This is a genomic window from Pantoea sp. GM_Pan_4, from assembly GCF_026541005.1.
GTDB lineage: Bacteria > Pseudomonadota > Gammaproteobacteria > Enterobacterales > Enterobacteriaceae > Pantoea > Pantoea dispersa.
This window is the reverse complement of record NZ_JALNUZ010000001.1, coordinates 737,195-791,999: the sequence shown is the minus strand read 5'-3', so window position 1 is coordinate 791,999 and position 54,805 is coordinate 737,195. Positions and strand designations below refer to the sequence as shown.

The following is a 54,805-nucleotide window of genomic DNA, read 5'->3' as shown; positions in this document are numbered from 1 at the left end:
ACTTGGTTGCCTTTGTTCGGCATACGGCCCAGCCAGTCGTAGCCCAGCTCGAAGCCCAGATATGGGTTAGCCTGGTAGCCCAGGAAAGCACCTGCGCCCAGCTGAGATTCGTGAGTTGGACCGTCGTTGTTTTCGTAACCGTTACCGTAGTAACCAGTATCGTGATACTGAGACCAGCCCAGTTTAGCACCGGTATACCAGGTGTCATCTTTAGGAGCGGCCTGCGCTACGGTAGCGAAGCCAGCCAGTGCCACTGCAATTGCGATAGCTGTCTTTTTCATTTTGCGCCTCGTTATCATCCAAATAGGCAATGAGCAAAAAGGTTGCTCTTGGTTGTAATCCTTCGCCGGGTCTAAACGCTCGCTTATGACTCTACCGAAAAAACGGAGGTTATTGAGCACCCTGGCGAGGTAAAGTCTACAACGAGATTGGAAACTTACAAGTATGATGTGACGTCAGCGGATAAAAAAACAGGGATTTATACACACATTTTAACAAATGACATGGCAAAATTTTCGCTACCAGAAAAGAAAAATGCGGCTAAGCCATTGTCATAGCTGGCGGGAAAAGAATCAGTGGCTTAGCCGCAACTTTGTGAAAAAATAGCGTGAGAAAAATCTTAGTTTTACTTAATGAAACAAATCAGAGGGAATTTTTGCGCTGTTTGGCTGTCTGGACAGAGCAAGATCCCGCCCCTGAGGACGCATAATCAATCCCAGCGCTTCGCCTTCGGCGGCTGCCTGCTCAAGTTCCAGGCGCTCTTCATTGCTCAATTCATAAGGAATCCAGGCGAGTACCACGCTGTAGTTGCCGGTGCGCAACGCTTTCACCATGCTCTCAACCGTGCTTAAACGCTCGGATTCCGTAATATGCATACTCTTTTCCAGCGGTAATCCTGACTGCTGCATCCAGCTGCGGTTCAGTTTGTGCGCTGGCGTCAGCCACAGCTGCCAGCGTGACTGGGTGCTCAACTGCTTGAGGACCGGCAGTAACAGCAGCGGCATGATGCCGGGCTGCTCGCTATAACGCAGTTCAGTAATACCACCCAGAGAAGGTTGCGTTAAGCCAGTCGCAGCGAAACGGTGAGCACGATCAGCAGGGCCAGAGTATTGAGTACGCATATTTTAATCACTCAGTAATGAACTGTATGAATATACAGCAATGAGTTCCTGGATAAAGATCAACCTCAATTTCTGAAAATGCCTCGCAAATTCCGCACAAGATCCGCGCGTTGCCGCTTTTATTCATTGAACAGCTAAATCGTTTTTTCTATCTTCTAACCAGATGAATCTCTGAGCTTTTTATAGGAAATTTCCCGCGCAAGGAATGAGGAAAAGGGGACGTTATGAAGAAAAATAATCCGGTGGTTGAGCAGTCCAAAGCCCAGTTAGCGGCATTGGGAAAAATTGAATCGCGCACCCAGTTTGGTGGTTACGCGCTGGCGGTCGAAAAGGTGGTGTTTGCTTACATCAATGAGGATGCGCTCTATCTGCGCGCCAGTGAGGCGCTACAGCACTATGCCGCACAGCGCCCGCTGGAACCGTTGATATATCGCAAGCGCGGCATGCCGGTGACGCTCAGCTACTACAAAGTGGATAATCAGCTCTGGCAGGACGCCGATCAGCTGCTGCGCTTATCGGCCAGTTCGCTGTCTGCGGCGCGCGCCGAGGCGGCGAACAGACTTGTCTTGCTCAGGCTGAAAGATCTGCCCAATCTCAGCCTGCGCATGGAGCTGATGCTGCACAAAGTCGGGATCAATTCTGTTCGCTTGCTGTATGAAATGGGCTCGCGTCAGAGCTGGCTGAAGTTGCGGGCGGTGAATAAAGATATCGGCCTGAAAACGCTGCTGGCACTGGAAGGCGCCATTTCCGGCCATCACCAGGCCGCTTTGCCGGCGGCGGTACGTGAAGAGTTGAGCGCCTGGTATCAGGAAACGCTCCGCCAGCACGCCGCGGCAGAGCGCCTGTTGCCTTAAGCGGCAGCGAGGGTGCGGCGCAGGCGGGCAATTTCCGGCAGCAGCGCAACCAGCAGCCCCAGCTGCTGCAACACCAGCGGTGCCTGCGCCTCCTCACTGGTTTTCAGCGCGCTCAGGCGCTGCATCAGTGCCTGCTGCATCGTTTCCGCCTGCGCTTCGCTGACGCGATCGATCTGCAGCACATCCTCGACGAAGCATACCGCGTCATCTAAAAGCGTCAGCAGTTCGCCATGCGTCAGCCGCTCCCGGTGCGCGCCCAGCGCCGAGATGTAGCTGAGAAACGAGTGGTTGAGGCACATCAGACGGAACGCATTCTCGCGCAGCGGCGGCTGTTGCTTCAGTTCGCCGCTGATATTGGACACCACGGACGCCAGTTCTGCATCGGCGTTGTGCGCGTCACGACGCGCCACGCGGTAGGCGAGACGGTTATCTTTACCCTGATGATACTGTTCCAGGATGGCATCAAGATAACGACAGTTGGCATTCAGCGTGCGATCGGCAACCGTCGTCAGCTGACGGAAACGCCAGTCAGGCCAGACAAACGCCACCGCCAGCCAGGCCAGGCCACAGCCGAGCAAGGTATCCACCACGCGCGGCAGGGCGACATCAAAGCCTTCACCCAGCAGATTGAAGCACAGCAGCACCAGCAGGGTGATGAACAGCGTCGCCTGCGCGTACTGAATCTGGCGGAAGGCAAAAAACAGCACGCCGCTCAGCACAATCAAAACCAACTGGCCCTCGATAGAGGGCACCAGCCACAGCACCGGCAGGCCAATCGCAATACCGGCCAGGGTTCCGCCAATACGCAGCGCCAGCCGCCGCCGTGTGGCGTTATAGTTGGGCTGGCAGACAAACAGGCTGGTCAGCAGGATCCAGTAGCCGCGATGCAGGCCGGTAAGCTGAATGAAGGCGTACCCCACGCACAGCACCAGCGACATGCGCACCGCGTGGCGGAACAACGCCGAGGTCGGACTCAGATGGCGACTGAGGCGCAGCCGGATATCCGCCCAGCCACTCAAGCCTTCACGCGACAGATGGTGATCGCTCTGCGTCAGCGGTTCTGCCAGCCGCTGCTCTGATTCGATCGACGCCAGCTGCGCGTCAATGGCGCGTAAGTTGCGCAGCAACCAGAACAGCGGACGAATGTGCGTCGCCTGCGGATCGTTATGTTGCAGGCGCTGCAGGGCGGTCTCCAGCCGTTCAAAGCTGCGCGCAAAATGGCTATCGTGGTGCCACGGCTGGCGCAGCACGATATTCTCTGCCAGCTGGCGACAGGCCTGCGCCTGCATGTTCAGCAGTCGCTGAAAGCGAAACAGCACCTCGTTGTAGCGCCAGTCATCGCGCAGCAGGTGATATTGCAGATGCGACGAGCTGGCGCGCTCGTGAATATCCTGCGCCACAAAATAGTAATGCAGGCTGCGCCGCGTGCTGCGCGAGCCGCGGTCGCCGCGTAAACGGCTCTGAATGGTGGTTTTCGTCAGGTTGAGCTGCGCCACCAGTTGACTATTGACCATTGCGGTGGCGATCAGCGCCGCGTCATCCTGCTCACCGCCGTCGGGATCAAACAGATTGGCCTTGGCTTCCAGATAGCGCGCCAGCTGGGAAAAGCTGGCGGCCAGCTGCTCCTGCACCGGGCGCACCGGAAACATCAGGTGGCCGATAAAGGTCAGCAGGTTGTACCACAGCGCGCCAATCAGCAGCAGCGCCGGCTGCATCCACCACTGCGGAAACAGGCCAATGCCCAGCATGGTGTACACCGCGATCAGCAGGGCACCAAACGCAATGGTGGCGTAGCGCTGCCCCAGCGCGCCCAGCAGAATAAATCCCCAACTGGAGAGCGCAAGACCGATAGCAAATAGCCACGGGTGCGGAAACAGCAGCTCGACCGAGACCGAGGCAATGCAGAAGCACACCAGCGTGATGAGCAGGTTGCGCACGCGGCCGGTCCAGCGATCGTCAAGATCGGCCAGCGCCGCCGCCACGACGCCGAGCGTCAGCGGGATGGTCCACTCAATCTGCTGCAGCCACCAGGGAACGGCGGCACAGCCGGCCAGCGCGAAGAAGATGCGCAGCAGGTAGCGCAGGCTGCTGTTGAACAGATAACGGCGCCAGCCGGGCATAGCGTCAGGCATCATCTTCAGCCTCAGTAGCGGCGCCGCGCGTTGGCTTCACGCGCCGCCTGCGCTTCTTCCACTGACACCACGCGGCGACCTACCGGCCACAGCGCGATAGCGGCGATTTTGAAGTGGGCAATGCCGGTCGGAATACCGATGATGCTCAGACACTGCAGGATGCCGGTTGAGATGTGCATCAGGCACAGCCACCAGCCAAAGAAAATCAGCCAGAACAGGTTGAGGAAGGTACCACCGGCGTTCAGCACGTGGCTTTTGCTCTCCGGGCGCAGCACGTCAACGTGAACCGCTTCGTTGCCAAACGGCAGCAGGGACAGTTTGGTGATCTCCCAGCAGGAGCGGGTCAGCGGCAGGGTAAAGATCAGCACGATGCTGATCAGCGTGGCCAGCAGCCAGCCGAGGGTGGTGATAAAGCCGCCAAGAACAAAATTCAGAATATTAAGCACGGTGCGCATAACGCGATTTTCCTTTTGCAATCCGCAATATGTGTCGCCCAGTTTAGCGTGTTTTAAGGCTGGAGCGCTAAGGGTCTGACAGGTAAACTGCGCGATAATTGAATTCCACATGACGGTGCGGAGATGGAACTAAAAGCAACATCCATGGGCAAACGGCTGGCACAGCATCCCTATAACCGGGTGCGACTGCTGGCTGCCGGTGTGGAAGTCAGCGGTGATCGCCACGAGTACCTGATCCCGTTTAATCAGCTAATTGGTATCACCTGTAAACGCGGCCTGGTGTGGGGCGAGCTGGAGTTCTTGTTACCGGAAGAGAAAGTGGTGCGGTTGCACGGCACCGAGTGGCAGGAAACCCAGCGTTTTTATCATTACCTGCAGCAGGCGTGGCAGCAGTGGAGCCTCGAGATGAGCGAAATCAGCGCGCAGGTGCTGAGCGCGCTGCAGCAGGAGATCGTCGCGTTTACCGGCCAGGATCGCTGGCTGAAGCGCAGCGAGCTGGCTGCGGTAAAAGAGACCATCACGCGCCAGTTTTCCGCCTTACCGCTGCCGCTGGCACGGCTTGAGGAGTTTGATAACTGCCGTACGCTGTGGCGCTTTTGCCAGCAGTGGCTTGAGCAGGGCGAGAGCGCGATCCGGCAGCGCAACCGCGAGTGGAGCGCGCGGGTGATCAGCGATAATCACGCCTTCTTCTCCACCGTTGAAACCACGCCGCTCAATCCATCGCAGTGTGAGGCGGTGGTCAACGGTGAAGACGCGCTGCTGGTGCTGGCTGGCGCGGGCAGCGGTAAAACCTCGGTGCTGGTGGCGCGCGCCGGCTGGCTGTTACAGCGCAAACTGGCGCAGCCGGAGCAAATTCTGCTGCTGGCTTTTGGTCGCCAGGCGGCGGAAGAGATGAACGATCGGATCCAGACGCGGCTGGGTGAGAGCGCGATTCAGGCGCGTACGTTCCACGCGCTGGCGCTGCACATCATTCGTGAAGGCAGCAATAAGCAGCCGGTCATCAGCCGGCTGGAAAGTGACAGCAGCGCGCGACGTCAGTTGCTGATCGAAAACTGGCGCGAGCAGTGCAACAGCAAAAAGGCGCAGGCCAGCGGCTGGCGACAGTGGTTGCAGGAAGAGCTGGCGTGGGACGTGCCGGAAGGTCCGTTCTGGCAGGATGACAAACTGGCGCAGCGTCTTGCCGTGCGGCTGGAGCGCTGGCTCGGCCTGATGCGCATGCACGGCGGCGCGCAGGCGGCGATGATTGCCGATGTGCCGGAACCGCTGCGCGACAATTTCACGAAGCGCGTCAGGTTGATGGCACCGCTGCTGAAAGCATGGAAAAGCGCACTGAAAGCCGAGGGCGCGGTGGATTTCTCCGGGCTGATCCATCAGGCGATCGCTGTGCTGGAGAAGGGGCGCTTTATCAGCCCGTGGAAGCACATTCTGGTGGATGAATTCCAGGATATTTCCCCGCAGCGGGCGGCGCTGCTCAGCGCGCTGCGGCAGCAAAATAAGCGCACCAGTTTGTTTGCGGTCGGTGATGACTGGCAGGCGATCTATCGCTTTAGCGGCGCGGAGATGAGCCTGACCACCGCGTTTCATCACTATTTTGGCGAAGGCGACCGCTGCGTGCTGGATACCACCTACCGCTTCAACGATCGCATCGGTGACATTGCCAACCGCTTTGTGCAGCAGAATCCGCATCAGCTGCGCAAGCCGCTCAACAGCCTGAGCAAAGGGAACAAGAAATCCATTACGCTGCTGCCGCAGAATCAACTGGAAGCGCTGCTCGACAAGCTGAGCGGTTACGCGAAGCCGGACGAGCGCGTGCTGCTGCTGGCGCGTTACCATCATCTGCGTCCGGCCATGCTGGATAAAGCCAAAACCCGCTGGCCGAAACTGCGTATCGACTTCATGACCATCCACGCCAGTAAAGGTCAGCAGGCGGATTTTGTCATCGTGCTGGGGCTGCACGAAGGGCGTGACGGTTTCCCGGCGCAGGCGCGCGAGTCGATCATGGAAGAGGGACTGCTACCGCAGCCGGAGGATTTTCCGCATGCCGAAGAGCGGCGCCTGGCCTACGTGGCCATCACGCGCGCACGTCAGCAGGTGTGGCTGATGTTTGATAAAGAGCGGCCTTCCGTGTTTGTTGAACACCTGCGTGAACTGGGCGTTGCGCAGAGCCGGAAGGCCTGAGATATCAGGCTTTCAGGCGTTCCGTCAGGTAGCGCTGATAATCGGGGATCTGGATGGTCACTTCGCTGGCAAACATCGGCGAATGGATAATGAAATCAGCGGTGGCGCGGTTGGTTGCTACCGGGATATTCCATACGGTAGCCAGGCGCAGCAGCGCTTTGACGTCCGGATCGTGCGGTACTGCATTGAGCGGATCCCAGAAGAAGAACAGCACATCAATTTTACCTTCAGCAATCAGCGCGCCGACCTGCTGATCGCCGCCCATCGGCCCGCTGAGCATGGCATTCACATCCAGTCCGGTGTGACGATTGATCAGGTTGCCGGTGGTGCCGGTGGCGTATAGCACGTGAGGTTGCAGCGCATTTTGATTGATTTTCACCCAGTCCAGCAGCGAGGCTTTGCAGTGGTCGTGGGCAACGAGGGCGATGTGTTTCTGAACTTTCAGGGTACGAACGGTCTGCTCCATGGGGCTTCCTGTTTCGGCGCGTGCAAACGTAGTGAAGGCACGAGTTTACCCCTGGCGTTCAGCTGCTATCAACTTGCGCGTAGGGTTTTCACCCAACTGATAAAACGCTGCCGCGTGGCGGCATCAACACGTTGCAGCCAGCGTTGCAGCGCGGGCAAATTACTGGCGTCCTGCCATACCATATCCAGACTGAGACTGGCGTCCGGTACGCTGGCCGCCTGCAGCGCAAAGCGCGGCACGCTGGCCGCCTGCGCCGTACGGTTGTAATTGATCATCGCCTGTTCAACATTGCCGCTGCTCTCACCCGGCAACCGATCGCGAATGCTGGCTATTTCATTACCACGCTCATCAATCAGCTGAAAATTTAACGATTTATCAAACAGGCTGCGTTCGCGGCGGTTATTCAGCGCCGGCAGGCGAATCGCTACGGAATGGGCGTCGGCGGTGAAGGTGACGATCATCAGTTCTGAGCGGAAGTGAGTGGCATCGGCGCAGGGTTTATCCACGCGAAACAGAAACTGATGCTGACCGCGCTCCAGCTCAAGGCTGTCCGCGCCTTTCAGCAGCGAACCTGAGATTTTGCGCCCATCCAGCACCAGCAGGTCGATCTGCGGATCGAGCTTCAGGGTGATGGCATGGCAGGTTGCCGATACGAGCAGCAACAGCAAACCCGTAACAGCCAGAGACAGCTTCATTTCAACTCCCGGAACAGGGGAAAAAGGGCGATGTGTAGCAAATTATTACATTATGGCAGTTAATTTACATTTTAACATATTTATTCGTGTCGCCGCGCAAACTTTTCGTGCGCTGCGCTTGCACTTTAGCGCGCAATGGCATCTACACTCAGGCGAGTGAACAAGGAGAAAAACATGAACGATCAAACGATTCGCGATGTCCTGACGCAAACCCAACGCATCGCGCTGGTCGGTGCCAGCGATCGCACTGAGCGTGCCAGCTATGGCGTAATGAAATACCTGCTCGATCAGGGTTATGACGTGGTGCCGGTGAGCCCGAAGCTGGCGGGACAGCAGCTGCTGGGCCAGACCGTGTATGGCACGCTGGCGGAGATCCCGGGCAAGATCGACATGGTGGATGTGTTCCGCAATTCCGAAGCGGCATGGGGCGTGGCGCAGGAAGCGATTGCTATCGGCGCCAAAACTCTGTGGCTGCAGCTGGGCGTGATTAATGAGCAGGCGGCGGTGCTGGCGCGTGATGCCGGGCTGACGGTGATTATGGATCGCTGCCCGAAGATAGAAATTCCGCGGCTGGGCGTAACGCGGTAAAGACAAACGGCGACGCGGCGTCGCCGTACCCTTAATGCCGCAGGCTGGGTGCCTGCAGCTGCTGGCGGATCGAGGCGGCCAGCTCATCCATGGATGGCTGTTCCGGATGTTCGAACGAGGTTTCGCCGGCCAGCTGAATCTCAGCGATATAGGTATGCACCTGTTCGCCTTCCTCATCTTCCATCACTACGTGATACCAGGGGGCCGCACGCAGCGATTCCGTCGCGCCAACCTCATCCAGCTGCGGATCGTCCAGCGAATACTCCGGGTCGACATCCACAATCACGCCGAGCACCCCGGAGAGACGGTGCCGGACCTGCTGTCCAATTCCAAATTTACTGGCAATCATTGTGACCTCCCAAAACTTTGCCCTGCCACCGATATGGGGGCAGGGACAGCGTTTTCAAGTCACAGCACGCGACAGGCAAAGCCTTTCAGATAAAGCCCTTCAGGATAGCTGGCGATCACCGGATGGTCGGCTGCCTGACGGAACTGCTCTATAAATTGTACATCACGACCGGCATCAACAGCGGCATCGGCGATAATTTTCTGGAACAGCTCGGTGGCCATCAGCCCGGAACAGGAGAAAGTCAGCAGAATGCCGCCCGGATTCAGCAGCTGCATTGCCAGCATGTTGATGTCTTTATAGCCGCGGCAGGCGCCCATCAGCTGGTTTTTATTCTCAACGAATTTCGGCGGATCCATGACGATCATGTCGAACTTCTCGCCGCTGTCGCGGTAGCGACGCAGCAGTTTGAACACATCGTCACGCAGGAACTGCGCGCGTGAGACATCCAGCCCGTTAAGCGCCACGTTCTGTTTTGCTACGTCAAGGGCGTCCTGCGAGGTATCCACGCTGATCACTTCCCGGCAGCCGCCGAGCAGAGCAGAGACCGCAAAACCGCCGGTGTAGGAGAAGCAGTTAAGCACCCGGGCATTTTCTGCGTAACGACGGGTGGCAAAACGGCTGTCGCGCTGATCGAGGTAATAACCGGTCTTGTGACCGCCCTGAATATCCACCAGCAGCTGCATGCCATGCTCGGTTATCGGCAGCAGCGCAGGCGGCAGTTCACCGCTTACCGGACCCTGCGCCAGCTCCAGTCCCTCTTTCTTGCGCACTGCCACGTCAGAGCGGTCGTAGATGGCACAGTCGGGATAGCACTGCTGCAGCGCCGAGACGAGAGCCGGGCGCTGATACTCCGCCCCGGCCGACAGCAGTTGCAGCACGAGGAAGTTACCGAAGCGATCAATTGTGACGCCCGGCAGTCCATCGGACTCGCCGGCAATCAGGCGATAGCTGTCCAGCCCGTCGCGCTGCGCCAGCCAGTCGCGCCACTGCTGGGCTTTTTGCAGCGTGCGCACAAAGAAGGCGATGTCGATTGACTCATCCTGTTGCCAGCTCCAGACGCGCGCGCGAATTTGTGACTGAGGAGAGTAGGCGGCGCGGGCCAGCCATTTGCCGTTGCTGTCACAGATATCAATGGTTTCACCCGACTGGGCTTTACCTTCCATACGGGCAACGGCGCCGGAGAACACCCACGGATGGCGGCGGAGCAGGGATTTTTCACGTCCCTTAGCGAGAATCAATCGAACGGTCATGTTTGCTATGCTTACCTGAAAAAATGAGGCGCCATTTTCCGGTGGATGGCGGCAAAATGCAACGCACAAAGGGGAGATCGCCATGGCGACGACAGGTTATAAAATCTGGGTTCACGGCAGGGTGCAGGGCGTGGGCTTTCGTTATTACACCCAGGCGCAGGCGAACACGCTGGGCGTCACCGGCTATGCGCATAATCTGGCCGATGGCAGCGTGGAGGTACTGGCGGCGGGAGAAGCGCAGCAGGTGGAGTCTCTGATTGCGTGGCTGAAGGCGGGCGGACCGCCCAGAGCCCGGGTCGATAAGGTGCTGGTGGAGCCGCATCAGCTGGCGGAGCGGCCGACGCGGTTTACTACCGGATGATCACAGACACTTCGCTGGTTTTGGCAGGCCAGCGATTTTAGTGGCCTGTTTGGCCGGACCTTCCGGGAACAGGCGAAACAGATAGCGGCTGTTGCCTTTCTCTTCGCCATATTTTTGCGCCATGGCTTTGACCAGCATGCGCACCGCCGGCGAGGTATTAAACTGCTGATAAAAATCACGTACAAAGTGCACCACTTCCCAGTGCGCTTCACTCATCTCAATCGCTTCCTGCTGGGCGATGGCCTGCGCCAGCGCTTCACTCCAGTCAGCGCTATTTTTCAGATAGCCTTCTGCGTCAGTGGCAATCTCTTTACCGGCAAAAATCACATTATTTCCTCATATCGTCAGCGCGCCCATTGTAAAGGCGGCGGCGGATAAAAAGCAAAAACCCCGCCGGAGCGGGGTTTAACGGTGCGTGCTTTACGTCTTAGTCGCGGTTGGCGAAGCCCAGCAGGCTCAGCAGGCTGACAAAGATGTTGTACAGCGAGACATACAGGCTGACGGTGGCGCGAATGTAGTTGGTTTCACCGCCCTGAATGATGTTGCTGGTTTCCCACAAAATGGCACCGGCAGAGAACAGAATAAACAGTGCGCTGATCGCCAGGTGCAGCGCAGGCAGCTGCAGGAAGATATTGGCAACCACGGCCACCAGCAGCACTACAAAGCCGGCCATCATCATGCCGCCAAGGAAAGACATGTCACGACGCGTGGTCAGGACATAGGCGGAACAGCAGAAGAACACCAGCGCGGTGCCGCCCAGCGCCATGGCAATAACATCACCCATACCGGCGGTGAGGAACGAGCTGAGAATCGGGCCGAGGCAGTAACCAAGGAAGCCGGTGAAGGCAAACGCGGCCAGAATACCCGCCGGGCTGTTCGCCAGGCGATAGGTCAGGAACATCAATCCGTAAAAGCCCACCAGCATCAGAATCAGTCCCGGCGAGGGCAGGGCGTAAACGGTGCTGAGCGTGGCGGTGACGGCGGAAAACGCCAGCGTCAGGCCAAGTAAGAAATAAGTATTGCGCAGCACTTTATGGGTGCTGAGTAGCGACTGCTGCTGTGACGAGCTAATTATTCTGTCCATCATGCGCTCCTGTTAGAGAGAGAACACCAAATATGGCCTGAGAATACGCAACGGTCAGAGGACAGAAAAGGCGTTTTACCCATCTTTACGCGATAAATTGCTGTTTCACTGAGCAGAATGACGATTAAGACGGCAAAAAAATCATTTTTGACTGTTTTTCAGGCGAACGAATCACTGGATGCTTTACATCGTTCGGGGGGATGTTTATAGTGCGCCTCATTGCGGAGGGGTGGCCGAGCGGCTTAAGGCAGCGGTCTTGAAAACCGCCGATGGGAAACCATCCGAGAGTTCGAATCTCTCCTCCTCCGCCACTTCACACTCTCGCAGTGTGAGGTGACAAAAAGATTTCAGGAGGGATGGCCGAGTGGCTTAAGGCAGCGGTCTTGAAAACCGCCGATGGGAAACCATCCCAGAGTTCGAATCTCTGTTCCTCCGCCATATAAGAGAAGCCCGCAGCGATGCGGGCTTTTCGCTTTTCTGCTTTCCATCCTTCTGAAAAACATCCTGAAGCTTTTCAATCTGCTGCCGTAACCCGACGGCCAGCGCGTTTACTGCTATAGTCGATGCACGGTTTTTGCAAACATCTGGCGATTTTCTCAGGCAAGCTGGGTTACACTGTGCGGTAATTCGCTCTTTGGCGAGCTAATCGCTTGAATGCCAGAGTGTTTCCCTGATGAATTATGGAATAGGCACAATGATCAAGAAACTGAGTCTTTGCGCGCTGTCAGTGATCGCGGCGCTGCCGATGGGTATGAGCGCTTACGCCGCGGATGGCGACATGCAACTGCAGCAGGTCCTGATGCTGAGTCGTCACAACCTGCGTGCCCCGCTGGCCAACAACGGCAGCGTGCTGGAGCAGGCGACGAAAAAAAGCTGGCCGCAGTGGGATGTGCCCGGCGGTGAACTGACCACCAAAGGCGGCGTGCTGGAAGTCTACATGGGTAACTACACCCGTCAGTGGCTGGCCCAGCAGGGGCTGGTACAGAACGGCACCTGTCCGGACAGCAGCAACATCTTTGTCTATGCCAACAGCCTGCAGCGCACCGTCGCAACGGCGCAGTATTTCGTCACCGGGGCTTTCCCGGGCTGCGATATCGCTGTCACCCATCAGGATGCGATGGGCACTATGGACCCAATCTTTAATCCGGTAATCACCGATGGCAGCGAAGCGTTTAACAAGAAAGCGCTGGCGGCGATGACCGCAGCCAATGAGAAGCTGGCGCTGAAGCCGGCCTTCCAGCGGCTGGAAAAAATCGTCGATTACAAATCAGCTCCGGCCTGTAACGGCAAGAAACAGTGCGACCTAAGCAGCGGCGACAACACCTTTAGCGCGGAAAACGGCAAAGAGCCCGGCGTCAATGGCCCGCTGAAAGTGGGTAACTCGCTGGTCGACGCCTTTACGCTGCAATATTACGAAGGTTTCCCGGCGGATCAGGTTGCCTGGGGACAAATCAAAACGCCTGAACAGTGGAAAGAGCTGGCGGCGATCAAGAATGGCTATCAGGATGCGCTGTTTACCGCGCCTGAAGTGGCGCGTGACGTTGCCGCCCCGCTGGTGGATTACATCCGCAGTCAGCTGGTCGATCAGGACAAAGCCACCGCGCCAAAAGTCACGCTGATGGTCGGACACGATTCGAATATCGCGTCATTGCTCAGCGCGCTGCAGGTTAAGCCATACGAGCTGCCGGGTAACGACGAGAAAACCCCGATTGGCGGCCAGGTGGTGTTTGAACGCTGGCACGATGCGAAGAACAATAAAGATCTGCTGAAAGTGGAGTATGTCTATCAGACGGCGGATCAGCTGCGTAATGCCGATGTGCTGAGCCTGAAGAACCCACCGAAGCGCGTTACGCTGCAGCTGGCGGGGTGTGACACTGACGCCAACGGCTACTGCAGCTGGGATCAGTTCACCAGCGCGCTGAACAACGCGCTGCAGGGTACACCGCTGCAGCCAGCCGCACCGGCACCGGCCGCACAGCCTGCTGCCGCGCCGGCAGCCAGCGATGACGCACAGGCCAAAGCGGATCAGGCCAGCGCAGATAAAGCGGCGGCTGACAAAGCCGCGGCTGATAAAGCTGCAGCGCAGAAAGCCGCTGACGCCAAAGCCGCTGAGGAAAAAGTGAAGGCGGACAAGGCCGCGGCGCAAAAAGCGGCGGACGACAAAGCCAAAGCTGAGAAGGCCAGCGCTCAGAAGGCCGCAGAGGAGAAGGCGAAAGCCGATGCCGCAGCGGCGCAGAAAGCGCAGGCTGAGGCAGCGCCGGCGAAGCCGGAGGCGGACGCTAAACCCGCGCAACAGCCGGCAGCGGCCAGCAACTAAAACGCCAGCAGGGTCGCCATGCACGGCGACCCTGCTGTGTGTTACCGGCTGCGCATTGACGCGCACACCGCAGTCAATCGAAAAAACCACCGTTCAGTTCAACGGTGGTTTCATGCCGCTTAACCGGCTACCACGACCAGTTTCTGGTTAGCAAACTCCTTCAGTCCGAGATCGGACAGTTCACGGCCATAGCCGGAACGCTTCACGCCGCCGAACGGCAGCTCAGCCGCGGTATCGCTCTGCGAATTAATAAACACCATGCCGGTCTCAATCTGCGAAGCCATGTTGCGTCCGCGCGCAATATCCCGCGTCCACACGGAACCGCCTAAACCGTAGTGCGAATCGTTAGCCAGCGCCACGGCAGCACGATCGTCCGCCACCACATACACCTGCGCCACCGGGCCGAAAAACTCCTGATAATAAGCCGGGTTATCCGGCGTCAGGCCGGTCAGGATTGTTGGCTGGTAGTAGCAGCCGACGCCGTCGATTACGCGTCCGCCGCACTCCACGCGGGCGCCATGCGCCACCGCCTCGTCCACCTGTTTCACCAGCCGGTCACGTGCATCCTGTGATGACAGCGGCCCCAGCGTGGTTTTTTCATCTAACGGATCGCCGGGCGTAGCGGATTGCAGCGCCGCGCTAAACTTAGCCATAAAGCGATCGGCAATCTTTTCATGCAGAATAAAGCGCTTGGCCGCGGTACATACCTGACCGCAGTTGCTGAGCCGCGCCTGCGCCCCCTGGCGCACCGCTTCATCAATGTCGGCATCGTCCAGCACCACAAACACATCGTTACCACCCAGCTCGAGCGTGGATTTTTTCAGGTGCTTACCGGCCTGCTCGGCCACCGCGCTGCCAGCGCGCTCTGAACCGGTGAGCGCCACACCCTGCACGCGCGGATCGGCAATCAGATCGGCCACCTGCTGGTTAGAGATAAACAGATTGGTCCACGCGCCCTGCGGCGCACCGGCTTCCAGCACCAGCTTTTCAAACACGTCGGCGCAGTGCGGCACAATATTGGCATGTTTCGCCAGCACCGGATTGCCCAGTGCCAGGTTCGGTGCCAGCACGCGCATCAGCTGATAATAGGGAAAATTCCACGGCTCGACGGCCACCACCACGCCAATCGGATGGTATTCGAGCCAGGCATCACCGACATCGCTGGGATAGGGCTGGGCCTGTAACAGCCTTGCCGCGTGTTCGGCATAATAGCGCGCGATGCTGGCGCAGATTTTCACTTCGCCGCGGCTCTGGCCAATCAGCTTACCCATCTCTTTGCTGGCAATGGTGGCCAGCTCTTCGCTGCGCTGATCGATCAACTCTGCCAGACGCTGCAGCACCTGCAGGCGCGGCTGAATATCGCCTTTGCTCCACGGCGAATGGTAGAGCGCATCGGCGGTATGCAGCGCCTGCTGCGCGTAGCTGTCATCGTGTGATGGCCAGGTTTTCAGCAGCTGATTATTGGCCGGATTAATGCTTTGATAGGCTGACATAAAGGCTCCCTGACGGCTAAAAAATGAGAAGGCGGGACATGCCCGCCTGTGCTTCAGATGTTTTTACGTTCGACCGGCTTATCGTCCCACGTCAGGACGTCCTGGTCGGTTTTCTCAAACGCGCGGAACAACACCTCATCGCTGCCTTGCTGGCGCCAGATCTCTTCGGCAAGCCGTTCGTCATAATTCGCCACTTCGAAAATTGCTTCAGCGATTTCCGGTGAAGTGTGACGTAAGGTCGCCCATTCGCCCACGTGGTGAGCTTTAAACTGTTCTGTTGCCATAACTCTCTCCTGTTGGGAATTTATCCTTTCAGTTTTACCGCCAGACCGGCGACGTATTGGCCCTGATAACGGGCAATTTCCAGTTCTTCCGCCGAGGGCTGGCGCGATCCGTCACCGCCCGCCAGCGTGGTTGCGCCATACGGCGTACCGCCACGCACCTGCGAAATATCAAACAGCTCTTTGGTGCCGTAGCCGATGGGCACAATCACCATGCCGTGATGTGCCAGGGTGGTCCACACCGAGGTGATAGTCTGCTCCTGACCGCCGCCAGTGCCGGTAGACGCAAACACGCTGGCAATCTTGCCGTACAGCGCGCCAGAGGCCCACAGGCCGCCGGTGCGGTCCCAGAAATTACGCATCTGACCGGACATGTTGCCGAAGCGCGTCGGGGTGCCAACGATGATGGCATCGTACTGCGGCAGATCGTCCGGTTTGGCTTCCGCCGCCGGCTGATTAACCTTCCCGCCGACCTGAGCAAACCGTTCGGCATCCATACTTTCCGGCACGCGCAGAATGGTGACTTCGGCACCGCTCACGCTCTTCGCACCGTCCGCCACCGCGTTAGCCATGGTTTCGATATGTCCATACATGGAGTAATAAAGCACCAGAATTTTTGCCATCGTGTTTTCATCCTGTGGTGTAAGGAACAGAAAGAAGTATAGAAGAGGCTGCGCGCTATGCTGGTCAGCCATTGAACAGTCACGGAGATCGCGCTGCGACTTCTGCCGATAACCGCTTGTTTTTCAGCTGAATATCTCGACATAAAAACGATACTAAGCGGTTTATCTGTTGCAAAGTATGAATATGTGCCTGATTGTGCGCATCCATTGGCTATGCTTTAAGCGGGTGTGGCGAGATAGTGCGCACCTGACCTGACACTGTTAGCGCAGTGAAATGTCTTCACCACCTATGCTCAATACCTGGAGGAAATGATGGCTCAACATCGTGGAGGATCAGGCAACTTCGCGGAAGATCGCGAAAGGGCCGCGGAAGCGGGTCGAAAAGGCGGTAAAAACAGCGGCGGGAATTTCAGAAATGATCCGCAGCGTGCTGCCGAAGCAGGTGAAAAGGGGGGACGCAGCCGCGCGAAAAAATAGTGCGTCTGTGACGGTATCCCCGGCCGCCGGGTACGCCCGGCGGTTACAATGATTGCAATTTGCCCGGCTAATCAGCAAAAATGTGCGCCAGTCCTCTATTCTGGTGCGTTATGTCTGCTTCCACTTCCCGCCTCAGCCTGCGTATTACGCGTCAGGAGCTGGTACTTATTTTTATCACGATGGTCTGGGGTGGCACCTTTCTGGTGGTGCATCGCGCCATGGCGCACTCGGGGCCATTCTTTTTTGTCGGGCTGCGTTTTGCTACCGCCTCGCTGCTGCTGGCCTTTTTCTTTCGTCGCTATTTGCGTCACATTACCTGGCTGGAAATCAAAGCGGGTGCGCTGATTGGCGTGGCGATTGCCGGCGGTTACGGATTGCAAACCTGGGGTATGCAAACCATTTCCAGCAGCCAGTCGGCGTTTCTGACGGCACTTTACGTGCCGGTGGTGCCGCTGTTGCAATGGCTGTTTCTGCGCCGGCCGCCGGGCCTGATGGCGTGGCTGGGCATTTTGCTGGCGTTCACTGGTCTGGTGCTGGTGGCGGGTCCGCAGGATGGCAGCCTGACGCTGAATGCCGGTGAGATCGCCACGCTGCTCAGCACCCTCGCCATTGCCGCCGAGATCATTCTTATCAGCCGCTACGCCGGGCAGGTCGATGTGCGCCGCGTAACGCTGGTACAGCTGCTGGTGGCCTCGGCCTGCGCCTTCGTGCTGATGCTGCCCAACGGCGAATCTTTACCCACGCTATCGGCGCCGCTGCTGTTCAGCGCGCTGGGCCTAGGCGCGGCCAGCGCGCTGATTCAGGTCACCATGAACTGGGCGCAGCGCAGCGTCTCGCCGACGCGCGCCACGGTGATTTATGCCGGCGAGCCGGTGTGGGCCGGTGTGGTCGGACGCATTGCCGGCGAACGGTTACCGGCCGCGGCGCTGCTGGGCGGCGCACTGATTGTCTGCGGGGTGATTGTCAGTGAACTGCGCCTGCGGCGCAAAAAAGCGGTGCCGGAGCAGGCACCGCAGAAGCCTTAAGGCTGCGGGCGCGCCGCCGGCTGGGTCAGCGCGGCACCGCGTCGCTGCAGAATTGCGTTGAGGATGATGGCGCCGAAGGTGGCCGTGCCGATGCCGCCGAGGGTAAAGCTGCCAATCTTCAGCGCAAAATCCCCGGCACCGAGCACCAGCGTGGTGGCCACCATAATCAGATTGCTGTTCTGGCTAAAATCGACATGGTTTTGCACCCAGATACGTGCGCCGGCCACAGCGATTAAGCCAAACACAACAATTGAAGCGCCGCCAATTACCGGGCCGGGAATGGTGTGGATGAGCGCGCCGAACTTAGGCGAAAAGCCCAGCACCAGCGCAATCAGCGCCGCGGCGACAAACGCCAGCGTGGAGTAGACTTTGGTCACCGCCATCACGCCAATGTTTTCGGCATAGGTGGTGACGCCGCTGCCGCCGATGGAGCCGGACAGCATGGTTGCCAGGCCGTCGCCGACGAACGCGCGTCCCATCCACGGATCGAGATTGCGCCCGGTCATGCCCGCCACCGCTTTAATATGGCCGAGGTTCTCCGCCACCAGAATAATCGCCACCGGTGCGATCATCACGATTGCCTGCATATCAAATACCGGCGCGGTGGTGTGCGGCAGACCAAACCATGCGGCGCTGGCCACGCGGCTGAAATCTACCGGCTTGCCGAAGCCCATCACATTGGTCAGCAGGGCGTACAGCGCCCAGGCGACAATCAGTCCGACCAGAATCAGCAGCCGCTGCACCATGCCGCGGGTAAATACCGCCACCAGCCCGATGCACAGCACCGTCATCACCGCCATCCAGCTATCAAACATCGAGGCGGAGACGCTGTGCACCGCAATCGGTGCCAGGTTAAGGCCGATGGCCATCACTACCGCACCGGTTACCACCGGTGGCATCAGCCGTTCAATCCAGCCGGTACCGACTTTCATCACCACCAGGCCAATCAGCGTGTAGAGCGCGCCGCAGGCAATAACGCCGCCCAGCGCCAGCGCCAGGTTGGGATTGAGCCCCTGACCGTTGAAGCCGGTAATGGCGATCACCACGCCGACAAACGCGGCGCTCGATCCGAGATAACTCGGCACGCGACCACCGGTAATGACAAAGAACAGCAGGGTGCCGATACCGGAAACCAGAATCGCCAGGTTGGGATCCAGCCCCATCAGCAGCGGCATCAGCACCGTTGCGCCAAACATTGCTACCGCATGCTGCAGGCCCAGCACGAACGTCTGCCCAAGCGGCAGAGTTTCGTCGGGGGCAATCAGCCCGTTATCGCTCATGGCTGACTTTTTCTGCCAGCGGGGGAACCAGGAACTCGCCATCGTCTTCTCCAGGGTAGTGGTCGAACCGGGCCGCACGGTGCGGCGTTAGCGGGCGTCCTGCCGTGAAAGGGCATGGTAGCGACGGTCAAACCACATCAGACCGGGCTGGGCATCATGGCGCTCCAGCGCCATCACGTTGCAAAACAGAATGTCGTGTGTCGCCACGCTGACGACCTGCGTGATTGTGCAGTCGAACGCCATCAGCGCCCCCTGCAGCAGCGGTGCGCCGCTGCGCTGCGTGTGCCAGCGGGCGGCGGCGAAACGTTCGGTCATCGGGGTTTTGCCGCCAAACAGCGTCGACAATGACTCCTGCCCGGCGGCCAGCGTGTTCACGCACAGCACGCCATTATCGCGGAAGAGGGGCCACACCGACGCGTTGCGATTGAGGCAAACCAGCAGCGTCGGCGGCGTATCACTGACGCTGCACACCGCGGTGGCGGTAAAACCGGCGCGTCCGGCGGGACCGTCGGTGGTGATGATATTGACCGCCGCGCCCAGGCCAGACATGGCATCGCGGAAAGCCTGCTGGCTCACCTCAGACAACAGAGGCAGTTCATGTACGCTCATCATCGGCTCCGTGATTAGCTGGCGCGGCGAGCCGGCGTGGCGGTGTCCGCCAGCCAGCGCAGCAGCAGCGCATTAAAGTTGTCGGCATCGGTCACGCTCATGGCATGGCCGCCCCACGGCATCTCAATCAGGCTGCCGTTGGGCAGCGCCTGCGCCAGCTGCGGCGAGCAGCTCCACGGCACCAGCAGGTCATCCTGACTGCATATCGCCAGCACCGGCTGGGTGATTCGCGAGGCGTGCGGACGGAAATCGGCCGATTTCAGCGCGTGCAGACGCCGTAGCAGGTTCTCCATGCCCTGGAAATGCGCCACGTGATGCACATCCTCCGCGCTGATGCGTGACTGATGGCGTGCCAGCCATTCGGCCGGGTAAAGAAACAGCGGCTGCGCGCGCACAAACGCTTCCACACCAACGTTGAGCAGCAGATCCTGACGCACCTGGAAGCAGCGTTCGGTGTGGGCATCCAGCGCCAGCCAGCCGTTGATCACCACTACGCGTCCGACGCGCTGCGGATAATCAAGCGCCAGCTGCAGGCCAATCAGCCCGCCAAGCGCATGGCCCACGATGTCATACTGTTCGATGCCGTGCTCCGCCAGCGCGTCGGCCAGTTCCGCTGCCATCATCGCCATGCTGTAACCTTCCGGCAGCGTATCGGGGCTGCGACCGGTGCCGCGCTGATCGTAGGTCACCACGCGATAGTGCGGCGTCAGTGCCGCCAGCTGCGGTTGCCAGAAAGCGGCCACGCCGCCCAGCCCGGACGACAGTACCAGCGTCGGCGCGTCGGGCGCGCTTAATCCCTGAATGTCCAGATGCATTACGCCTCCTGCCGGCCAATGTGTGCCACGCTGGCGATTTCAATCAGCGCATCGGGTTTCACCAGACCGCACTGAATACAGAAGCGCGCCGGTTTGTCGCCGGGGAAATAGTCGGCATATACCTGGTTTACCGCCGCGTAGTTGCTCCAGTCGGTGATGAAAATCGAGTTGAAAGTGACGTCCTGCAGGCTGCCACCGGCGGTCTCGATCACTTTTTTGATGGTTTCCAGCACGTGGCGGGTTTGCGCCGCCGCATCCCCGACGTGCACCACGTTGTTGTCGGCATCGAACGGCAGCGTACCGGAAACGTACACCACGCCATCGGCTAAGGTGCCGGGTACAAACGGAGCGATCGGCGTCGTGGTGCCGGGAGGAATAATCACTGTTTTAGGCATGACTCAGAGTCCTTATTATTAAGCGTGCAGGTGAAACGGCGGTTATGACTTCAGCGCCTCGCAGAAGGTGTCGGTATCGCTGACCCAGCCAAAAAAGGTTTCAATGTTGAACAGCGCCGCCTGCTGAGCAAACGACGGTCCGGCCTGATGGGTGGCATCGGCCAGCACCACGCCGAAATACTCGAGGAAAAAGCCGTCGCGCAGCGTCGATTCCACGCAGACGTTGGTGGCAATGCCGGTAAACACCAGATGACGAATACCGCGGCTGCGCAGCATGCTGTCGAGCGGCGTGTTGAAAAAGCCGCTGTAGCGCGGTTTGGGCAGCACAATATCGCCGGCTTGTGGCACCAGTTCATCCACCAGCGCATAATCCCAGCCGCCTTTTGCCAGCAGCGTGCCTTGCAGCTCCGGCCGCTGACGCATGGTTTTCAGCGCGTTGGATTTATGGAAATTAGGCGAACCGGCGTCACCGGCTTCGACATACTGATTATCCCAGCCGTTCTGGAACCAGATGATCTGCATTCCCGCCGCGCGGGCGGCGGTGACCGCCTGATGAATCCGGGCGATAACCGGCTGCGTGGCGGAGACATCAAACCCGGCCAGATCGAGATAGCCGCCCTTGCTGGCGTAGGCGTTCTGCATATCCACCACAATCAGCGCGCTTTGCGCCGGTGGCAGGGCGATGGCTTCCGGGCGCGCCGGCAGAATGACAGCAGGCTGGCTGGTGCTGTGGGCACAAACGACGGTGTTCATTATGCAACCTCCTTGTGGGCGTCAATCAGCGCGCGGCGGCACGCCATCAGCGGCTGGATACGTTCACCAAAATCTTCAATGCCCTGCAGGAAATCATCAAAGGTCAGCAGCACGCCTTCGGTGCCTTCCACCAGCGCCACTTCATCCAGCATGCGTGCCACGCTGGCATAAGAACCGACCAGCGTGCCCATATTGATGTTGACGGCAGAGGTCGGATCGGCCATCTGGCGCACATTGGTGTCGCTGCCGGATTTGGTGTCCTGCTGGCTCTGCGTGGTGAGCCAGGCGAGGGCTTCCTCGTCAGCACCGGCTTTGTAGTGTTCCCATTTGGCGCGCGCGGCTTCGTCGCTTTCGGCGGCGATAATCATAAACAGCACGTAGGAACCGACGTCGCGCCCGGTTTTGTCCGCGGCATGTTTCATGCGTGCGGCAGTGGGTGCAAAGGCGGTCGGGGTATTGACGCCCTTGCCGAAGCAGAAGTTGTAATCAGCGTATTGCGCCGAAAAGGCCATGCCGGCATCACTTTGACCGGCGCAAATCACCTTCATCGGCTTCTGCGGCTGCGGACTGACGCGACAGTCGTTCATGGTGAAGAACTCACCTTTGAAGTCGCTCTGGCCAGTGCCCCACAGGTCGCGCAGCACCGTGACGTACTCCGTCAGGTAGTTGTAGCGGCTGGCAAAATATTCATCGCCCGGCCACAGCCCCATCTGCTCATACTCCGGCTTCTGCCAGCCGGTCACCAGATTGACGCCGAAGCGGCCGCCCGAGATGGAGTCGATGGTGGCGGCCATGCGCGCCACGATGGCGGGCGGCAGCGTCAGGGTGGCGGCGGTGGCGTAGATTTCAATGCGTGAGGTCACCGCGGCCAGCCCGGCCATCAGGGTGAAGGACTCCAGGTTGTGGTCCCAGAATTCGGTTTTGCCGCCGAAGCCGCGCAGCTTAATCATCGACAGGGCAAAGTCGAAGTGATAGTGCTCAGCCTTGAGCACAATCGCTTTGTTGAGCTCAAAGGTCGGCTTGTATTGCGGGGCATGCGTGGAGATCAGCCAGCCATTGTTGCCAATCGGAACGAAAACGCCAATTTTCATGTGAAACCTCTCTGCATTGAACATGGATTGCTTCACGCGCTGCGTTGCTTCCTGCACGCATCCTGCGGGCGGCGCTCGATCACAAAATTGCAAAGCCTGTGCCACAATTTTAAAAGTGATACATAACAATCAGTTAAAATTGGCGACGTAATGAATCCTGAGTGACTGGTCCAAAACAGACCATCTGGTCAAAACAAATTGCACGTTTTTCATGCGTCACCTGAGCGAAAAAGGTGCAGGGCACAGCATTAGGCAGGAAACAGGGCGTTTGTTATGATGCGATTTCGCAGGATGGAAGAGGTAACAGTGTGAAAAGCGATGAAAAAAAGCCAGGACGCCGATCGCGGGCCGTTGCGGCGAAACGGGCAGCTATTCTGGAAGCGGCATTGGCCTTCTTCTCACAGTTTGGCATTCACGGCACCAGTCTGGATAAGGTGGCTGAGCGCGCGGACGTCTCAAAAACCAACCTGCTTTACTACTATCCGTCAAAAGAAGTGCTGTATGTGGCGGTACTGAAAGAGATTCTTGATGTGTGGCTGGCGCCGCTGCGTGCGCTGCGTCATGACCAGGATCCGCTGGTGGCCATCCGCAACTATATTCGTCTCAAGCTGGAAGTGTCGCGTGACCACCCGCAGGCATCGCGCCTGTTCTGTCTGGAGATGCTGCAGGGCGCGCCGCTGCTGAAGGGCGAGCTGGCGGGGGATTTAAAAGCGCTGGTGGATGACAAAGCGGCGATTATCGAACAGTGGATCGCCGAAGGGCGTATTGCCGGCGTGCAGCCGCAGCATCTGTTCTTTCTGCTGTGGGCGACCACGCAGCACTACGCTGATTTCGCGTCCCAGGTGGAAGCCATCACCGGCCAGACGCTAAACGATGCGGAATTTTTTGCCCAGACGCTGGATAACGTTCAGCGCATGATCATTGAAGGGATCCGCGTGCGCTGATCCCCGTGGCTGACCAGGAGAGTGCATGGATTCGCTATCACAACTAACGCTGGGCGCGGCGGTGACCGTGGCCGTAATGGGCAAACGCGTGCCGCTGTGGCAGGCGGCGCTGGCGGGGGCGGTCGCGGGCACGCTGCCGGACCTCGACGTGTTTATCGACCACGGCGATGCCATCCGCAACATGACGCTGCACCGCACCGAGAGCCACGCGCTGCTGTGGCTGACGCTGGTGACGCCGTTTATTGGCTGGCTGGTGGCTGGCGCGACGCGCAGCCGGCAGCACTGGCGCGCCTGGTGCCTCGCCATCTGGCTGGCATTGATCACGCATCCGCTGCTGGACCTGACCACGGTGTACGGCACGCAGCTCGGGCTGCCGCTGACCGATTACCCGTTCGCCATCGGCAGCATGTTCATCATCGATCCGCTCTACACGCTGCCGCTGCTGATCGCCCTGATCGTCGCACTGTGGCGGCGGGATGCGTGCGGGCTGCGCTGGAATCAGGCCGGATTGCTCATCAGTACGCTGTACCTGGGCTGGAGCATGGTGGCGCAGAGTGTCGCTACCCGGCATATTGAGCACCAGCTGACGCAGCAGGCCGTGCAGCCGCAGCAACTGCTGGTGACGCCCACCGCGTTCAACACGCTGGTGTGGCGCACGGTAATTATCACGCCGCAGCGTTACGGGGAAGCCTGGTGGTCGCTGCTGTCGCCCGATCGTCCCTTACAGATCCGCTGGTACGATCGCCATCCCGCGCTTTTTGCCCCGTTTAAAGGCCAGTGGCACGCCGAACGCGTTGCGTGGTTCAGCCATGGATTTTATGCCATGCGCCAGCAGGGCAATGACACGCTGATCGTGGATTTGCGCATGGGGGAAGAGCCGGATTACACCTTTACCTTTAATCTCGGTCCCGCCGCAGCGCCGGCAGCAGCACCACAGCGGGAAGATTCGCTGCGGCCGTCGCTGGCGCAGGCGTGGCACAAATTCACAGAACGCTTATAACGAAAAAGGCCCGGATAACCGGGCCTTTTAGTTTACGTGAATCAGGCTTTACGCCGGCGTAGCAGCCAGCCCATGGTCAGCACCACAAACCACAGTGGCGTCACCATCAGCGCCTGGCGGGTATCTTCCTGCAGGGTCAGCAGCACCAGCACAAAGGCAAAGAAAGCCATGCACACCCAGCACATCAGCTTGCCGAGTGGCATTTTGAAGCGTGACGCCGCATGACGCTGCGGATGCTGTTTGCGATAGGCCAGATAGCTGCACAGGATAATGGTCCAGACAAACATAAACAGAATCGCCGAGACCGTGGTCACCATGGTGAAGACCGTCATCACATCCGGAATCAGGTAGATCAACGCCACACCCGCCAGCAGACACAGGCAGGAGAAGAACAGGCCGGTGGTTGGCACCGCGCGCGCCGAGAGGCGACCAAACGCTTTATGCGCTACGCCCTGTTCCGCCAGGCCATATAGCATGCGGCTGGTGGAGAAGATGCCGCTGTTGGCTGAGGAGGCCGCGGAGGTCAGCACCACAAAGTTAACGATGCTGGCAGCGGCCGGCAGGCCAATCAGCACAAACATTTCAACGAACGGACTGCGATCCGGCATGACCTGGTTCCACGGCGTCACCGCCATGATCACCAGCAGCGCCAGCACGTAAAACATGATGATGCGCAGCGGGATCGCGTTGATGGCACGCGGCAGAACTTTATGCGGATCTTTGGTCTCCGCCGCCGCCGTGCCCACCAGTTCAATGCCGACAAAGGCAAACACCGCAATCTGGAAGCCGGCAAAGAAACCGCTCAGCCCTTTCGGGAACATGCCGCCATGATCCCAGATGTTGCTCAGCGCCGCGTGGCTCCCGTTCGGCGAAGGGTAGTGCAGGCTGACCAGCACAATCCCGGTGATGATTAACGCCACGATGGCGACAATTTTGATAATGGCGAACCAGAACTCCATCTCGCCAAACAGTTTCACCGTGGCGATGTTCAGGGCAAGGAAAACAAACACGCACAGCAGCGCGCTCATCCAGATCGAGAAGTCCGGGAACCACAGCTGGAAATAGGCGCTGATCGCCACCACGTCGGCGATGCCGGTCACCACCCAGCAGAACCAGTAAGTCCAGCCGGTGAAATAACCGGCCCACGGACCGAGCAGATCGGCGGCAAAGTCGCTGAAGGATTTGTACTCAAGGTTGGAGAGCAGCAGCTCACCCATGGCGCGCATCACAAAGAACAGCATAAAACCGATGATCATATAGACGAAGATGATCGACGGACCCGCCAGGCTGATGGTTTTACCGGAGCCCATGAACAGACCGGTGCCAATGGCACCGCCGATAGCGATAAGCTGGATGTGACGGTTATGCAGGTTGCGCCGGAGTTTTTCCGGCTGTTCGGCCTCAATGGGCGCCGCTTTAGATTGATCAACCATAAAAATATCTTTCCTGTCTTGATGTTGTGTCAGCTCTGCTGGCTGTTGAATAACGTGCTGTTGCACAGGGCAAGAGGGCATAAGATAGAGGAAAGCCGGCCACTCTCGGTAATGGTTTTTAAACCTTTGTGCCCTTTTGCGTGCTTTACCGTGTCAGTAAATATTTACATGGCGCGCCGTGCCGTCATTTTGCGTAAATGTTCTGCAAATGAGCCGCTTGCACCACGCAGCGCTGCGCAGGGTTCTACACTTGTCATTTCGATGAACCCGGAAAAAGTGAGGCAGCGTGCGCGCTTTGCTCGCGATAGTGCTGCTGGCCCTGTGCGGCTGGTGGAGTTTACCCTGGCTGAAAACGCATCTGCCGCCACAGTGGAATCCGTTTATACCGCTCCAGGTTACCGATCCGCCGGGCTGGATGACGCGCTATAAGCTGCAGCGGCTGAGCAGCGATCCGGCCGCGTGTCTGGCGGTGATGCGCGCGGCCAGTGCGCAGGGCAGAGTCAGTTTCCGTGAGGTGCCGCCGCTGCAGGGCGATTGTCCGATTGATCAGCCGCTGCGCATCAGCCGCTTCGGTGAGGTCACGCTGAGCAGCAGTTTTCTTGCCAGCTGTCCAATGGCGGTGGCCAGCACGCTGTATGTTACGCGCAGCAATGCGGCGCTGCAGCAGGCCGGCATTAGCTCGCCGCTGCGCCGCATCGCGCACGTTGGCAGTTACGCCTGCCGCAATATTTATCACCGCCAGGAAGGACGCCGCAGTGAACACGCGACGGCGGAGGCGTGGGACATCACGGGGTTTCAGCTGGCGGACGGGCGCTGGCTACAGGTAGGCAAAAACTGGCAGCAACCGCCGCAGGCCGCTGCCGGTTTGCACGCGTTATGGCGCAACGGCTGTGCCAGCTTCGGTAATGCGCTGGGGCCGGATTACAATGCGGCGCATGCCAGCCATTTCCACCTTGGCATGCGCGGCGCAGGCTTTTGTCGCTAAACTACACCGCCGGGTTTAATCCGCGTTTGATGAGGAAATGATTTGCCGGCCAGGAGAAAATAAATCCGGTGAGCATCGCCAGCTGTAACATAAACCAGAAGGCGCTGAGCAGGGGATTGAGCTGTTGATTAAGCACATATTTTAGGGCCAGCGTCATAAAGATAAAGATTCCCGTTTGATAAATCAGCAGCGGAAAGGTTTCTGTTTTCAGCGCTAATAATAACGTACGGACAATAGAAAGTTGTTCCCGCTGGCGAATGGCCAGAAACTGAAAAAATAATCCCGCCAGTAACGAAATTATCACGCAAATAACCGCCTGTAACCACAGCGCGGGGCTAATTGCAAAATGCTTGAGCAGAGTGACTATTGGCAGGGTGATGATGTCGCCGAATATACAGGCGGCGGCAGAGAGCGAGGTGGAAATAAAAATGGTTTGCCAGCTGGCATAACCGGTTAATCCGGATGGCAGCAGCAGCGCCAGTTTTCGCTGACGTGACGGTTTACGCCCGAGATACCACCATGCCAGCCAGCCGAAAAACGGCATGTACAGCCCGGTGAGCGGCCAGATGATATTCATGACCGCCAGCGGATGCGGGTGACGCAACAGATCTTTAGCAATCATCAGGGCGGTACACACGCCCACGACCAGAAAGGGTAATGCCAGCTGGTTTAACATAGTCAGTCCCACTCAGTTTGCTGAAATCGCGCCAGCCTGCGGAGCTATGCTGGTGCCTGCCACCTTGCGCCTCTGCTAAAGCGTAGCTGGAAAAGACGGTGCCGGAAATGTCTGCCACAGGGGCACTGCAGGGAAACACTGCAGAAATAACTGGAATTAAGCCGCGCTGCGGACTTAATCAGCAGGAAGATTATGACGGGCGGTATAAAAAAGGGGAATGGCAAAGATAATAGCGATTAATGATGAGGCGAATGTTTTATCTGCGAAGTCTGGCGTTTAATCAACAGGACGATTGAAAATTCTTCAGAAAAATCTTATTCTGATTCGCACGACTTATCATCCTGATGGTGCCGCTGGCAAACGCACCATAGTTTAATTTCTCATTTGGGTAACATATTGACAACAAGGTAGTTATCACTTTTTACCCGCAATGCCGCTCTGGTTTCAATCAATATTTTTTCTCTGGTTAATTTATTTTTTACATTAATCGGCACAGATATCCTGTTATGAATAAGGCGTGAAACAGCGCCAGGGCAATAATGACCATCGATAATTATTTCGTCTGGCGAGGCGAAACTGAAAAAGAATTTCAGGCGCTTTCCGAAGTGCTGCAATTGAAATCGCTGCTGCAAAAACATGTTGAGGCCCTTGGATTTGATGCTTTTGCCTTTTTGGTACAGCATCCGGTGCCTTTTACCCGACCGCGTATTTTTCTCTTTAGCACCTATCCGCAGAGCTGGGTGAAACGCTACGAAAGTGAAAATTACTATGCGGTGGATCCGGTGTTAATGCTCTGCCAGCAGCCCGGTCGCGGCGTGGAGTGGACGCGTGATTTATTTACCGGCGCAGGCAATTTATGGGCAGAAGCCAATGCAGCAGGGCTGGTAAGTGGCTTTTCATGCTCGGCAATGGCACTAAATCGTGCCATTGGTATATTATCTATAGCATCGCAACAACCCAGCCAGACCCAGCACAGACGCGTTGAGCTGGAGGTGCAACTGCACTTCCTGGCGGAACTGAGTTTGCGTGTGCTGGACCGTCTGAATGACGGCTCAATGGTGGTGCTATCGAATGATTTTAGTCAGCGCGAGCTGGAAATATTGAAATGGACAGCGGAGGGGAAAACCTCAGCCGAAATTTCCCTTATTCTGGCTATTTCTGAACACACGGTAAATTTTCACCAAAAGAATATGCAAAAGCGTTTTAATGTTTCCAATAAAACGCAGATTGCCTGTTATGCCGCAGCCATCGGCCTGATATAGCGAAAAGGCAACTACTAATTTTAGTAGTTCCTAAGCCGCAGTCAGTTGTCTACCCTGCGCCGGAAACTCCGCCAGGCTGGCGCTTAATAAATCATTGCAAACATGGGGATGTCAGGGGCGCATGATGAAAATAATTCAAACACAGCTAAAGGATATGCCGTCCTCTTTGCTGGCCGAGTTGGGCACCTATCGTTACAGCGTCTTTGCGCGTGGCGAGGGCTGGTCAATTCCGCCGCGACTCAGCACGCCGGGACAGGAGTACGATCGCTTCGATCGTTCCGATGTCACCTGGCTGATTGCCTGGACTGCGCGTCAGGGCATTTGTGGCTGCGCACGTCTGTTACCGTGGCACGAGCCGGAAGTGCCGGAAGGCATGGTGCTGCCTTTTGATCAGCAAAAAGTGTGGGAAATGTCGCGCTATTCGGCCCGCCTTGAAGTCGATGCCGAACTGCCGCTGAACATCTTATGGCATTCGGTACAGCTGGCTGAGCTGAGCGGGATGGAGTATTTGATCAGTTCGGCCACGCCGATGCTGGAGAAAATGTTTGAGCAGCATCAGGTGGTGTACGAGCCGCTCTCGCCGGGACTGATTCAGTCAGAAGACAATCTGTTTGCCATTCGTATTCCGGTGCAGCAGCCGGCGCTGGCGGAGAAGTATCGCGGCACGCGTCGCTTCAGTCCGGAAGAAGTGCTGCCCTCGCTGGGCGTGTCGGTCAACTGGCAGTCACACAGCTAACGCCCCGCGCAGGATGCGCAGGGCACGCCGCTTACTGACGGTAGGCGGTTTTAATCTGGCGGATGGTGTTGCTGAACACTTCGGCCTGCGGTTTATCGGCCAGCGCGGACTGAACGTAGCGCTCCATGTTGATGATCACCTTACCGGCATCAGCCTGGCCCATACCTTTCAGGATCAGCGTCACCATCATTTTCAGGCAGGCGACTTCATCCGCCAGCGCCTGGGTATCGCGCGATGTTACGAAATCTTCATCACTCATCATTATCTCCTTTGTGGAATGACCTTGTGCGCACACATTCTTCCCGTGCATAAAAAACAGAGTATATCATACGCTTGATGGAAGAATTTAGGCCACATCATCGACCCGCGCGCAGACGGTTAATTAATTGCGCCGTTCGTTATTTTTTGTGCGCAAAAAACTTCCACGGAAAGATTATTTTTAGGTGCTGCCGGCGGGAAGAAGCGAAGGCGGGTTATAAATTATAACTTAATGATATTAGTCACATTTTAACAATTTTATTCCAGTATGGTATTGCATCAGCTAAAAAAAACAATCACCGCTGCCTGCTATTTGACATGGGTCATTGGTTTTGAGATTTATCTGGCGCCCCTGATGTTCTTTCCACGCGAAACCCGGTAAGATAACGCCCCTGAAATATATTTTCCCCCACTAACCTGCGGAGTACGTCCCGTTGATCAGCCTGCTTCTTGTTGATGACCATGAACTGGTACGCGCCGGTATTCGTCGCATACTGGAAGATATGAAGGGACTGGTGATTGCCGGGGAAGTGGCCTGTGGTGAGGATGCGGTAAAATGGTGCCGCACTCATCCTGTGGATGTGGTGCTGATGGACATGAACATGCCCGGTATTGGCGGACTGGAGGCGACGCGCAAAATCGTGCGCTTCAATCCGGATATCCGCATCATCATGCTGACTATCCACACCGAAAATCCCCTGCCAGCGAAAGTCATGCAGGCCGGTGCGGCAGGTTATCTCAGCAAAGGGGCGGCGCCGCAGGAAGTGGTCAGCGCCATTCGCTCGGTGCACGCCGGTCAGCGTTACATCGCCTCTGATATCGCTCAGCAGATGGCGCTGAGCCAGATTGAGCCGCAGCGCGCCGAATCACCGTTCAGCTGTTTGTCGGAAAGGGAATTGCAGATTATGCTGATGATTACCCGAGGGCAAAAGGTGACGGAGATTTCCGAGCAGCTTAACCTGAGCCCGAAAACCGTTAATAGCTATCGCTATCGCATGTTCAGCAAGTTGAACATCAGTGGTGACGTAGAGTTAACGCATCTGGCCATACGCCATGGCCTGTTCAATGCGGAGCCGTTAATCAGTAGTGAGTGACGTTTTCAATCCTAAAGCCTTTCTCAGCACCGTGACCAGTCAGCCCGGCGTCTACCGCATGTATGACGCGACAGGCACGGTGATCTATGTTGGTAAAGCCAAAGACCTTAAAAAACGCCTGAGCAGCTATTTCCGCACGCAGGTGGGGAGCCGCAAGACCGAAGTGCTGGTCAGCAACATCCATAATATTGATGTCACGGTCACCCATACGGAGACCGAAGCGCTGCTGCTGGAGCACAACTACATCAAGTTGTATCAGCCGCGCTACAACGTGCTGCTGCGCGATGATAAGTCGTACCCCTATATTTTCCTTAGCGGCGATCCGCATCCGCGCCTGGCGATGCACCGCGGTGCCAAACACGCCAAAGGCGAATACTTTGGTCCGTTTCCCAACGGCTATGCGGTGCGTGAAACCCTGGCGCTGCTGCAAAAGGTGTTTCCGATTCGCCAGTGCGAGAACAGCGTCTACCGCAACCGCTCGCGTCCGTGCCTGCAGTATCAGATTGGCCGTTGCCTCGGCCCCTGCGTCGCCGGCCTGGTGAGCGAAGAGGAATATGCGCAGCAAACCGACTATGTGCGGCTGTTTCTGGCCGGTAAAGACGATCAGGTAATTAATCAGCTGGTGCAGCGTATGGAACAGGCCAGCGTGGGCCTGCGCTTCGAAGAGGCGGCGCGCCTGCGGGACCAGATTCAGGCGGTGCGGCGGATTACAGAGAAACAGTTCGTCTCCAATCAGGGCGATGATCTCGACGTGATGGGCGTGGCCTATGACGCCGGCATGGCCTGTCTGCACGTGCTGTTTATCCGGCAGGGCAAAGTGCTGGGCAGCCGCAGCTATTTCCCGAAAGTGCCGGCGGACACGGAACTTACCGAAGTAGTGCAGACGTTTGTCGGGCAGTTCTATCTGCAGGGCAGCGAAGCGCGTACCTTACCGGCGGACATCCTGCTGGACTTCAATCTTCCTGAGCGGGAGCTGCTGGCGGCGTCGCTGAGCGAACTGGCCGGGCGTAAGGTCAGCATTCAGAGCAAACCGCGCGGCGATCGCGCGCGCTACCTGAAGCTGGCACGCACCAATGCCGCCACGGCGCTGACGACGCGGCTGGCGCAGCACTCGACCATCCAGCAGCGTCTGGCGGCGCTGGCGGCGTTCCTCAAACTGGAGCAGATTAACCGCATGGAGTGTTTCGACATCAGCCACACTATGGGCGAACAGACCATCGCGTCCTGCGTGGTGTTCAACCGTGACGGCCCGCTGCGCGCTGACTATCGCCGCTACAACATTGAAGGAATTACCCCAGGTGATGACTATGCGGCGATGAATCAGGTGCTGCGCCGTCGTTACGGCAAGGCGCTGGAACCGGAAAAGATCCCGGATGTGATCCTGATCGATGGCGGTAAAGGGCAGCTGGCACAGGCGCAGCAGGTGTTTGCGGAACTGGATGTGCCATGGGATAAAAACCGGCCGATTCTGCTCGGCGTGGCAAAAGGCAGCGACCGTAAAGCCGGCCTGGAAACGCTGTTCTTTGCGGCGGAAGGCGAGGGCGTTTCGCTGCCGCCGGACTCGCCGGCGCTGCATGTTATCCAGCACATTCGTGACGACGCTCACAATCATGCAATTTCGGGCCACCGGAAAAAACGCGCTAAAGTGAAGAACACCAGCGCGCTTGAGAGCATTGAAGGCGTCGGACCCAAACGGCGTCAGCAGCTGCTGAAGTACATGGGCGGCCTGCAACCGCTGATGAATGCCAGCGTCGATGAGATCGCTAAAGTACCGGGTATCTCCTTCGCCCTGGCGGAAAAAATCTACTACTCGCTGAAACACTAACATTGAAACAGGGTGGGCAATGTAGGAACATACGTTAAATCCTACTCACACCAGACAGTTACTGGCATATGCAATTTAACATTCCGACGTGTCTTACCCTGTTTCGAGTTGTTCTGATCCCGTTCTTCGTGCTGGCGTTCTATCTGCCATTTCACTGGGCTCCCTTCGCGACGGCGCTGCTGTTTGTCATTGCTGCGGTCACTGACTGGTTTGATGGCTTCCTCGCGCGTCGCTGGAAGCAGACAACGCGTTTTGGTGCCTTTCTCGATCCGGTCGCTGACAAAGTGATGGTGGCGATGGCGCTGGTGCTGGTCGCCGAGTATTTCCACGCCTGGTGGATCACGCTGCCGGCCGCCACCATGATCGCGCGTGAAATCATCATCTCGGCCTTACGTGAGTGGATGGCGGAGATTGGCAAGCGCAGCAGCGTGGCGGTATCGTGGATTGGCAAAGTGAAGACCACGGCGCAGATGCTGTCGCTGGTGGCGCTGCTGTGGCGTCCGGACGCGACCGTAGTAGGCGTTGGCGTGGTGGCGTTGTACATAGCAGCGGTGCTGACTTTCTGGTCAATGTTCCAGTATTTAAGCGCAGCACGCGGCGATTTGCTCGATAGCTGATCGATGCGATTTAAAAAGCAGCAAACGGACGCAGTGTGTGGATAATTCTATTGACTCGTTGCGTCAGATAAGTAGAATGCATCGCATCGAACGGCAGCAAGGCTGCAAGAAGCTGAATAAAATCAGCAAGTTCGGTGAAGCATAAGCAAATGCGGGAATAGCTCAGTTGGTAGAGCACGACCTTGCCAAGGTCGGGGTCGCGAGTTCGAGTCTCGTTTCCCGCTCCAGATATTGCAATACGTCGCAGACGGCTTGCACCTCAGATTAAAAGGCGCGTTGGCAGAGTGGCCATGCAGCGGATTGCAAATCCGTCCACCTCGGTTCGACTCCGGGACGCGCCTCCAGTTTACACCCTGCCCGGGTGGTGAAATCGGTAGACACAAGGGATTTAAAATCCCTCGGCTTATGGTCGTGCGGGTTCAAGTCCCGCCCCGGGCACCATATTTAATACCGAATAAAATCAAAGCAATAAGTAGCAATGTCGTGACCGCCCAAGGGCGGTTTTTTTGTGCCTGAAAAATAAAAACGGGACATAACTTCTGTCCCGCTAATCTCAATCCTGTGGCTGCCCGACCGGGCCTTCGCCTTCACTGGCGCCAGGTACTGATTGCTTGCTGGGCGCATGTGGACGTCCGTCACTGCCCACCGCATCGCTGTGTTGCATACAGCCGGCCAGGGTAACCAATGTCATTGCCGCTAAGGCTGCCTTCATCAAACCACTCATCCTGCTCTCCTCCTGTTACGAACCGCGTAATCGTTAACGCACTGAGAAATAAGCAAAGCCACGAATCCGCCTTTACGCAAGCGAAGCGCTTACAGTTTTCTTCTTTACTCTTAGCGGTCCTCCGCCAGCGTTTCAACGCGACGTCGGTATTCTCCCGGTGTGCAGCCAAACTCACGGACAAACGCTTTGTGAAAGGATGATTCGCTGGCGTAGCCGACGGCCAGAGCGATGTTGATTAACGGGGCTGTTTCGCGCGCCAGTCGCTGAGCGGCCAGCTGCAGACGAAGGGCGGTGAGCACGGCCAGCGGCGTGGTAGCGCTGAGCTGGCGGAACAGCAGCGCGAAGGAGGCGCGGGACATAAACACTTGCTGAGCCATGGCTTCTACCGTCCACGGCCTTTCCGGCGCGGCGCACAGTTGGGTGATTAAAGGGCCAAGACGTGGATGCAGAGCCACGGAGAGTAAGCCAGGGTGCGCTGCGTGAGTTGAGAGCCCATGACGCACCGCCAGTGTGAACAGGCTGCCAATCTGCTGGCTGCGAAGTGCGGCATCACCAGCAGCTGGCAGTGCATCAGCACTCTGGGTGATGAACGGCAGCACCGCAGCCAGCCAGCGCCCATCGCTGCTTGTGGGTTCGGGGGCCAGCATTAGCACTTCGGGCAGGGCGGTGAGGAAAGCATGCGCCGACGCGGGCAGTTCCAGCAGGCCGCATACCAGTTGGGTTGGCTGAATATGGCGCTGATAAATACGATGCGCGGCGTTTTGCGGCAGAAATATGACGCTGCCAGCGGTGAGTTCGACACCCGCAGTGACGGGCATATCCAGCATGACCGGGCCGCCTGTGACCGTATGCCAGCGCACTGCGCACAGGTGCCCGGCGCTGTGCGGCAGTTGCCACTCACCGCTCAGCACGCAGTTCTTATCTATGCTGCCCTGCGGGTTATGCAGCAGCAGCAGTTGACTCAATGGATCCATTTGTTTTTTCCCTTTTCCCTGAACTGCCCGCTTGATTCAGACGCAAAGACAAAAATACCAGCGTTGCGGCGAAATACGGCACGGCAGCAAACCGTAAGCTTTGGGTGATGACTACTTTTGACGCTCATGGAGAACATCATGAACCATTATCAGGCAGCAATCATCGGATTTGGTAAAGCAGGTAAAACGCTGGCGGCGGCTCTGGGTCGCGCCGGCTGGCGCGTCGCGATCATCGATAAATCCCGCGCAATGTATGGTGGCACCTGCATTAATGTTGGCTGTATCCCAACGAAAGCACTGGTACACGATGTGCAACATCATGCCAGTTTCAGCGATGCCATGCAGCGCAAAGCGGCAGTAGTAGAATTATTGCGTGAGAAGAATTACCTCAACCTGGCCGCCATTGCGCAGGTCGATATCATTGATGGTGAGGCGGAATTTGTGGATGCCCACACGCTGAAAATCACCTCCTCACAGCAGGTCAGCCAGATTCATGCTGAGCGAATTTTTATCAATAGCGGTGCTGAAGCGGTGTTTCCTGTGCTGGAAGGCTTAGTTCCCGGACCGCGCGTGGTTGACAGCAGCGGTATCCTGAATTTAACGCAACTGCCGCAGCGGCTGGGGATCCTCGGCGGCGGTTATATTGGCGTTGAGTTTGCTTCCATGTTTGCCGGTTTTGGTAGCGAAGTGACGTTGTTTGAAAGTGCACCGCAATTTCTGGCGCGGGAAGATGATGATATCAGTGCGTCGATAGCCAGGATCCTGCAGGAGCAGGGCGTTAAGCTCGAGCTCAACACTGCATTACAGCGTGTAACCAGCGGTCGCGACAGCGTGACGCTGCATACCGCACAGGGCGATCGTGAAGTCGATGTGCTGCTGGTCGCCACGGGCCGTCGCCCGGCGACGAAGGCACTGAAACTGGAAAACGCGGGGGTGGTGATCGATGCGCGCGGCGCGGTGCGCGTCGATAAACAGCTTAAAACCTCTGTGGATCATATCTGGGCGCTGGGTGATGTTACCGGCGGACCACAGTTTACCTATATTTCGCTTGATGATTTCCGCATCGTTTACGATCAGTTGCTGGGTAAGGGCACGCGCACCACCGAAGATCGCGTTAACATCCCGTATTCCGTGTTTATGACGCCTGTGTTATCACGGATTGGTTTGACTGAAGCGCAGGCGCGCGCGCAGGGGCGGGATATTCAGGTGGTGACACTGCCGGTCGCCGCGATTCCGCGTGCGCGCGTTGTTGACGACACCCGTGGCATGCTGAAAGCCGTGGTTGATAATGGCAGCCAGCAGATTCTCGGCGTGGCGCTGCTGGCAGCGGACTCGCATGAAGTCATTAACATTGTAAAAACGGTGATGGATGCCGGGCTGCCGTATAGCGTGCTGCGTGACCAGATTTTTACCCACCCAACCATGAGCGAATCGCTCAATGATCTGTTTGCCCTGGTGAAATAATGCCGAACAGGACGCCCGCACCGGGCGTCCCGATTGCAGATTTAGCCGAGATTGCCGCTCAGGCGATCGCGGAAATCGCTGCTGCGGTTATCCAGGCCGGTGAAGGTGACGCTGGCGCCGTGCCGCTGGTAGCGGTACTCAATAGCGTCGAGCGCCGCCACGCTGGAGGCATCCCAAATCTGCGCGTGGGTCAAATCGATGGTGACGCGCTGCGGATCGTGGCCGTAGTCAAAATGCTCAAACAGATCGTTGCTGCTGGCGAAAAACAGCGGGCCGCGCACCGTGTAGTGCACCTGCTGGCCATCGTCACTCAGCTGACGTTCGGCGTGGATCACGTGAGCGATGCGGCGGGCAAACAGCATCATGGCCAGCATCACGCCCACCAGCACGCCAAGCGCGAGGTTACCGGTCCACACCGTGACGGCGACGGTCAGCACCATCACCAGCGTTTCCGACCACGGCATGCGTTTCAGCGTGGCCGGCTGCAGGCTGTGCCAGTTCACGGTTTTTACCGCGACCACCATCATAATGCCCGCCAGCACCACCATCGGAATCTGCGCCATGATTTGGCTCAGACCGGTGACCAGCAACAGCAGCACCAGCGCTGCGGCCACGGTGGACACCCGGGTACGCGCCTTGCCCAGCTCAACGTTGACAATGGTCTGGCCGATCATCGCGCAGCCGGCGATACCGCCGTAAAAGCCTGCCAGAATATTGCCGACGCCCAGCGCCCAGGATTCACGCCGCTTGCCGGAAGGCGTATCGGTCATGTCATCCACCAGTTTGGCGGTCAGCAGGGATTCCATCAGGCCGACGAAGGCGACCGACAGCGCGGTGGGCCAGACAATCTGTAGCGTCTGCAGATTAAGCGGCACCAGCAGGGTATTGAAATCCGGCAGGCCGGCGCGCATTGGCCCTTCATCGCCGACGTTGGGCACGCGATAGCCCAGCAGCAGCGCGACAGCGGTGACAGCCACGATAGCCACCAGCGGCGAAGGCACGCTTTTAAGCACTTTGGGCAGCAGCAGCACGATGGCCAGCGTGGCGGCGAACAGCAGCCACACCAGACCCGACTGGCCCCAGACGTGCGGCACCTGCGCAAAGAAAATCAGTATGCCCAGCGCGTTAACGAAGCCGATCATCACCGAGCGCGGAATATAGCGCATCATGCGCGACAGCCCGGCAAGGCCGAAAATGATTTGAATCATACCGCCGAGGATTACCGCCGGCAGAATGTACTCCACGCCATGCGCGTGCACCATCGGTCCGATCACCAGCGCGACGGAACCGGCCGCCGCGGTGACCATCGCTGGCCGTCCTCCCAGAATCGACAGCGTCAGGCACAGCACCACCGAAGCGACAAGGCTGACTTTAGGGTCGACGCCGGCAATCACGGAGAACGAAATCACTTCCGGTATCAGCGCCAGGGCGGTAATCACCCCGGCCAGGCACTCGCGGGTGAAAAGAGAAGGTGAACGCAGCACACGTGCGACCGTGATGTCGCTCGCTGTAGCAGCGGGGCGATCGGCAGTTTGACTCATCTGTTGCAGGCTCTTTTATTGGATGCGCATGCCGTCACGGCATAGCAATATTTAGTGGAAAAGTTAACGCGGGCGATGTTACCGGGGGATGACGCGAGGCGCCAGTAAAACGGGGCGATAAGGTTGATTCCATCCCTGGAATCCGCTGCGGCTACAGCGAAAAATCATCCGGAGTCTGATGAACCACCAGTTCCAGCAGGTGACGGTAGACATCCAGCTGGACGACATCGGCTTCCTGCTCCAGCCGGCCAATCAGGGCGGCAATAATGGCCTTATTGGTCACCGGCATACCGCTGTGCAGGATTTCAGCAATCAGATGGCCTAAGACTTCCATCTCATTGGTTTCACTGTTAACGGCCTGTTTGAAATTGTCAGCGATGGCATCGCTGCTATTGACGGCATTTTGCATGTGTAAGCCCTTAAGATTGGCTGATGGCCCAGCGGCCAGCACAACCAGGAAGAAATATTTCCGCGCGGACAGGCGCGAAAAACCTGACTCACCACCCAACACAAAAAGACACCTCTGAAGGTGGAAATCCACAACACCTTCAGAGGCGACGCAACTGCATCATTCGTTACCGAATCGTTAACCGATTCATGGCGGCTAAAGTTATACAGTAACCCCTAATCTGTACAAGCGGTGGCTTGTGCATTTCGTGCTTATCAGGCTAATTTACTCAATATTATAGGGTATTTTGCCGGAAAAAGTTATACAGGCAAGCTGTACACACGACCTGATCGGGCCTTTTTGCGACTTAAGTGAAACTGGTAATCTGCGCGCAGCACGACTAAATTTGCTGATGTAAGCAAACTTTTCATTCGCACGTCGCTTAGCTTATAATAACCCTCCCATTTAGTTAGAACTCTAACCATTAGGCCGCTACGCTTTGACTGACCATCCACAACCGTTCTCCCGTCTGTTGCATCTTACTGCCCATGCTTGGCGGCTGGCGGTTGATCGCCGCCTGAAAGAGAGCGGTTTGAGTATGAGTAGCTGGCTGGCAATTGCCGGCGTAGCGACCGCCAGTGAACCGCCGACGCAAAAGGCGCTGGCACAGCTATTGGGGCTGGAGGAAGCCAGTGTGGTGCCGCTAGTCGATCGGCTGGTGAAACAGCAGCTGCTGGCACGGGTGCAGCCAAAGGAAGATCGTCGCAAGCGCCTGCTGGTGTTAACCGAGCAGGGCAACGAGGCGTTCGCTACGGTAAAAACGCAGGCGGATGCGCTGCGCGCCCAGTTGCTGGCCGATATCGATCCCGCCGCGCTGGCAGTGACCGAAAACGTGTTGCAGCAGCTGCTTGAACGCTTAGGAAACGTATAGCCGTGGCGAAACGTAACCCGTACGCCCCCCGCGAATGGCTGCCGCACGAAAAGCCGATGCTGCCGGGATCGCCCTCGACACCGCTGCATGTGCCATCGAAACGCATCGCGTTTGGCCTGATCGGCCTGCTGATCTCCATTACCGGTGCGCTGAGTAATGCGCTGGTGACCGCCAACCTCACCAATCTGCAGGGCACCTTCGCCGCGTACAGCAACGAAATCGCCTGGCTGCCGGCGGTCTACGTGATGGGCAATATCTCCATTAATCTGTTGCTGGTGAAGTTCCGCCAGCAGTTTGGTCTGCGGCTGTTTACCGAAGCTTTTCTGGTGCTGTACGTCATCGTGGCGTTTTTTCACATCCTCGCTAACGATCTCAGCTCGGCGATTATCGTGCGTACCGCACACGGCATGGTGGGCGCGGCGCTCAGCTCGCTGGGCATCTATTATCAGATCCAGGCCTGGCCGGCGAAGCACCGTCTCAAAGCGCTGGTGATTGGTATCACCGCCTCACAGCTGGCGATTCCGCTGGCGCGGCTGTTCTCCAGCGAGCTGCTGCAGCTGGAGGAGTGGCGCGGCCTCTATCTGTTTGAGCTGGGCCTGGCGATGATTGCGCTGGGCTGCGTGCTGGTGGTCAAGCTGCCGCCGGGCGACCGTATCAAAGCGTTCGAAAAGCTCGATTTCGTCACCTTTATGCTGCTGGCACCGGGCATGGCGTTATTGTGTGGCGTGCTGTCACTCGGGCGCATTGAGTGGTGGTTCAGCACCCCCTGGCTTGGTGTCTGTCTGGCGCTGGCGCTGGTGCTGATTGTCGCGGCGGTGGTGCTGGAGCATAACCGCGCTAACCCGCTGATTAACACCCGCTGGCTGAGCAATGGCATGATCGTGCGGCTCGGCATCGTGATGATCATGATGCGCATCGTGCTGGCCGAGCAGAATACCGGCGCGGTGGGCTTTCTGCAGCAGCTGGGCCTGCTCAACGATCAGATGCGCGGGCTGGCGCTGGCGATCATTGCGGGCGTGATCTGCGGCATGATTGCCAGCGCGCTGACCATTAAACCCAACCATCTGAGCTGGCCAATCGTGGTCTCGCTGGCCGTAATGATTGTCGCCTCGCTGATGGATGCGCAATCCAGCCCGCTGACGCGCGCCAGCAATCTCTACTTCAGCCAGTTTCTGCTCGGTTTCAGCAGTGCTTTTTTCCTTGGGCCAGCGATGCTGCTTGGCATCGGCGGCGTGGTGACTCAGCCGAAAAATCTGGTGAGTTTTGTCGTGCTGTTTGGCATGAGCCAGAATCTTGGCGGGCTGATTGGCTCCGCCATTCTCGGCACCTTCCAGACGTGGCGTGAAAAATATCACTCCAGCCTGCTGGGCGATCAGTTGTCGCTGCTCGATCCCAATGTGGTGGATCGCCTCAGCCAGTACAGCGCGCTGTTTCGCAGCCAGCTGGCGGACAGCGGCCTGCTCAGCGCGCAGAGCAGCAGTCAGCTGCAAACCGTGGCCACGCTGCAGGCCAACGTGCTGGCTTATAACGATACCTATTTACTGACTGCCGCGCTGGCAATGGTAACGCTGATGTGGGTGCTGTGGCGCCTGACGCGGCTGCGTTATCTCAACTGGCGCCAGGCGCGACATAATCTGACTGAGCAACAGCAGCAGGCTGCGCCAGCAAACCGAACGGAGACCCCATGAGTCAACAGGACGATCTACAGGCTGCGGAGCGCGAGCGCACCAACCGCCGACGCATTCTCTCTATCGCCGCCGGGAGCGGCATCGCCATCGTGGGCGTGCTGGTGATTTTATACGCCTGGCAGCTGTGGCCCTTTACCAGCACCATCCAGTCAACGGAAAACGCCTACGTGCGCGGCCAGGTGACCTTTATCAGCCCGCAGGTCAGCGGCTACCTGACGAACGTTGAGGTGGTGGATCTGCAGCCGGTGCGCAAAGGACAGCTGCTGATGACCATTGACGATCGTATCTATCGCCAGCGCGTGCATCAGGCGCAGGCACAGCTGGCGATGAAGATCGCCGCGCAGAATAACAACCAGCAGCAGCAGAAGAGTGCGGAGGCCACTATCGCCAGCAATAAAGCCGCACTGGAGAATGCCAAAGCGCAGGCGCTGAAAAGCAGTCTGGATTTGAAGCGGGTGGAAAATCTGGCGGCGGATGGCTCGCTGTCGGTACGCGAGCGTGACGCCGCGCGCGCAGCCAATGCGCAGGCTCAGGCCCAACTGCGTCAGGCGGCGGCGCAGGTGGCGGTCTCGCAGCAGAATCTGCAAACCACCATCGTCAACCGCGCGGCGCTGGCCGGTGACGTAGCCAGCGCGCAGGCGGCACTGGAGCTGGCCAATATCGATCTGGACAACACGCGCATTATCGCGCCGGACAGCGGCCAGCTCGGTCAGCTGTCGGTGCGCAAAGGCACGTATGTTACTGCCGGCACGCGGCTGACCTCGGTGGTGCCGGATAATAAATGGGTGATTGCCAACCTGAAGGAAACCCAGCTGGCGCGCGTGCGCCCCGGCCTGCCAGTGTCGATCCGCGTTGATGCGCTGGACGGCAAGCGCTTTGACGGCCGCGTTGAGTTTATCTCGCCCGCCGCCGGATCTGAGTTCAGCGCCATCTCGCCAGATAACGCCACCGGTAACTTCGTGAAAATCGCCCAGCGCATTCCGGTGCGCATCAAAATTCTTGGTGACGAACTGCAGCAGCTGCGGCCGGGGATGTCGGTGGAAGTCGACATTGATACCGCCGCCGAACCACACCGGGATGCGTTATGAAGCGGCCGTTACTCGCGGTGCTCATCGCGCTGCTGCTGACCGGCTGCGCCCGCGAAGTGGAGCAGGCGCCGTCGTCGCTGCCGATTCCGCCCAACTGGCGTCAGCAGGTCGGGCCCGCCGCCGCGCCGGAAGCGCAGTGGTGGCGCAGCTTTGGTGATGATCGCCTCAACTGGCTGGTGAACCAGGCGCTGCAGCACAACAGCGATATTCTCATTGCCCGGTCGCGCGTTGATCAGTATCGCGCCGAGCTGCGCGCTGCGCAGGGCGACAACTTCCCCACGCTGTCGGCGGGCGTGGCGGCAACCCATCAGCGTGCGCTGTCAGCGGCGACCGGTCAGCCGTACGAAAGTGCGGTATTTCAGGGACTGCTGCAGGCGAATTATGAGGTCGACTTATGGGGCAGCCGCAGCAACAGCATCCGCGCGGCGGAAGCCACGCTGGCGGCGCAGCGTGCGGCGGCCTCGGCAGCCGAGCTGACGGTGGCCAGTTCGGTCGCGTCCGGTTACCTCAGCCTGTGCGCGCTCGACGAGCAGCTGCGCGTCACCGAGGCCACGCTGGAAACGCGGCAGAACTCGCTGAACCTGGCGCAGCGTCAGTTCGAAACCGGCTATACCTCGCGGCTGGAATGGATGCAGGCGGCGTCGGAGTATCAGACAGCGAAAGCGCAAATTCCGCAGCTGCAGCATCAGATCGCCCAGCAGGAGAACGCGCTCAGCATTCTGGTTGGCATGAATCCGCGCCAGATCGCGCGCAGCAGCCAGTTCGACCAGCTGCGACCCCACGCACTGCCGGCGCTGCTGCCGTCGCAGCTGCTGAATCGCCGGCCTGACATAGTCCAGGCGCAGCGCCTGCTGCTGGCGAGCGACGCGTCACTGGCGGCGGCACAGGCACAGCTGCTGCCATCGCTCAACCTGACGGCGTCCGGCACGCTGCAGAGCAGCCAGCTACACGATCTGCTGGATAATCCGTTCCGCCTGTGGAGCATCGGCGGCAGCGTGCTGGCACCGCTGCTCAACCGCGAAGCCCTGACCGCGCAGGTGGATGTGGCGATGGCGTCGCGCAACCAGGCGCTGTACGGCTACGAAAGGGTGGTGCGCAACGCCTTTGCCGAGGTGGATAACGCACTGGATGCCATCACGCGCAGCCAGCAGCAGCTGACGGAACTGCAGGCGCAGGAACGCTACGTTGCCGAGGCGTGGCGGATTGCGCGCAACCGTTATCAGAATGGCTATGCTTCCTATCTCGATGAGCTTGATGCGCAGCGCACGCTGTTCAGCACCCAGCTGAATATTGTGGCGGTGAAAAACACGCTGCTGCTGGCGCAAATCGATCTCTACCGCGCACTTGGTGGCGGCTGGCAGGGTTGATCATCACGCCGCAGCCGCCTGGCTGCGGTCAAAAATGACGTCTAAAGCCCGTTCACCCCGCTTTCACAACAGCACCAGCCCGAACTTAAGTGGTTCATGCTTTTTTTTACTTGTCTTTACAATTAGTGGTATTATCCGCGGCGCTTTACACAGTCTGAACGGAACTATGCAGGGGTTATTGCCTGCACGGCCGCGTGGTTGCGCGGCTTGCCATGACAGGGGAAGAAAAGGAAATGATGAATAAAAAAGCCACGCTGATACTGTTGGTTGCAGCGGTATTAATCACCGGCTGTGCATCGCGCACGGCACCGATCCAGAACGTCAGCCAGACGGTCGCACAGAGCTACAGCGATCAGCAGATGCAGCGCGCTATCGTGGAAGCTGGCGCGGCCAATCACTGGGTGATCTCACCGGCGGGTCCGGGCGTGATGAATGGTCTGCTGGCAGAACGCGGTCACACGGCGAATATCCGTATTACCTATACTGCTAACAGCTACCGCATTGATTACGTCAGTAGCACCAATCTGAAAGCAGGCAGTGGCCAGATTCACCGTAACTACAACCGCTGGATTCAGAACCTGAACCAGGGCATCCAGACCCGTCTGGCGGTGCAGGCGGTAAAATAAGTCATCACGCGCGCCGCTAACAGTTAATCGTAAAGTTAGCCGGCACGCTGCCGAAATAGAAACAGGCGGACCCGATGTTCGCCTGAGAACTCGGCGACATCCGCGTGAGGCGGATGACTGGAATAGAGAGCAGGGAAGGGATGCCGCGCAGCGAAAATCTGACCATCCCTGAGGCTGAAGAAAGAATGCAGGTATGAAACTCGCTTACTCCCTTGTTGACTGGCATGCCATCGCGCCGGGCCACAGCAGCGCCGACGACTGGCAGCGCTGGGCGCAACACGCGCCGGTACTGGATGCCTGCCTGGCTATCGCCAAACCTCAGTTTTTACCGATGATGACTGCCCGTCGTCTCAGCCCCGGCAGCCGTGCCGCCGTTGAGTGCGGCCTTGCGCTGCTGGCCCGACAGTCGGTTGACGCCGTGGTGTTTACCAGCCGTCATGGCGAACTGGAACGCAATCTGCGTATTCTGCGTACGCTCGCGGACGGCCAGCCGCTATCCCCCACCGACTTCGCGATGTCGGTGCACAACTCGGCGGTCGGCAGCCTGACCATCGCCGCACGTCAGCCGTTAGTGTCATCGTCAGTTTCTGCTGGCATCGACAGCTTCCAGCAGGGCCTGCTTGAGGTTACCACGCTGCATCAGGCCGGTTACCAGCAGGTGCTGCTGGTGGATTTTGACGGGCTGGTGCCCGACTACTACCGTCCGTGGCTACCGGAGATCGATACCTTCAATGCACCCTACGCGGTTGCGCTGCTGCTGCGCGCCGGCGAAGCGTGGCGCTGTACGGCGACCGCCGCCCGCTCTCAGCCCGATGCGCTGCCGCAGAGCCTGCAGTTTCTGCATGCAATGCTGAGCGAGACGGCGGATTTCACCCTGACCGGCGAGCGTCATCAGTGGCGCTGGGAGCGTGCTCATGGCGGATAACGCTATGCCGATGCGCCAGCGGCGCGGTGGCAACTATTACTGGCGGCTGGTGATGACCGCGCTTTGCTTTAGCCTGTTCAGCATTGGCGGTCTGTTGCTGTCGCTGATCTGGTTCAACCTGCTGCTGCTGATTCAGCGTGACGGTCTGCGCCGGCGGCAGATCGCGCGCCGCAGCATTGCATGGAGCTTTCGCTGCTTTCTGCGCTTCTGCCGTTTTGTCGGCGTGTATGACTATCAGATGCTGGGCGCAGAAGCGCTGCGTCAGGATCGTGGCTGCCTGATTGTCGCTAACCATCCGTCGCTGATCGATTACGTGATGATCGCCTCGCTGTTACCCGAGATGGATTGCCTGGTGAAGGCCGACCTGCAGCACAACATTTTCTTCCGCGGCGTTATTAAATCAGCCGATTACCTGATCAACAGCGAGGCGGAGACGCTACTGCCGGATAGCCAGCAGCGGCTGGCACGCGGCGATACCATTCTGATTTTCCCCGAAGGGACGCGCACCCGCTACGGCCAGCCGCTGCAACTGCAGCGCGGTGCGGCAAATATTGCGGTGCGCGCCGGATGCGATCTGCGCGTGATTCATATCACCTGTACCCAGCGTATGCTCGACAAGCAAAGCCGCTGGTATCAGATTCCGCTGGTTAAACCGGTTTTTACGGTACGCGTACAATCGCGTATTGCCAGCCACGCCTTTCACGAAGCGGATGAGGATGCGCAGCCGCTGGCCGCGCGCCGTTTGACGCGTTATCTGCAACAGGCGCTGGTGCCTGAAGAGACAAAGTAAGTTATGCAAGCACTGATTGACGACATTAAAACCATGATTATCGACACGCTGAATCTGGAAGATATCAGTCCGGATGATATCGATAGCGATGCACCGCTGTTTGGCGAAGGGCTGGGGCTCGACTCGATCGATGCGCTGGAGCTGGGACTGGCGGTAAAAAACCGCTTCGGCGTGCAGCTCTCCGCCGAGAGCGAAACGCTGCGGGCGCACTTTTTTTCCGTGGCCACACTGGCCGCTTTTGTTGAACAACAGCAAGCCTGAGAACCGTCGACATGAATAAACAAGATATTTACCAGGAAGTGGCGACGCTGCTGACTACGCTGTTCGAAATTGATCCGGACGAGATTCGCCCGGACGCTCGCCTGTATGAAGATCTCGAACTCGACAGTATTGATGCGGTTGACATGGTGGTGCATCTGCAAAAACGCACCGGGCGTAAGATCAAGCCAGAAGCCTTCCGCGCGGTGCGCACCGTACAGGACGTGGTTGACGCCGTCGACCAGCTGATGCGCGACCAGGCCTGATAAACGCCATGCACAGGCTGTTGCAGCTGCTGAACGCGCTGGCGCTGATCGCCTGGCCATTGCTGGTATGGCTGGCGCTGACTCACCCGCAGTGGCGCGGCGTGCTGGTGCTGCTGGCGCTGGTGTTTGCGGCGCGCATCTGGAGCCTGCGTCAGGCGCAGGGCGCGCTGAACCGCACGCTGTTGCTGCTGGCGCTGATCGGCTGCCTGCTGTCTCTCGCCAGTATCGTGTTACGGGCGCAGCATCTGCTGCTGTGGTATCCGGTGGTGGTGAATGGCCTGTTGCTTCTGCTGTTCGCCGCGTCGCTGTTCAGTCCGATGCCGCTGGTAGAGCGCCTGGCGCGCCTGCGTGAACCTCAGCTGCCGCCGCGTGCCGTCCGTTATACCCGACGCGTGACGCAGGTGTGGTGCGGGTTTTTTATTTTCAACGGCAGCGTGGCACTGACCACCTGCCTGCTGAGTCATATCCGGCTATGGACACTCTGGAACGGGTGCATCAGCTATGTGCTGATGGGCGCGCTGATGGGCGGCGAATGGCTGCTGCGTCAGCGCATGAGGAAACATGCATGAAGGCCTTGGCGATTCGCGACTGGCTGCACGGCGCCGATCGTCTCGTCGCCTGGCAGGGACAACAGCAGCATACGCTGGCGCAGATGCGGCAGCAGGTGCTGGGCTTAACCCATCAGCTACAGGCGCAGCCTGGCGCACGCTGGGCGCTGTGCTTTGACAACAGTTACCACTTTACTGTGGCGCTGCTGGCGAGCTGGTACGCCGGTAAAACGCCGGTCATCCCTGGCCACTGCCGCGCAGCGCAGCTGGGAGAGATGCACGACAGTCTTGATGGCGTGATCAGCGATATGCCGCTGGCGGTCACCCTGCCACAGCTACGCTGGGACGGCGCGCTGGCGCAGGGCGCGCTGCCAGAGATGGCGGCGCAGGCGAGTCTGGTGCTGTTCACCTCCGGCTCAACCGGAACGCCGCGTCGCGTGGTCAAATCACTGCGCGCCATGGATCTGGAAGCTCAGTGGCTGGCCGATCTGTGGGGCACGCGTCTGCAGGCGTGTCACGTCATTGCCTCGGTAAGCCATCAGCATCTGTATGGCCTGAGTTTTCGCATTATTCTGCCGATGGCGCTCGGCCTGCCGTTCGCCGCGCAGCAAATTTTTTATGGTGAGCAACTGGCGGATCAGCGTGCCGATCGCCGCTACGCCTTTATCAGCAGCCCGGCGTTTTTGCGTCGGCTGGACACGGCGCTGGTGGCGCCGCCCTGTGCACTGATTGTCTCCGCGGGCGGCGCGCTGCCGGGCGCGGATGCGCAACGCGCGCAGCAAACGCTGGACTGCGCAGTGGATGAAATTTATGGCAGTACCGAAACCGGGGTGATCGCGTGGCGCCGGGCCAGCGATGACGCTGCGCTGTGGCAGTGTTTCCCCCACGTCTCGCTGCGCGAGATCGCGCCGCAGCGCTGGCAGGTCTTCTCCGATCTGCTGGAGAGTCGCGCGGGCTGTGCGCTGGACGACCGTATCGTGCAGCAGCCGTCGGGCCGGTTTCAGCTGGCAGGGCGCCAGGATCGGGTGGTGAAAATTGAAGACAAGCGCGTGTCGCTGAGCGAAGTAGAGCGTCGCCTGCTGGCGCTGCCTGGAGTGGAAGATGCCGCCGCGCTGGCGATTCAGCGTCACGGCCGCCATGCCATTGCGGTGGTGCTGGCGCTGCCGCAGCTGCCAGACGCCGCCACGCTGCACCAGCGTAAACAACAATGGAAACGCGCGCTGCAACCCTGGCTGGAGCCGGTCGCCATGCCGCGCTACTGGCGGGTGGTGACGGCGATTCCGGTCACCGCGCAGAGCAAACGCGCATGGCCGCAGATAGAGGAGCTGTTTGATGTTACCGGTTGAATTAGACGCGCAACAGCAGGATGGCACGCTCACCCTGCGCCTGCTGGTGGCTGCCGACCTGCTGTGGTTTCGCGGCCACTTCCCGACGCTGCCGATTCTGCCGGGAGTGGCGCAGCTTGACTGGGTGCTGCACTACGGCCTGACGCGCCTCGCGCCGGGTAAGAGCTTTGCCTCAATTGAAAACATCAAATTCCAGCAGCCGGTGCCGCCGGATGCGCAGCTGGAGCTGCAGTTGCAGTGGCTGCCGGAAAAGTCGCTGCTGAGTTTTCGCTACGCGCTGCTGCGCGGTGCGCAGGCTGAGGTCGCCAGCAGCGGGAAGATTCGCCTGTGCTGAGTGCCTCTTTTGCGCCCTGCGTGCTGATTCCCTGCTACAACCACGGTGCCATGCTGGCGTCGGTGCTGGCGCGGCTGGCCCCGTTCAACCTGCCGGTGATCGTGGTCGACGACGGCAGCGATGCCCGGACCAAACAGCACATCGCTGCGCTGGATGCGCCGCAGCTCCGGGTGCTGACCCTGCCGCACAACCAGGGTAAGGGAGCGGCGGTGATTGCCGGACTGCGCGCCGCCGCAGCCGCGGGCTTTAGTCATGCGCTGCAGCTGGACGCCGACGGACAGCATCAGGTGGAGGACACACCGCGCATGCTGGCAGAGGCTGAACGCTATCCGCACTGCCTGATCTCCGGCCAGCCGCAGTACGATGCCTCAATCCCGAAATCCCGGCTCTATGGACGCTACATCACCCATTTCTGGGTATGGGTGGAAACGCTGTCGTTCTCGCTGAAAGACAGCATGTGCGGTTTCCGCGTCTATCCGCTGGCAGCATCGCTTGAGCTGTGCGATCGCCGCGCTATTGGCCAGCGCATGGATTTTGACACCGAGATCATGGTGCGCCTCTACTGGCAGGGCACGCCGAGCCGGTTTATCCGCACGCGCGTGACCTATCCGCCGAGCGGCGTCTCACACTTTGACGCGCTGCATGACAACCTGCGTATCTCGTGGATGCACACCCGCCTGTTCTTTGGCATGCTGCCACGCATCCCGCAGCTGCTATCCCGCCGGCGTCAGCAGGCGCACTGGGCAGCGACGCCAGAGCGCCGCGGCCAGTGGGGGCTGCGCTTTATGCTGTGGCTGTACCAGCGTGCCGGCCGCCTGCCGTTTATTCTGCTGCTGTGGCCGGTGGTGGCGGTGTACTGGCTCAGCGGTCGCGCGGCGCGGGCGGCGTCGCAGCAGTGGCTGACGCGCGTACAGGCCGTGGCGCATCAACAGCAGATTGCGCTGCCGCGGCCGCTCAGCAGCTATCGCCACTTCCTGCGTTTTGGCAACAGCATGCTGGATAAAGTCGCCAGCTGGCGCGGTGACCTGCAATGGGGACGCGATATCGACTTCGCGCCCGGTGCGGAAACGGTGATTCGCGCCGCTGAAGGCAAAGGTCAGCTGATTCTCGCCTCGCATCTGGGCGATATCGAAGCCTGCCGGGCGATGGCGAAGCAGGTCAGCGGTCTGGTGATCAACGCGCTGGTGTTCACCGACAACGCCCAGCGCTTCCGCGCAGTGCTGGAGAGCATTGCGCCGCAGGCGGGCGTCAATCTGCTGCCGGTCAGTGATATCGGCCCGGACACCGCAATTTTACTGCAGCAAAAGCTGGATGCCGGTGAGTGGGTGGCCATTGTTGGCGACCGCACCGCCGTGCAGCGTCAGCGCGGCGGCGAACGGCGCGTGGTGTGGAGTGAATTCATGGGCCAACCGGCACCGTTCCCGCAGGGACCGTTTGTGCTGGCGGCGGCGCTGCGCTGTCCGGTGCTGCTGATGTTCGCGCTGCGCCAGCAGGGCAAACTGCGCGTGCACTGCGAGGCCTTTGCCGATCCTTTACCGCTGCCGCGCAATGGGCGACAGCAGGCGCTGCAGGTGGCGGTCGATCGCTACGCTGCGCGCCTGCAGCATCATGCCCTGCTGGCACCGCTGGACTGGTTTAACTTTTACGATTTCTGGGCTCTGCCCGAAGAGGAGCAACGCGATGCGTGACGCAAGCTGGCGCGCGGAGATTGAACGGGTGGTCTCGTTTCATGACTGCGATCCGATGGGCGTGGTGTGGCACGGCAACTATTTCCGCTACTTCGAAGTGGCGCGTGAAGCGCTGCTGCGCAGCATCAACTACAGCTATGCAGAGATGAGCGCCAGCGGCTACGTCTGGCCGGTGGTCGATACCCGGGTTAAATACCGCCTGCCGCTGCGCTGTGAAGAGGCCATTCGTGTTGAAGCCAGCATCAGCGAATATGAGAACCGGCTGCGCATCGATTATGTCATCCGTAACGCTGCCGGGCAGGTGACCACCAAAGCGCACACGCTGCAGGTGGCGGTCAGCGCCAGCACGCAGGAGATGTGCTTTGTCTCGCCAGATATTCTGCTGCAGCGTTTGGGGGTTTCATCATGATTCGTCTGGTCTGCCTGCTGCTGACGCTGCTCAGCGCCAGCGCCAGCGCGGTGACGCTGGAACAGCTACAGCAGCGCTTTGCCAGCCAGCCGGTGATTCGCGCCAGCTTTGTTCAGGTGCGCAGCATCGCTGGCATGGCACAGCCGCTGGTGTCGCGCGGCCAGCTGTTGATTGCTCAGCAGCAGGGGCTGTGGTGGCACCAGGCGACACCGTTCCCGATGACGCTGATTCTGGATGATCACCGCATGGTGCAAAGCTTGAGCGGCCAGCCGCCGCAGGTGATCACCGCAGACAGCAATCCGCAGATGTTCCAGTTTAACCATCTGCTGCGCGCGCTGTTCCAGGCGGATGAGCAGGTACTGCGCGAGAATTTTGAGCTCAATTTCCGTGATAACGGTGGCGACGGCTGGCAGCTGAGCCTGACGCCGAAAGCGGCACCGCTGAATAAGATCTTCAACCGCATCGATCTGCAGGGCGCGGCGTATCTCAACCGCATTACGCTGGATGACCGCCAGGGCGATAAAACGGAAATCACTCTGAGCGATACCCGTACGCAGCCCGGCCAACTGACTGATGAAGAGCGAGCCCGTTTTGCCGCAGCGCAGTGAGATTTTTGCCGCGCGCGCGTGGCTGGCCGTCTGTCTGCTGCTGATGCTGGCGCTGGCCTGGTTACTGCCGCGCAGCCACATTAACAGCAGCGTGCTGGCTCTGCTGCCGCAGCAGAATCTTGGCCAGGCGCCGGCAGAGATTCAGCAGGGGTTTATGCAGCGGCTCGACCGCCAGCTGGTGTGGCTGGTGAGTGCGCCCGGTGCGGACGGTGACGCCGCCGCCGCGTGGTGGCAGGCGCAGCTCCGGGCACTGCCGATGCTCAGTGAGGTCAGCGGCGCGCTGGATGATGATCAGCTGCAGCGCTGGGGAAGCTTTGCTTATCAGCATCGCAACGGGCTGATCGATCCGCTGACGCGTGCGCGACTGCAGCACGGCGGCGGCGCGCAGGCCGACTGGATTCTGGCGCAGCTGTTTTCGGCGTTTGCCGGGGTGAGCAGCAAAGAGCTTGCCGGTGACCCGCTGCTGCTGGTACGTGGCGCGCAGCTGGCGCTGCAGCAGAACGCCAGCAAAATGGTGCTGCACAACGGCTGGCTGACGGTCAGCGATGCGCAGCAGCGCCGCTGGTATTTTCTGCACGGCGAACTGGTACATAACGCCTTCAGCATGGCGCAGAGCCATCAGCTGGTCAGCGCGCTGCATCAGCTTGAGCAGCAGTTGAAACAGCGCTGGCCGCAGGCGCAGCTGCTGACGCGCGGCACGGCGCTGTTCAGCGACGATGCCAGCCAGCGCGCGCAGCATGATGTTGCCACGCTGGGCAGCGTGACGCTGGGCGGTTTGCTGCTGCTGGTGTGGCTGGTGTTTCGCTCACTGCGGCCGCTGGCACTGAGCGTGCTGTCGGTAGCCATCGGGGCGATGGCCGGCACCGTGTTCACGCTGCTGTTTTTTGGTGAGCTGCATCTCACCACGCTGGTGATGAGTCTCAGTATTGTCGGCATCTCGGCCGATTATACGCTGTACTACCTGACGGAACGCATGGTGCACGGTGAGCACGCCACACCGTGGCAGAGTCTGCATAAAGTGCGCGGTACGCTGCTGCTGGCGCTGGGCACCACGGCGATCGCCTGGCTGCTGATGCTGCTGGCACCGTTTCCCGGGCTGCGCCAGCTGGCGGTATTTGCCGCCAGCGGCCTGGGCGCCTCGTGCCTGACGGTGATCTGTTTCTATCCGTGGCTGGTGCGCGGCCTGCCGGTGCGACCGGTGCCGGCGATGGTGTGGCTGGCGCGCTGGCTGGCCGCGTGGCGCCGCCAGCGCGGGCTGCGCGTCGGGTTACTGCTGCTGGTAGCCCTTTACGCGCTGAGCGGCATCTTACAGCTGCGCGTCGACGATAATATTGCTCATCTGCAGAGCGCGCCGGCGCAGCTGCTGGCGCAGGATCGCCAGCTGGCGCAGCTCACCGGGCAACAGGCCGATCAAACCTGGTTTGTGGTTTGGGGTGATAACGAGCAGCAGGTGTTGCAGCGGCTTAATGCGCTGGCGCCCGAACTGCAGCGCGCGCAGCAGCAGGGCTGGCTGGCAAGCTATCGCCTGCTGCCGCTCAGCACGCTGGAACAGCAGCAACAGGATGTCGCGCTGTTACAGCAGGCGGCCCCGACCATCATGGCGCGTCTGCAACAGGCCGGTATTCGTCCGGCGCAGGCCAGTCTGCAGCCGATGCCGGTCTGCGTGCAGGCGTGGCTGGCGAGTCCGCTGAGTGAAGGCTGGCGGCTGCTGTGGCTGTCGCTGCCTGACGGACGCAGCAGCGTGCTGGTCCCGGTGAGCGGCGTGCAGAACAGTGCCGCGCTGCAAAAGCTGGCGACAGGGCAAGCAGGCGTGAGCTGGGTCGATCGCAAGGCCCGTTACGATGAGCTGTTTGGCTTCTGGCGCACGCTGCTAAGCGGCCTGCTGGCGCTGGCGCTGCTGCTGATCACCGTCAGTTACACCCTGCGCCTTGGCCTCAAAGCCGGGCTGCGCAGCGCGCTGCCGTCATGGCTGTCGCTGGCGGCCGCGCTGGCCACGCTCGGCTGGCTGGGTGCCAGTCTGAATCTGTTTGCGCTGCTGGCGCTGATTCTGGTGCTGGGCATTGGCATCAATTACACGCTGTTTTTCAGTAATCCGCGCGGCACGCCGCTGACGTCGATGCTGGCGGTGACGCTGGCGATGATGACCACGCTGCTGACGCTGGGCATGCTGGTATTCAGCAGCACCAGCGCCATCAGCAGCTTTGGTACTGTGCTGTGCAGCGGAATTTTTTGTGCATTTTTACTGGCGCCGCTGGCGCTGGCGGGCGGAAAAAGGAAATCACGATGAGAATGGGTGCGTTACTGCTGGCGCTCAGCCTGCTGCTGAGCGGGTGTGCGTCTCACCATGACGAGTCCAGCCGGCCCACGGCCTGGCTCAAACCCGGCGTGCGCGTCACGCTGCCGGCACCGGGCATCTCGCCCGGCTTTCAGCAGCAGCAGTTGCTGACCGGGCGCGTGAAGGGTAAAACCCAGTCATTGCTGGTGCTGCTCAGCGCGGATGCGCAGCAGATCTCGCTGGCCGGGCTGTCGTCGCTTGGCATCCGGCTATTCCGCGTCACTTACGATCAACAGGGGATTCATACCCAGCAGATGATGGCGCTGCCCGACCTGCCGCCAGCCAGCCAGGTGCTGGCCGATATTATGCTGAGCTACTGGCCGGTCAGCGCGTGGCAGCCGCAATTGCCGTCCGGCTGGACGCTGCGCGATGTGGGCGACCGGCGCGAATTGCGCGATGCCTCCGGCCAGCTGATCAGCCAGATTCATTATCTGCAGCGCGGTGCGCAGCGTGAGCCGATCAGCGTCGATCAGCGCGCCTTTGGCTATCAGATTCACATCCAGCATCTGGACGCGTCCTCATGATTTACCTTTCGGCTTTTGGCATGGTTAATGCGCTGGGCAGCAGCCTGGCGCAGATTGCCGCCCAGCTACAGCAGGGCACAGCGCCCGGCATGCAGCTGCGTGACGGCTGGTTAGCGCAGGGCAAGCGCTGCTGGCTGGGTGAAGTGCCAGGCGCGCTGCCGCCGGTACCGGCTGAACTGGCGGCGCATGATACGCGCAACAATCGTTTACTGCTGGCGGCGCTGCAGCAGTGTCAGCCGGCGCTGGATGAGGCGATTACGCGCTATGGTCGCGCCCGCGTGGCCATCGTGCTGGGCACCAGTACTTCCGGCGTGGATGAGGGCGATCGGCAGACGGACGGCGGCCATGCCGGTTATGACTACCGGATGCAGGAACTGGGCGATCCGTCGCGCTTTCTGGCGCACTATCTGCAGCTGGATGGCCCGGCGTACACGATTTCTACTGCCTGCTCCTCCAGCGCG

The 54,805-nt window shown here is 59.1% G+C and carries 60 protein-coding genes and 5 tRNA genes (2 of these 65 cut by a window edge); 39 read left to right on the top strand and 26 right to left on the bottom strand.

Going from position 1 to position 54,805, the window contains the following annotated elements:
- Positions 1–281, bottom strand: partial view of a porin OmpA gene (ompA, locus tag OXR61_RS03935; RefSeq protein ID WP_021508307.1) — the 5' end (the start) only. Its footprint begins 793 nt before the window's first position; only the first 281 of its 1,074 coding nucleotides appear in the window; the start codon lies at positions 279–281; the stop codon falls past the left edge of the window.
- Between the two features lie 348 nt (positions 282–629).
- Positions 630–1,121 carry an SOS-induced cell division inhibitor SulA gene (gene sulA, locus OXR61_RS03930; RefSeq protein ID WP_031279848.1) on the bottom strand — a complete coding sequence of 164 codons (492 nt, stop codon included), beginning with the start codon at positions 1,119–1,121 and terminating at the stop codon, positions 630–632.
- A 224-nt stretch (positions 1,122–1,345) separates the two neighbouring features.
- On the opposite strand from sulA, the gene OXR61_RS03925 reads away from it, so the two are divergent.
- Complete coding sequence (locus OXR61_RS03925; protein WP_021508305.1) at positions 1,346–1,975, top strand: TfoX/Sxy family DNA transformation protein; 630 nt, start codon at positions 1,346–1,348, stop codon at positions 1,973–1,975.
- Here the strand turns inward: OXR61_RS03925 and yccS are convergent.
- Both yccS and OXR61_RS03915 read right to left on the bottom strand, forming a co-directional pair.
- Complete coding sequence (yccS, locus tag OXR61_RS03920) at positions 1,972–4,110, bottom strand: YccS family putative transporter (RefSeq protein ID WP_021508304.1); 2,139 nt, start codon at positions 4,108–4,110, stop codon at positions 1,972–1,974. The genes OXR61_RS03925 and yccS overlap by 4 nt on opposite strands.
- Positions 4,111–4,118: 8 nt before the next feature.
- Entirely contained in the window at positions 4,119–4,562 is a 444-nt protein-coding gene (locus OXR61_RS03915) for a YccF domain-containing protein (protein ID WP_021508303.1), read from the bottom strand.
- A gap of 123 nt (positions 4,563–4,685) precedes the next feature.
- Between OXR61_RS03915 and helD the strand changes: the two genes are divergently transcribed.
- A complete protein-coding gene (gene helD, locus OXR61_RS03910; RefSeq protein ID WP_031279847.1) occupies positions 4,686–6,740 on the top strand; it encodes a DNA helicase IV in 2,055 nt (684 codons plus the stop codon).
- A 4-nt stretch (positions 6,741–6,744) separates the two neighbouring features.
- Here the strand turns inward: helD and OXR61_RS03905 are convergent, their stop codons facing one another.
- Positions 6,745–7,206: a methylglyoxal synthase gene (locus OXR61_RS03905; RefSeq protein WP_021508301.1), complete on the bottom strand. Its 462-nt coding sequence runs from the start codon at positions 7,204–7,206 to the stop codon at positions 6,745–6,747.
- A gap of 68 nt (positions 7,207–7,274) precedes the next feature.
- Positions 7,275–7,901, bottom strand: a complete 627-nt coding sequence (locus OXR61_RS03900) for a DUF2057 family protein (RefSeq protein WP_021508300.1) — start codon at positions 7,899–7,901, stop codon at positions 7,275–7,277.
- A 174-nt stretch (positions 7,902–8,075) separates the two neighbouring features.
- Here OXR61_RS03900 and OXR61_RS03895 point away from each other — a divergent pair, with 174 nt between their 5' ends.
- Entirely contained in the window at positions 8,076–8,489 is a 414-nt protein-coding gene (locus OXR61_RS03895) for a CoA-binding protein (protein WP_021508299.1), read from the top strand.
- 31 nt (positions 8,490–8,520) lie between these two features.
- Here OXR61_RS03895 and hspQ read toward each other — a convergent pair whose 3' ends face one another.
- Together hspQ and rlmI are read right to left on the bottom strand one after the other, a co-directional pair.
- The gene (gene hspQ, locus OXR61_RS03890; protein WP_021508298.1) at positions 8,521–8,838 is read right to left on the bottom strand and encodes a heat shock protein HspQ; all 318 of its coding nucleotides are present in this window, start codon (positions 8,836–8,838) and stop codon (positions 8,521–8,523) included.
- A 59-nt stretch (positions 8,839–8,897) separates the two neighbouring features.
- Positions 8,898–10,088, bottom strand: a complete 1,191-nt coding sequence (gene rlmI, locus OXR61_RS03885) for a 23S rRNA (cytosine(1962)-C(5))-methyltransferase RlmI (protein ID WP_031279846.1) — start codon at positions 10,086–10,088, stop codon at positions 8,898–8,900.
- Between the two features lie 82 nt (positions 10,089–10,170).
- Between rlmI and yccX the strand changes: the two genes are divergently transcribed.
- On the top strand, positions 10,171–10,449 hold the full coding sequence (gene yccX / locus OXR61_RS03880; RefSeq protein WP_267410833.1) for an acylphosphatase: 279 nt from the start codon (positions 10,171–10,173) through the stop codon (positions 10,447–10,449).
- On the opposite strand, the gene tusE is transcribed toward yccX, so the two are convergent.
- Together tusE and yccA are read right to left on the bottom strand one after the other, a co-directional pair.
- A complete protein-coding gene (tusE, locus tag OXR61_RS03875; RefSeq protein WP_010616552.1) occupies positions 10,450–10,776 on the bottom strand; it encodes a sulfurtransferase TusE in 327 nt (108 codons plus the stop codon).
- A 100-nt stretch (positions 10,777–10,876) separates the two neighbouring features.
- Positions 10,877–11,533: an FtsH protease modulator YccA gene (yccA, locus tag OXR61_RS03870; RefSeq protein ID WP_021508295.1), complete on the bottom strand. Its 657-nt coding sequence runs from the start codon at positions 11,531–11,533 to the stop codon at positions 10,877–10,879.
- Between the two features lie 223 nt (positions 11,534–11,756).
- On the opposite strand from yccA, the gene OXR61_RS03865 reads away from it, so the two are divergent.
- The 3 genes from OXR61_RS03865 to agp all read left to right on the top strand — a co-directional run bounded on the left by OXR61_RS03865 (position 11,757) and on the right by agp (position 13,850).
- Positions 11,757–11,844 (top strand) — tRNA-Ser (locus OXR61_RS03865).
- Between the two features lie 39 nt (positions 11,845–11,883).
- A tRNA-Ser gene (locus tag OXR61_RS03860) sits at positions 11,884–11,971 on the top strand.
- A 256-nt stretch (positions 11,972–12,227) separates the two neighbouring features.
- Positions 12,228–13,850 carry a bifunctional glucose-1-phosphatase/inositol phosphatase gene (gene agp, locus OXR61_RS03855; RefSeq protein WP_021508294.1) on the top strand — a complete coding sequence of 541 codons (1,623 nt, stop codon included), beginning with the start codon at positions 12,228–12,230 and terminating at the stop codon, positions 13,848–13,850.
- Between the two features lie 119 nt (positions 13,851–13,969).
- Here agp and OXR61_RS03850 read toward each other — a convergent pair whose 3' ends face one another.
- The 3 genes from OXR61_RS03850 to wrbA are packed head-to-tail and all read right to left on the bottom strand — an operon-like array spanning position 13,970 to position 16,247.
- The gene (locus OXR61_RS03850) at positions 13,970–15,343 is read right to left on the bottom strand and encodes an NAD-dependent succinate-semialdehyde dehydrogenase (protein WP_058775396.1); all 1,374 of its coding nucleotides are present in this window, start codon (positions 15,341–15,343) and stop codon (positions 13,970–13,972) included.
- A gap of 53 nt (positions 15,344–15,396) precedes the next feature.
- Positions 15,397–15,627 (bottom strand): YccJ family protein, encoded by a 231-nt coding sequence (locus OXR61_RS03845; protein ID WP_021508292.1) that lies wholly within the window; start codon positions 15,625–15,627, stop codon positions 15,397–15,399.
- Positions 15,628–15,647: 20 nt separating this feature from the next.
- Positions 15,648–16,247, bottom strand: a complete 600-nt coding sequence (gene wrbA, locus OXR61_RS03840) for an NAD(P)H:quinone oxidoreductase (RefSeq protein ID WP_021508291.1) — start codon at positions 16,245–16,247, stop codon at positions 15,648–15,650.
- 312 nt (positions 16,248–16,559) lie between these two features.
- On the opposite strand from wrbA, the gene OXR61_RS03835 reads away from it, so the two are divergent.
- Together OXR61_RS03835 and OXR61_RS03830 are read left to right on the top strand one after the other, a co-directional pair.
- Positions 16,560–16,724, top strand: a complete 165-nt coding sequence (locus OXR61_RS03835; RefSeq protein ID WP_010616548.1) for a general stress protein — start codon at positions 16,560–16,562, stop codon at positions 16,722–16,724.
- A 110-nt stretch (positions 16,725–16,834) separates the two neighbouring features.
- The gene (locus tag OXR61_RS03830) at positions 16,835–17,749 is read left to right on the top strand and encodes a DMT family transporter (RefSeq protein ID WP_021508290.1); all 915 of its coding nucleotides are present in this window, start codon (positions 16,835–16,837) and stop codon (positions 17,747–17,749) included.
- On the opposite strand, the gene rutG is transcribed toward OXR61_RS03830, so the two are convergent.
- The 6 genes from rutG to rutA are packed head-to-tail and all read right to left on the bottom strand — an operon-like array spanning position 17,746 to position 22,692.
- Complete coding sequence (gene rutG, locus OXR61_RS03825) at positions 17,746–19,071, bottom strand: pyrimidine utilization transport protein G (RefSeq protein ID WP_021508289.1); 1,326 nt, start codon at positions 19,069–19,071, stop codon at positions 17,746–17,748. The genes OXR61_RS03830 and rutG overlap by 4 nt on opposite strands.
- 45 nt (positions 19,072–19,116) lie before the next feature.
- Complete coding sequence (rutF, locus tag OXR61_RS03820; protein WP_031279845.1) at positions 19,117–19,614, bottom strand: NADH-dependent FMN reductase RutF; 498 nt, start codon at positions 19,612–19,614, stop codon at positions 19,117–19,119.
- Positions 19,615–19,652: 38 nt separating this feature from the next.
- Positions 19,653–20,453: a pyrimidine utilization protein D gene (gene rutD / locus OXR61_RS03815; protein ID WP_021508287.1), complete on the bottom strand. Its 801-nt coding sequence runs from the start codon at positions 20,451–20,453 to the stop codon at positions 19,653–19,655.
- Complete coding sequence (gene rutC, locus OXR61_RS03810) at positions 20,453–20,848, bottom strand: pyrimidine utilization protein C (RefSeq protein ID WP_021508286.1); 396 nt, start codon at positions 20,846–20,848, stop codon at positions 20,453–20,455. The genes rutD and rutC overlap by 1 nt, the downstream gene beginning before the upstream one ends.
- A 42-nt stretch (positions 20,849–20,890) precedes the next feature.
- On the bottom strand, positions 20,891–21,601 hold the full coding sequence (gene rutB, locus OXR61_RS03805; protein ID WP_021508285.1) for a pyrimidine utilization protein B: 711 nt from the start codon (positions 21,599–21,601) through the stop codon (positions 20,891–20,893).
- The gene (gene rutA, locus OXR61_RS03800) at positions 21,601–22,692 is read right to left on the bottom strand and encodes a pyrimidine utilization protein A (protein WP_021508284.1); all 1,092 of its coding nucleotides are present in this window, start codon (positions 22,690–22,692) and stop codon (positions 21,601–21,603) included. The genes rutB and rutA overlap by 1 nt, the downstream gene beginning before the upstream one ends.
- A gap of 308 nt (positions 22,693–23,000) precedes the next feature.
- Here rutA and rutR point away from each other — a divergent pair, with 308 nt between their 5' ends.
- Entirely contained in the window at positions 23,001–23,636 is a 636-nt protein-coding gene (rutR, locus tag OXR61_RS03795) for an HTH-type transcriptional regulator RutR (protein WP_031279844.1), read from the top strand.
- Positions 23,637–23,661: 25 nt separating this feature from the next.
- Positions 23,662–24,636 (top strand): metal-dependent hydrolase, encoded by a 975-nt coding sequence (locus tag OXR61_RS03790; RefSeq protein ID WP_021508282.1) that lies wholly within the window; start codon positions 23,662–23,664, stop codon positions 24,634–24,636.
- Positions 24,637–24,677: 41 nt separating this feature from the next.
- Here the strand turns inward: OXR61_RS03790 and cycA are convergent, their stop codons facing one another.
- Complete coding sequence (gene cycA, locus OXR61_RS03785) at positions 24,678–26,069, bottom strand: D-serine/D-alanine/glycine transporter (RefSeq protein ID WP_021508281.1); 1,392 nt, start codon at positions 26,067–26,069, stop codon at positions 24,678–24,680.
- A gap of 286 nt (positions 26,070–26,355) precedes the next feature.
- Here cycA and OXR61_RS03780 point away from each other — a divergent pair, with 286 nt between their 5' ends.
- On the top strand, positions 26,356–27,054 hold the full coding sequence (locus OXR61_RS03780; protein ID WP_031279843.1) for an extensin family protein: 699 nt from the start codon (positions 26,356–26,358) through the stop codon (positions 27,052–27,054).
- 1 nt (position 27,055) lies between these two features.
- Here the strand turns inward: OXR61_RS03780 and OXR61_RS03775 are convergent, their stop codons facing one another.
- The gene (locus tag OXR61_RS03775; RefSeq protein WP_021508279.1) at positions 27,056–27,730 is read right to left on the bottom strand and encodes a DUF4396 domain-containing protein; all 675 of its coding nucleotides are present in this window, start codon (positions 27,728–27,730) and stop codon (positions 27,056–27,058) included.
- Positions 27,731–28,269: 539 nt separating this feature from the next.
- Here OXR61_RS03775 and sdiA point away from each other — a divergent pair.
- Both sdiA and OXR61_RS03765 read left to right on the top strand, forming a co-directional pair.
- A complete protein-coding gene (gene sdiA / locus OXR61_RS03770) occupies positions 28,270–28,992 on the top strand; it encodes a transcriptional regulator SdiA (RefSeq protein WP_021508278.1) in 723 nt (240 codons plus the stop codon).
- Positions 28,993–29,116: 124 nt separating this feature from the next.
- Positions 29,117–29,728 carry an acyl-homoserine-lactone synthase gene (locus tag OXR61_RS03765; protein ID WP_031279842.1) on the top strand — a complete coding sequence of 204 codons (612 nt, stop codon included), beginning with the start codon at positions 29,117–29,119 and terminating at the stop codon, positions 29,726–29,728.
- Between the two features lie 31 nt (positions 29,729–29,759).
- Here OXR61_RS03765 and OXR61_RS03760 read toward each other — a convergent pair whose 3' ends face one another.
- Positions 29,760–29,987 carry a DUF2594 family protein gene (locus OXR61_RS03760; protein ID WP_010616664.1) on the bottom strand — a complete coding sequence of 76 codons (228 nt, stop codon included), beginning with the start codon at positions 29,985–29,987 and terminating at the stop codon, positions 29,760–29,762.
- A gap of 433 nt (positions 29,988–30,420) precedes the next feature.
- On the opposite strand from OXR61_RS03760, the gene uvrY reads away from it, so the two are divergent.
- The 6 genes from uvrY (at position 30,421) to OXR61_RS03730 (ending at position 33,963) form a co-directional block, all read left to right on the top strand.
- On the top strand, positions 30,421–31,080 hold the full coding sequence (gene uvrY / locus OXR61_RS03755; RefSeq protein ID WP_021508277.1) for a UvrY/SirA/GacA family response regulator transcription factor: 660 nt from the start codon (positions 30,421–30,423) through the stop codon (positions 31,078–31,080).
- Positions 31,073–32,905, top strand: a complete 1,833-nt coding sequence (gene uvrC, locus OXR61_RS03750) for an excinuclease ABC subunit UvrC (protein ID WP_021508276.1) — start codon at positions 31,073–31,075, stop codon at positions 32,903–32,905. The genes uvrY and uvrC overlap by 8 nt, the downstream gene beginning before the upstream one ends.
- Before the next feature lie 68 nt (positions 32,906–32,973).
- Entirely contained in the window at positions 32,974–33,522 is a 549-nt protein-coding gene (gene pgsA, locus OXR61_RS03745) for a CDP-diacylglycerol--glycerol-3-phosphate 3-phosphatidyltransferase (RefSeq protein ID WP_021508275.1), read from the top strand.
- Positions 33,523–33,673: 151 nt separating this feature from the next.
- Positions 33,674–33,749, top strand: a tRNA-Gly gene (locus tag OXR61_RS03740).
- Positions 33,750–33,792: 43 nt separating this feature from the next.
- Positions 33,793–33,866: transfer RNA gene (locus OXR61_RS03735), tRNA-Cys, on the top strand.
- 11 nt (positions 33,867–33,877) lie between these two features.
- A tRNA-Leu gene (locus OXR61_RS03730) sits at positions 33,878–33,963 on the top strand.
- Between the two features lie 112 nt (positions 33,964–34,075).
- Here the strand turns inward: OXR61_RS03730 and OXR61_RS03725 are convergent.
- A complete protein-coding gene (locus OXR61_RS03725; RefSeq protein WP_058759704.1) occupies positions 34,076–34,246 on the bottom strand; it encodes a hypothetical protein in 171 nt (56 codons plus the stop codon).
- 110 nt (positions 34,247–34,356) lie between these two features.
- Entirely contained in the window at positions 34,357–35,220 is an 864-nt protein-coding gene (locus OXR61_RS03720) for a helix-turn-helix domain-containing protein (protein WP_021508274.1), read from the bottom strand.
- A 138-nt stretch (positions 35,221–35,358) separates the two neighbouring features.
- On the opposite strand from OXR61_RS03720, the gene rclA reads away from it, so the two are divergent.
- A complete protein-coding gene (gene rclA, locus OXR61_RS03715) occupies positions 35,359–36,684 on the top strand; it encodes a reactive chlorine resistance oxidoreductase RclA (RefSeq protein WP_021508273.1) in 1,326 nt (441 codons plus the stop codon).
- 41 nt (positions 36,685–36,725) lie between these two features.
- Here rclA and OXR61_RS03710 read toward each other — a convergent pair whose 3' ends face one another.
- Both OXR61_RS03710 and OXR61_RS03705 read right to left on the bottom strand, forming a co-directional pair.
- A complete protein-coding gene (locus OXR61_RS03710) occupies positions 36,726–38,225 on the bottom strand; it encodes a SulP family inorganic anion transporter (protein WP_021508272.1) in 1,500 nt (499 codons plus the stop codon).
- A gap of 151 nt (positions 38,226–38,376) precedes the next feature.
- Positions 38,377–38,634 carry a biofilm/acid-resistance regulator YmgB/AriR gene (locus OXR61_RS03705; RefSeq protein ID WP_021508271.1) on the bottom strand — a complete coding sequence of 86 codons (258 nt, stop codon included), beginning with the start codon at positions 38,632–38,634 and terminating at the stop codon, positions 38,377–38,379.
- A 478-nt stretch (positions 38,635–39,112) separates the two neighbouring features.
- Between OXR61_RS03705 and OXR61_RS03700 the strand changes: the two genes are divergently transcribed.
- From OXR61_RS03700 to OXR61_RS03615, 18 genes are all read left to right on the top strand, one after another.
- Positions 39,113–39,544, top strand: coding sequence for a MarR family transcriptional regulator (locus tag OXR61_RS03700; protein ID WP_031279841.1), 432 nt, complete (start codon positions 39,113–39,115; stop codon positions 39,542–39,544).
- A 2-nt stretch (positions 39,545–39,546) separates the two neighbouring features.
- A complete protein-coding gene (locus tag OXR61_RS03695; protein WP_021508269.1) occupies positions 39,547–41,232 on the top strand; it encodes an MFS transporter in 1,686 nt (561 codons plus the stop codon).
- A complete protein-coding gene (locus OXR61_RS03690; RefSeq protein ID WP_021508268.1) occupies positions 41,229–42,320 on the top strand; it encodes an HlyD family secretion protein in 1,092 nt (363 codons plus the stop codon). The genes OXR61_RS03695 and OXR61_RS03690 overlap by 4 nt, the downstream gene beginning before the upstream one ends.
- Entirely contained in the window at positions 42,317–43,687 is a 1,371-nt protein-coding gene (locus OXR61_RS03685; protein ID WP_021508267.1) for an efflux transporter outer membrane subunit, read from the top strand. The genes OXR61_RS03690 and OXR61_RS03685 overlap by 4 nt, the downstream gene beginning before the upstream one ends.
- 233 nt (positions 43,688–43,920) lie before the next feature.
- On the top strand, positions 43,921–44,313 hold the full coding sequence (locus OXR61_RS03680; protein WP_155519920.1) for a hypothetical protein: 393 nt from the start codon (positions 43,921–43,923) through the stop codon (positions 44,311–44,313).
- 193 nt (positions 44,314–44,506) lie between these two features.
- Positions 44,507–45,238: a beta-ketoacyl synthase chain length factor gene (locus OXR61_RS03675; protein WP_021508265.1), complete on the top strand. Its 732-nt coding sequence runs from the start codon at positions 44,507–44,509 to the stop codon at positions 45,236–45,238.
- Positions 45,228–46,028, top strand: coding sequence for a lysophospholipid acyltransferase family protein (locus tag OXR61_RS03670; RefSeq protein ID WP_021508264.1), 801 nt, complete (start codon positions 45,228–45,230; stop codon positions 46,026–46,028). Before OXR61_RS03675 ends, OXR61_RS03670 begins: the two co-directional genes overlap by 11 nt.
- A 3-nt stretch (positions 46,029–46,031) precedes the next feature.
- Positions 46,032–46,289 carry a phosphopantetheine-binding protein gene (locus OXR61_RS03665; protein WP_021508263.1) on the top strand — a complete coding sequence of 86 codons (258 nt, stop codon included), beginning with the start codon at positions 46,032–46,034 and terminating at the stop codon, positions 46,287–46,289.
- A gap of 11 nt (positions 46,290–46,300) precedes the next feature.
- Positions 46,301–46,552 carry an acyl carrier protein gene (locus OXR61_RS03660; protein WP_021508262.1) on the top strand — a complete coding sequence of 84 codons (252 nt, stop codon included), beginning with the start codon at positions 46,301–46,303 and terminating at the stop codon, positions 46,550–46,552.
- An 8-nt stretch (positions 46,553–46,560) separates the two neighbouring features.
- The gene (locus OXR61_RS03655; protein WP_021508261.1) at positions 46,561–47,121 is read left to right on the top strand and encodes a hypothetical protein; all 561 of its coding nucleotides are present in this window, start codon (positions 46,561–46,563) and stop codon (positions 47,119–47,121) included.
- Positions 47,118–48,446, top strand: a complete 1,329-nt coding sequence (locus OXR61_RS03650) for an AMP-binding protein (protein ID WP_021508260.1) — start codon at positions 47,118–47,120, stop codon at positions 48,444–48,446. Before OXR61_RS03655 ends, OXR61_RS03650 begins: the two co-directional genes overlap by 4 nt.
- Positions 48,433–48,780, top strand: a complete 348-nt coding sequence (locus tag OXR61_RS03645) for a hydroxymyristoyl-ACP dehydratase (protein WP_021508259.1) — start codon at positions 48,433–48,435, stop codon at positions 48,778–48,780. The genes OXR61_RS03650 and OXR61_RS03645 overlap by 14 nt, the downstream gene beginning before the upstream one ends.
- Positions 48,774–50,468, top strand: a complete 1,695-nt coding sequence (locus OXR61_RS03640; RefSeq protein WP_021508258.1) for a glycosyltransferase family 2 protein — start codon at positions 48,774–48,776, stop codon at positions 50,466–50,468. The genes OXR61_RS03645 and OXR61_RS03640 overlap by 7 nt, the downstream gene beginning before the upstream one ends.
- Positions 50,461–50,877, top strand: coding sequence for a thioesterase family protein (locus OXR61_RS03635; protein WP_021508257.1), 417 nt, complete (start codon positions 50,461–50,463; stop codon positions 50,875–50,877). The genes OXR61_RS03640 and OXR61_RS03635 overlap by 8 nt, the downstream gene beginning before the upstream one ends.
- Positions 50,874–51,485: an outer membrane lipoprotein carrier protein LolA gene (locus tag OXR61_RS03630; RefSeq protein WP_021508256.1), complete on the top strand. Its 612-nt coding sequence runs from the start codon at positions 50,874–50,876 to the stop codon at positions 51,483–51,485. The genes OXR61_RS03635 and OXR61_RS03630 overlap by 4 nt, the downstream gene beginning before the upstream one ends.
- On the top strand, positions 51,451–53,772 hold the full coding sequence (locus OXR61_RS03625) for an MMPL family transporter (RefSeq protein WP_267410809.1): 2,322 nt from the start codon (positions 51,451–51,453) through the stop codon (positions 53,770–53,772). Before OXR61_RS03630 ends, OXR61_RS03625 begins: the two co-directional genes overlap by 35 nt.
- Entirely contained in the window at positions 53,769–54,344 is a 576-nt protein-coding gene (locus tag OXR61_RS03620; protein WP_031279295.1) for a DUF3261 domain-containing protein, read from the top strand. Before OXR61_RS03625 ends, OXR61_RS03620 begins: the two co-directional genes overlap by 4 nt.
- Positions 54,341–54,805: the 5' end (the start) of a beta-ketoacyl-[acyl-carrier-protein] synthase family protein gene (locus OXR61_RS03615; RefSeq protein ID WP_021506455.1), read on the top strand. The gene runs 693 nt beyond the window's last position; 465 of the gene's 1,158 nt are visible here — the first part of the coding sequence; it begins with the start codon at positions 54,341–54,343; its stop codon lies beyond the right edge, outside the window. Before OXR61_RS03620 ends, OXR61_RS03615 begins: the two co-directional genes overlap by 4 nt.

What these genes read in the sequence shown, in the direction of transcription:
- helD (WP_031279847.1), top strand. Translation starts at nt 4,686, where the DNA reads ATGGAACTAAAAGCAACATCCATGGGCAAACGGCTGGCACAGCATCCC.
- wrbA (WP_021508291.1), bottom strand. Translation starts at nt 16,247, where the DNA reads ATGGCAAAAATTCTGGTGCTTTATTACTCCATGTATGGACATATCGAA.
- OXR61_RS03625 (WP_267410809.1), top strand. Translation starts at nt 51,451, where the DNA reads ATGAAGAGCGAGCCCGTTTTGCCGCAGCGCAGTGAGATTTTTGCCGCG.
- rclA (WP_021508273.1), top strand. Translation starts at nt 35,359, where the DNA reads ATGAACCATTATCAGGCAGCAATCATCGGATTTGGTAAAGCAGGTAAA.
- pgsA (WP_021508275.1), top strand. Translation starts at nt 32,974, where the DNA reads ATGCAATTTAACATTCCGACGTGTCTTACCCTGTTTCGAGTTGTTCTG.
- OXR61_RS03915 (WP_021508303.1), bottom strand. Translation starts at nt 4,562, where the DNA reads ATGCGCACCGTGCTTAATATTCTGAATTTTGTTCTTGGCGGCTTTATC.
- hspQ (WP_021508298.1), bottom strand. Translation starts at nt 8,838, where the DNA reads ATGATTGCCAGTAAATTTGGAATTGGACAGCAGGTCCGGCACCGTCTC.
- yccS (WP_021508304.1), bottom strand. Translation starts at nt 4,110, where the DNA reads ATGATGCCTGACGCTATGCCCGGCTGGCGCCGTTATCTGTTCAACAGC.
- OXR61_RS03850 (WP_058775396.1), bottom strand. Translation starts at nt 15,343, where the DNA reads ATGTCAGCCTATCAAAGCATTAATCCGGCCAATAATCAGCTGCTGAAA.
- OXR61_RS03690 (WP_021508268.1), top strand. Translation starts at nt 41,229, where the DNA reads ATGAGTCAACAGGACGATCTACAGGCTGCGGAGCGCGAGCGCACCAAC.
- OXR61_RS03895 (WP_021508299.1), top strand. Translation starts at nt 8,076, where the DNA reads ATGAACGATCAAACGATTCGCGATGTCCTGACGCAAACCCAACGCATC.
- rutG (WP_021508289.1), bottom strand. Translation starts at nt 19,071, where the DNA reads ATGGCGAGTTCCTGGTTCCCCCGCTGGCAGAAAAAGTCAGCCATGAGC.
- OXR61_RS03720 (WP_021508274.1), bottom strand. Translation starts at nt 35,220, where the DNA reads ATGGATCCATTGAGTCAACTGCTGCTGCTGCATAACCCGCAGGGCAGC.
- OXR61_RS03830 (WP_021508290.1), top strand. Translation starts at nt 16,835, where the DNA reads ATGTCTGCTTCCACTTCCCGCCTCAGCCTGCGTATTACGCGTCAGGAG.
- OXR61_RS03705 (WP_021508271.1), bottom strand. Translation starts at nt 38,634, where the DNA reads ATGCAAAATGCCGTCAATAGCAGCGATGCCATCGCTGACAATTTCAAA.
- OXR61_RS03655 (WP_021508261.1), top strand. Translation starts at nt 46,561, where the DNA reads ATGCACAGGCTGTTGCAGCTGCTGAACGCGCTGGCGCTGATCGCCTGG.
- OXR61_RS03765 (WP_031279842.1), top strand. Translation starts at nt 29,117, where the DNA reads ATGAAAATAATTCAAACACAGCTAAAGGATATGCCGTCCTCTTTGCTG.
- OXR61_RS03635 (WP_021508257.1), top strand. Translation starts at nt 50,461, where the DNA reads ATGCGTGACGCAAGCTGGCGCGCGGAGATTGAACGGGTGGTCTCGTTT.
- OXR61_RS03845 (WP_021508292.1), bottom strand. Translation starts at nt 15,627, where the DNA reads ATGGCAACAGAACAGTTTAAAGCTCACCACGTGGGCGAATGGGCGACC.
- sdiA (WP_021508278.1), top strand. Translation starts at nt 28,270, where the DNA reads ATGACCATCGATAATTATTTCGTCTGGCGAGGCGAAACTGAAAAAGAA.
- OXR61_RS03620 (WP_031279295.1), top strand. Translation starts at nt 53,769, where the DNA reads ATGAGAATGGGTGCGTTACTGCTGGCGCTCAGCCTGCTGCTGAGCGGG.
- OXR61_RS03645 (WP_021508259.1), top strand. Translation starts at nt 48,433, where the DNA reads ATGTTACCGGTTGAATTAGACGCGCAACAGCAGGATGGCACGCTCACC.
- rlmI (WP_031279846.1), bottom strand. Translation starts at nt 10,088, where the DNA reads ATGACCGTTCGATTGATTCTCGCTAAGGGACGTGAAAAATCCCTGCTC.
- OXR61_RS03925 (WP_021508305.1), top strand. Translation starts at nt 1,346, where the DNA reads ATGAAGAAAAATAATCCGGTGGTTGAGCAGTCCAAAGCCCAGTTAGCG.
- OXR61_RS03905 (WP_021508301.1), bottom strand. Translation starts at nt 7,206, where the DNA reads ATGGAGCAGACCGTTCGTACCCTGAAAGTTCAGAAACACATCGCCCTC.
- OXR61_RS03900 (WP_021508300.1), bottom strand. Translation starts at nt 7,901, where the DNA reads ATGAAGCTGTCTCTGGCTGTTACGGGTTTGCTGTTGCTGCTCGTATCG.
- OXR61_RS03685 (WP_021508267.1), top strand. Translation starts at nt 42,317, where the DNA reads ATGAAGCGGCCGTTACTCGCGGTGCTCATCGCGCTGCTGCTGACCGGC.
- sulA (WP_031279848.1), bottom strand. Translation starts at nt 1,121, where the DNA reads ATGCGTACTCAATACTCTGGCCCTGCTGATCGTGCTCACCGTTTCGCT.
- agp (WP_021508294.1), top strand. Translation starts at nt 12,228, where the DNA reads ATGATCAAGAAACTGAGTCTTTGCGCGCTGTCAGTGATCGCGGCGCTG.
- cycA (WP_021508281.1), bottom strand. Translation starts at nt 26,069, where the DNA reads ATGGTTGATCAATCTAAAGCGGCGCCCATTGAGGCCGAACAGCCGGAA.
- rutB (WP_021508285.1), bottom strand. Translation starts at nt 21,601, where the DNA reads ATGAACACCGTCGTTTGTGCCCACAGCACCAGCCAGCCTGCTGTCATT.
- OXR61_RS03630 (WP_021508256.1), top strand. Translation starts at nt 50,874, where the DNA reads ATGATTCGTCTGGTCTGCCTGCTGCTGACGCTGCTCAGCGCCAGCGCC.
- OXR61_RS03835 (WP_010616548.1), top strand. Translation starts at nt 16,560, where the DNA reads ATGGCTCAACATCGTGGAGGATCAGGCAACTTCGCGGAAGATCGCGAA.
- OXR61_RS03760 (WP_010616664.1), bottom strand. Translation starts at nt 29,987, where the DNA reads ATGAGTGATGAAGATTTCGTAACATCGCGCGATACCCAGGCGCTGGCG.
- yccA (WP_021508295.1), bottom strand. Translation starts at nt 11,533, where the DNA reads ATGGACAGAATAATTAGCTCGTCACAGCAGCAGTCGCTACTCAGCACC.
- rutD (WP_021508287.1), bottom strand. Translation starts at nt 20,453, where the DNA reads ATGCATCTGGACATTCAGGGATTAAGCGCGCCCGACGCGCCGACGCTG.
- rutA (WP_021508284.1), bottom strand. Translation starts at nt 22,692, where the DNA reads ATGAAAATTGGCGTTTTCGTTCCGATTGGCAACAATGGCTGGCTGATC.
- OXR61_RS03660 (WP_021508262.1), top strand. Translation starts at nt 46,301, where the DNA reads ATGAATAAACAAGATATTTACCAGGAAGTGGCGACGCTGCTGACTACG.
- rutC (WP_021508286.1), bottom strand. Translation starts at nt 20,848, where the DNA reads ATGCCTAAAACAGTGATTATTCCTCCCGGCACCACGACGCCGATCGCT.
- OXR61_RS03680 (WP_155519920.1), top strand. Translation starts at nt 43,921, where the DNA reads ATGATGAATAAAAAAGCCACGCTGATACTGTTGGTTGCAGCGGTATTA.
- OXR61_RS03725 (WP_058759704.1), bottom strand. Translation starts at nt 34,246, where the DNA reads ATGAGTGGTTTGATGAAGGCAGCCTTAGCGGCAATGACATTGGTTACC.
- OXR61_RS03650 (WP_021508260.1), top strand. Translation starts at nt 47,118, where the DNA reads ATGAAGGCCTTGGCGATTCGCGACTGGCTGCACGGCGCCGATCGTCTC.
- yccX (WP_267410833.1), top strand. Translation starts at nt 10,171, where the DNA reads ATGGCGACGACAGGTTATAAAATCTGGGTTCACGGCAGGGTGCAGGGC.
- OXR61_RS03670 (WP_021508264.1), top strand. Translation starts at nt 45,228, where the DNA reads ATGGCGGATAACGCTATGCCGATGCGCCAGCGGCGCGGTGGCAACTAT.
- OXR61_RS03665 (WP_021508263.1), top strand. Translation starts at nt 46,032, where the DNA reads ATGCAAGCACTGATTGACGACATTAAAACCATGATTATCGACACGCTG.
- OXR61_RS03710 (WP_021508272.1), bottom strand. Translation starts at nt 38,225, where the DNA reads ATGAGTCAAACTGCCGATCGCCCCGCTGCTACAGCGAGCGACATCACG.
- OXR61_RS03790 (WP_021508282.1), top strand. Translation starts at nt 23,662, where the DNA reads ATGGATTCGCTATCACAACTAACGCTGGGCGCGGCGGTGACCGTGGCC.
- OXR61_RS03775 (WP_021508279.1), bottom strand. Translation starts at nt 27,730, where the DNA reads ATGTTAAACCAGCTGGCATTACCCTTTCTGGTCGTGGGCGTGTGTACC.
- OXR61_RS03675 (WP_021508265.1), top strand. Translation starts at nt 44,507, where the DNA reads ATGAAACTCGCTTACTCCCTTGTTGACTGGCATGCCATCGCGCCGGGC.